Here is a 57,671-nt window from a genome sequence, read left to right as displayed (position 1 = left end):
GGTGGAGCAACTCGGTGGTCGCGCAGCCCCGGCGGTAGGTTTTGCCATGGGTCTGGAACGCCTTGTTTTGCTTGTTCAGGCAGTTAATCCGGAATTTAACGTCGATCCTGTTGTCGATATATACCTGGTTGCTTCAGGCGTGGATACGCAGTCCGCTGCGATGATCTTCGCTGAACGTCTGCGTGATGAAATGCCAGGCGTAAAACTGATGACAAACCACGGTGGCGGCAACTTTAAAAAACAGTTTGCCCGTGCCGACAAATGGGGTGCCAGCGTTGCGCTGGTGCTGGGTGAGACTGAAGTGGCTGACGGTACTGTGGTCGTGAAGGATTTGCGCTCTGGTGAGCAAACGACAGTCGCGCAGGACAGCGTTGCCGCACATTTGCGCACTTTGACTCGTTAAGGAGAAGGACAGCGTGGAAATTTACGAGAACGAAAACGATCAGATTGATGCGATCAAACGTTTCTTTGCTGAGAACGGTAAAGCGCTGGTTGTTGGGGTTATTTTAGGGGTGGGGGCGCTGGTGGGGTGGCGCTACTGGACCAGCCACCAAACGGAGTCTGCACGTTCTGCTTCTCTGGCTTATCAAAATGCGGTAACCGCAGTGAGTGCGGGCAAACCGGATAGCCTTCCTGCTGCCGAGAAATTTGCTGCGGAAAATAAAAATACCTACGGCGCGCTGGCTTCTATGGAACTGGCGCAGCAGTTTGTTGATAAAAATGAACTTGAGAAAGCCGCAACCCAGTTACAGCAGGGGTTGACGGCCACCAGCGATGAGAATCTCAAAGCGGTGATCAATCTGCGTCTGGCCCGCGTTCAGGTGCAACTCAAGCAAGCGGATACTGCGCTGAAAACGCTCGACACCATCAAAGGTGAAGGGTGGGCAGCCATTGTCGCCGATTTGCGTGGAGAAGCATTGCTGAGTAAAGGTGACAAACAAGGCGCGCGTAGTGCATGGGAAGCAGGCGTAAAAAGCGACGCCACCCCAGCACTGAGCGAAATGATGCAGATGAAAATCAATAATTTGTCCATCTGAGAGGGACCCGATGCAATTGCGTAAATTACTTCTGCCAGGGCTGCTTTCCGTGAGCCTGGTGAGCGGTTGTTCACTGTTTAGTGGCGAAGAAGATGTCGTTAAGATGTCCCCATTACCTGTGGTTGAAAATCAGTTTCAACCGTCTACGGCCTGGAGCACCTCTGTTGGCAACGGTATTGGTGATTTCTATTCCAATCTTCATCCTGCTCTGGCGGATAACGTCGTCTATGCAGCCGATCGTGCTGGCGTTGTTAAGGCACTGAATGCAGACGATGGCAAAGAAGTCTGGTCTGTTAATCTGGGAGAGAAAGACGGGTGGTTCTCCAGAGCCTCTGCGCAACTCTCTGGCGGTGTGACTGTTTCCGGTGGTCATGTATATATCGGCAGTGAAAAAGCGCAGGTGTATGCTTTGAACACCAGCGACGGCACACCAGCATGGCAGACAAAAGTTGCCGGTGAGGCGTTGTCTCGTCCGGTGGTCAGTGATGGCGTGGTGCTGATTCATACCAGCAACGGTCAGCTCCAGGCGTTAAACGAGGCTGATGGTGCTATCAAATGGACTGTTAACCTTGATATGCCGTCACTCTCTCTGCGCGGCGAGTCTGCCCCAGCGACCGCCTATGGCGCCGCGATTGTGGGTGGTGATAATGGCCGTGTCAGTGCGGTGCTGATGCAGCAGGGCCAGATGATTTGGCAGCAGCGTATTTCGCAAACCACAGGGACAACCGAAATTGACCGCCTGAGCGACGTTGATACGACGCCGGTCATTGTCAATGGCGTCGTTTATGCGCTGGCTTATAATGGTAACCTGACTGCGCTGGATCTGCGCAGCGGTCAGATTATGTGGAAGCGCGAGCTGGGTTCGGTGAATGATTTTATCGTCGACGGCAACCGTATTTATCTCGTTGACCAGAATGACCGTATCATGGCGTTGACCACTGACGGTGGTGTAACCCTGTGGACACAAAGCGATCTCTTGCATCGTCTGCTGACGTCACCAGCGTTGTATAATGGCAACTTAGTGGTCGGCGATAGCGAAGGCTATCTGCACTGGCTCAACGTTGAAGATGGCCGTTTCGTGGCTCAGCAAAAAGTAGACGGCTCCGGTTTACTGACCGAACCGGTATCGGCTGATGGTAAACTGCTGATCCAGGCAAAAGACGGCACGGTGTATTCTATTACGCGTTAACCGTCACGGCCGCTCGCTTTGAAAAACGGCTCCTGGTGCAGGGGCCGTTTTACTGTTTTTAACAACGGCATAAAATGTGCGCGTTGTCTGATGATTTTTTAAATGAGGCTTTAAACATGGTACCTGTGGTCGCGCTTGTCGGGCGCCCTAACGTCGGAAAATCCACGTTATTTAACCGTCTAACTCGCACCCGAGATGCGCTGGTTGCGGATTTCCCGGGTCTGACTCGTGACCGTAAGTACGGTCGTGCGGAAGTTGAAGGCCGCGAGTTTATCTGTATCGATACTGGTGGTATTGATGGCACTGAAGACGGCGTCGAGACGCGTATGGCGGAACAGTCGCTGTTGGCGATTGAAGAGGCCGATGTAGTGTTATTCATGGTTGATGCACGAGCAGGGCTGATGCCCGCCGATGAAGCCATCGCTCAGCATCTGCGTTCTCGCCAGAAGCCGACATTCCTTGTTGCCAACAAAACGGACGGCCTTGATCCTGACCAGGCGATCGTCGATTTCTATTCACTGGGTTTAGGCGAAATCCACCCGATTGCGGCATCTCATGGGCGTGGCGTACTGAGTCTGCTGGAACACGTGCTGCTGCCGTGGATGGATGATGTCGCTCCGCAGGAAGAAGTCGATGAAGATGCGGAGTATTGGGCGAAGCTTGCAGCCGAAGAAAACGGTGAAGAAGAGCCGGAAGATGATTTCAACCCGCAAGATCTGCCGATCAAGCTGGCTATCGTCGGCCGTCCGAACGTAGGTAAGTCCACACTGACTAACCGTATTTTGGGTGAAGATCGCGTTGTCGTCTATGACATGCCGGGCACCACGCGTGACAGTATCTATATTCCGATGGAACGCGATGAGCGTGAGTATGTACTGATTGATACCGCGGGTGTTCGCAAACGGGGTAAAATCACTGACGCGGTAGAAAAATTCTCCGTTATCAAAACGTTGCAGGCGATTGAAGACGCCAACGTGGTGATGCTGGTGATTGACGCGCGCGAAGGTATTTCCGATCAGGATCTGTCGTTGCTGGGCTTCATTCTCAATAGTGGGCGCTCACTTGTTATTGTGGTGAACAAATGGGATGGCCTGACCCAGGAAGTCAAAGAGCAGGTAAAAGAGACGCTGGACTTCCGTCTGGGCTTTATTGATTTTGCCCGCGTACACTTTATTTCTGCACTGCACGGCAGCGGTGTGGGCAACCTGTTTGAATCTATTCGTGAGGCGTACGACAGCTCAACGCGTCGCGTGAGCACGGCTATGCTGACCCGTATCATGACGATGGCGGCAGAAGATCACCAGCCGCCGCTGGTGCGCGGTCGTCGCGTTAAGTTGAAATATGCCCATGCCGGTGGTTATAACCCGCCAATCGTGGTGATTCACGGTAACCAGGTGAAAGATTTGCCGGATTCCTACAAGCGTTATCTGATGAACTACTTCCGTAAGTCACTGGAAGTGATGGGGACACCGATCCGCATTCAGTTTAAAGAAGGGGAAAACCCGTATGCCAACAAACGCAATACGTTGACCCCAACCCAGATGCGTAAGCGTAAGCGTCTGATTAAGCACATCAAGAAAAGTAAGTAATCACTCATCTCAAAGCCCGCATTATGGATTGGCTCCATTATGCGGGCTTTTTTTCGCCTGTAACCCATGTTATTACGGCAATCCGGGATAGAAAATCTGCAACCAAATAGCGGTACTGCAGGTTATCAGCCCGGAGTGCAACGTGCTGCGTGCCCATACGTTCATGATAGTGACTGGATGACTTTTTCGACCTGTCGGCATGAAACGTACAGATGATAAAGCGTCGATGCTGGGGCGGGTTGTGAAATGCGTTCCCCTTTCGCGGATATTTCATCGCAATATACTGTTGCGGTTTCGCCATAGACGTATTGTTGCATCAGTCTGGCCGCATGTTCATCCAGAGTAGGTAACACCGATTTATCCTGGGTTGTTTCATATGCGACCACATCAGCCTTCAGCCGTTCAGTCTGGCACCAGAGGCGACTTGTTGCGCGATAAGGTGTTTTATTGATATGAATTTCATTCATGACAGCCTTCGTGAGTGGATTTTCTCCATGGTCGATGGCAAGGCGTTGCAGCGCAGCGCGCCAGTGTGATGTATCAATACCCGAAAGTTTCTGATATTCGTGGAGTAACCATGTCCACTCATGATGATGACCTGGATCTATGTATTGAGACTCTACCAGTGTGGGTTGCCAACCAGGGGCAAAAAATTCCACCAGACACTGCTTTTCCTGATGGAAGAACCGCTCGCGGAATAACTTAAACAGGTAATGCGCTTCGTGTTCCCAGCGGGAGTCGCCCGTAATCGCCCACCAGGAAAGCATCGCTTCGAACAGGTGCATATGGGGATTCTGGCTTAACTTTTCGGGACGGGCGGTGTTAAGCGCATAACCTCCCTCTGCAAGTGACAGGTGTATTTTCATCCAATCGTGCAATTTTTCTGCATGCGTCAGTATATGGCGATCGTTAGTCAATGAGTACAACTCGCTAAATGCCAGCAATGCGAAAGCCTGCTCGTAGGTATTCGTCTGCAAGGCGAGCGCATCGCCGGCATTGGAAAAGAGAAAAGCGCCATCTTTATCGATAAAGTCCGCCAAACCCTCTTTCATGATGTTATTCAAAATTTCACTTGCGTCGCACCAACCTGTTCGAGTGGCGTGAGCGAAGACATAAAGCTGGCGCGTTTGCACACGACTACGGATTAACGGTGAACGCTCTGGTAGGGTTTCAGCAAAGCAGATCGAACCGTCTTCCCGAGTTTTGATACCCTGGCTCAGAAAGCAAGGGAGCGCAGTGTTGTGCATCCAGGTGACAAATTCTTTTGTATTTATCAGCATCACACGATCTCCGCCTGGCGTACATTCGCCACAATGACAGCAATTTCTTTCTGCTGTGGCGAGCGGATACGGTAGTGTTCAAGCGCTGCGGGAATAATAACCGTTTCCGCATAATGGACGATGAAGGGAGCAAAGCGGTGATCGGGGCTCTCAATGATGGCTTCTTTACCTTCCACCAGGTTGAGCATCTGGAATTCACCATGCGTGGCGATTTCGACCTCTTTTGTCACCCAGTAACGGTGAGTGTCGATAAACTCAAGTTCATGTAGACCAGTACGTTCACAACGCCAGCCTGTTGACTCATATATTGGTGTGGTTGTGTTAATGAGTTGCTCGCGACACCATTCAGTATCACGCTCTTCACGCATAACCATACTGCCATGGTTGAGATGCACCGGGCGTGGTTTCTGGTCCAGTCCTACTCGGCCCCAGTCCCACAGTTTGAAAGTGAAAATGTATGGCGTCGCTGATATTTCAAGAATCATTGCGTTACTACCGGAACAGTGAACGGTTCCTGCCGGAATCAGCACGTGGTCATGTTTTTTCACCGGGAAGCAATTGACGTATTTTTCTACATCAAGTTCGCCGGTTTTCTGTGCTTCTTCGACTGCGGCAACCAGCTGTTGCTTTTTTACACCTGTGCGAAATCCAAGCCAGACGCTGGCATCGTCGCCAGCATCGAGAATGTAATAGCTCTCATCCTGAGTGTAATGCATACCAAAATTTTGCTGAATGTAATCTGTAGAAGGATGAACCTGCAGGCTTAAGTTTCCACCAGACATAGTATCGAGGAAGTCAAACCGAATAGGGAACTCTGCACCAAAGCGAGCATAGTTACGTTCTCCCAGTAACTCTGATGGGCGGGCGAGTACCAGGTTGATAGCGGGTATAGTCATGGTGTTCTCGCCGAAATTGAGCGTCAGGCTGTTCTCTTCAGGAACGCCATCAAAGCACCAGGCATAATTTTTCTCTGTCGATGGAAGGTCGCACACTTCTTCCATCCATTTTCCACCCCACACACCGGGATCAAAGAAAGGATTGAGTCGGAATGGCGTCTTCAGGCAGGCATCAAGAGCGGCGTGAAAGGTGGTATTGTCGATCATTACGGGAGGTTGTGTCAGGGTATCAATATAAAAATCAAATTGTTCAAACAATTCGCGCTTGTGACGATCGGCGATACGCCACTCCCAGAAAAAACCGCGTTTGTATTTTTTTAGGATGTCCTCATTAGGGTTGTCTGCCAGCCAGTTACTGGCGCCCGCGCGCCAGTCGAGTTGTCGCTGCCAGCGAGGATAATCGGCGTAAATGAGTAAGTCGCTTTTTGTGATCAGTGCCGCGCCTGTACCTATGACAAATACCACACTTTCGCTGGACGCTAGCGTCTTATTAAGTGTCTCAACGGCGCAGGAATCAAGATAATCCCTGAGGTTTGCGCAGCTCATAACACCGAAGACTCTGTCATTTGTCAGCGTTTCTGAGAGGCGCGAATCTAACGCGCTTCCCTTTTGATAACAATCATCTGCATCCAACCAGAGTGCCTGCTGAAAAGCAGGAAAGCGACTTAATGCATTTTGGATGGCTGATTTATTGACCCCTGGGTAACAATCAATCGCAATAACCGCAGAGTGGTCTGCAGAGATATTCTGTTGAATTTGCTGTGCAATATGCGCCCAACCTGTTGCGGGTGTAGCCTTTTCGGTGACATTGACCGCAGGGAATTTGTCATAGTTGGCAGGGTGCTTAAGGTAGCCCATACTTTTCTCCTAAGGTTAAACGTTTAACTTTAATGACCAGACTATAAGACAAGACTCCGTATCATTCCAGAGGGCAAAAAAAGATGGTTTTGTTTATCTAATTGATTTTGTTTTACTTTTATTTTTGATTGCCATGGGTTTTATGAAGATCGTGACAGGTATCGTAAATTTACGCTCATTTAATCGACATAATGTAGGTAAAACGAATAACCTTGTTTGAGCTTATCAGGGAGATATTTAAATGAAACCACTGGCGATCCATTTTGGTACAGGTGCTTTAGGTCGGGGGCTTGTTATTCCGTTTTTGTGTGAAAGCGGTTACGACGTTATTGCTGTCGATACTGAGCGCGCGCTCATTGAGGCCCTGAAAGTGCAAAGGGGGTACGAGATTTCATTTACCGATACTCACGAAATTTGCAGGGTAGAATTGAAGGATGTGTTTCATTCTGCGGATACGTCGTTAATTGAATGGCTGGCAAAAGCGGCGGTTATCACGACCTCAGTGCGAAAAGAAAATCTGTATCATGTGGCTAAATTGCTCAAAGATATTCCACCGAAAACAGTTATCTGCTGCGAGAACATCGAACATAGCGGTAGTTTCTTTGGCTCGCAAATGCAGGAAGTCGGTGTAAATGCCGATGGCTGGTACCTTCCTGATTGCATGGTGGACAGAATTTGTTCTTCTTGTTGGCCTGATTCTCTGGTAATAGAAACAGAATCATGGGGGGCAGTCTCTGTACAGTCGCTGCCAGGGGCGATGATTCCTGGAAAATTTGAAGTCACGCAAAACATTGAGCGTAAATTCCAGGAAAAGCGAATTTTAGTGAATACCTGGGCTGACGGGATCTGTTTTCTCGGCTTAGCTGCAGGTTATCGCTATATGTATGAAGCAGCCAGTGATTGTGCGCTTAATGCCGATATGAATGACTATATGGAATTGATGAAATTCTACTTACAACAAGAATATCAGTTGGAAAAATCCTACCTTGATCGTATTGCTGAAAAAAAACGTCTACGTTTATCTAATTCAGCGATCCAGCGCGATTTGACGAGTGTTGCGCGTAATTTTCTTGAGAAAATACGACCCACAGAACGATTTATTTTTCCGTTAACAGTATTGCAGCGGAGAAACATTAATATTGATGCTGCAATTCCTTTTTTGAATAAACTGATCAACAGTTGGGCCACGCTTCAGGTTGACAGTAAATTGGCCAGAGCTCAGGCACTAAAAAATATCAATAACTGTGAAATTGTCAGTAAACTCGAGAATGCGCTATGACAGAAATTATATTTGCAGCTCATGGTTTATCTGCAACTGGAATGCGAGACAGTGTCGAGATGGTCATTGGCCCGCAGGATAATTTTCATACGGTCATGTTGTCTCAGGAAGTGGGGATTGAGTCATTCAAAGCTGAATTGGGTGAATTAGTTCGTCGATTCAGGATTGAAGGCAAAACGGATATTCTTATTCTCACTGATATTCCGGCAGGTACACCTTATAACGTTGGTGTCGAGCTTTCTCTTGAATATGACGGGGTTGCAGTCTTGTCGGGCACAAATTTCTCAATGGTTCTGGCCGCTCTGGAGATAAGTGATATACCACTTGATGAAATGGTTCTTGAAATTATTACAACAGGTAGAGAAGCCGTTGGTACTTTTAAAGAAATAATATCCACTGAGGAGGACTTCTGATAATGGCTGTTTCCTTTTTACGCATTGACGACCGACTTATTCATGGTCAAATGGCTGCCAGTTGGATCGGTTCCAGTCCATGTGATGGAATTGTGGTGATTGATGATGATGCGGCAAATAATGAAATGCAGAAGCGCGTGTTATTATCGATTTTGCCATCAGTTAAAACGTGGGTATTTAGCATTGAGGAGGCGACACAAAAGTTACCGAAAGTTATCGAGTCACAAAAACAATACTATGTTATTGCCCGTAATGCTAAGGGGCTTTCGCGTTTGGTGACCGCAGTGCCTGAATTACGTCAGGCCATCAGTAAAGTCAATGTTGGACCGCTTTCGAAACGCCAGGACGCCATTCCGGTGAATAAAGGGCAAAGTATTACCTCTGAGGAAATCCCCGCATTCAATCATCTGGCTGGATTGGGATTTAATATTGAATTCCGCCTGCTACCGGATACTGTGGCCGTTAGTTGGGAATCCGCTGTGAAAAAATTAGACGGGGCAAATCATGATTGAAATCAATCTCTTTCAGGCAATGCTGATCGGCGTTTTTTGTTATTTAGGGGCGTTAACGACCCCCTGGCTTTTAGGGTTAACAGGTGGTTGGTATACGTTATCGAGACCCCTTGTCGCTGCTTTTATCACCGGGATTATTGTAGGCGATATAGAGAATGCAATAATTATTGGTGTTGCCGTACAGACCGTGTATATCGCGTTTGTTTCGCCGGGTAATGCGATGCCACAAGATCTTAATTTTGTTTCCTGGTTGGCTCTGCCATTGGCAATTCTTTCAGGGCAGGATGCGAAAGTCGCAGTGACACTTGCGGCGACTATTGGTGTGGCAGGAACTATTATTTTTAACTTTACGATGTTGTCAAATGTCTTCTGGAATACTCGAGCGGATAACGCACTGGCGGCACAGGATAAAAAAGCCTGGCAACGCAATGCGATCTGGTTCCCCCAACTCAGTAACTTTGTTGTCCGTTTTGTTCCTGTAGTTTTGGCCTGTATGTATGGTCCAAAATATATTGAATGGCTGGTTAACGCTATGCCTGCATCTTTGATGCATGTTGTTTCTGTCTTTGGCGGCGTGCTGCCTGCAGTAGGTATTGCTATGCTGATGCGCCAGGCGATAATTGAGAAAACGATGCTGATTTATTTTCTTTTTGGCTTCGTATGTGTCGTATTTATGAAAGTAAATATGATCGCCTTGGTGATTATCAGTCTTTTGTTGGCATTAATTCATTATAAATACAAGCCAGGTAAATATACTGCCTCCGCAAATGTTAACGAGGATGAATTCTAATGACTCAGAAATATACTATCGCTGACTCTACTATCACAACAGCACATTCTGCCATTAAGTCTGAAACTCTGGATGCGAAAACATTACGAAAAAGTTGGCTTAACTGGGCGATGCACAATATTACCGTTGCATCATATGATCGTATGGAAGGGCACGGTTTTGTTAAGTCATTGATGCCTGCGGTAGAAAAATTCTACCCCAATGATAAAGCTCGTCAGGCAGAAGTACTGCTTCCTCATACCTCTTATTTCAATACCGAACCGCAACTGGGAGCAATGATTCCAGGGATTGTCATCGGTATGGAAGAGCAACGTGCGCGAGGGGAACCGGTCGATGCTAACACTATCCAAACCGTAAAGAATTCACTCATGGGGCCGCTGGCAGGGATTGGCGACTCATCTATCCAGGGGACGTTGATCCCAGTCTTACTTAGTATTGCCATTTCATTGTCGGCAGGAGGATCTGTTCTCGGCCCACTGTTTTATATTGTGGTATTTAATTTTCTGATAATAGGCCTCAGTTACCGGGTTTTTCATTCAGGTTATCGTCTGGGTGTTAAAGCTGTCGATTTATTTGTGAGTGAAAATGCCAATAAATTACGTGAGTGTATGTCAATCATTGGGGTGACAGTGATTGGCGGTATTGCATCAACATATATTACGCTGACGACACCGCTGTCTTTTAATTCTGGCAAGGTTAATATTAGCGCCCAAAATATTCTTGACGGTATTTTCCCTCATTTGCTACCGTTGCTCGCTGTTATTGGTGTTTGGTTGTTGTTGACAAAATTTAGACTATCGGTGGTGAAAACCATGTTGGTTACCCTTGTTGTGTCAGGTATTGGCGCGTTTATCGGTATTTTTTGACGGAGTAAAAGCATGACAAAACGCGCGACGGTAGCTGATGTAGCAGCCTGGGCAAAAGTATCTACGGCGACAGTCTCCAATGTGCTTAGCAATCGATCTGGCAGGGTTTCCACCAAAACCCGCCAGCGCGTTTTGGATGCAATAGAAGCTTTGGATTATACCTATAATGAAACGGCTGCTACGTTGCGCAGCAATAAGTCGAATATTATTGGGCTGGTAATTCATGACTTAAGTAACCCTTATTACACTGAATTAATTGCCAAAATTAATAGAGAGTTGGTGAAACACGGGTTTGCGACCATTCTGGCCTGTTCTGATGAAAATTTGGAAAGTCAGCAAAGTTACCTGCATTTAATGAAGCGGCATAACGCGCTGGCTGTACTGTTGTGTCCGACCTGGGAAACAACAGCTGAGCATCTCAATGCCTGGCGTGATTTAAGCCCGACAATCACTTTTCTACGTCCCATTGGTAGTCATGAATGTGACTTTATTGGCATAGATAACTACCAGGCGGCTTACGATTTAACAACTCGTCTCATTAATGATGGACACAGGCATATTGCCTTTATCGGCGGAAGTCAGCATTCGCGTTTACGCCGCCAACGTTTGCAGGGTTGGAAGGATGCTCACGAGGATGCAGGAATCACATGGAATGATGCCTATGTGTATTACTGCGCGTCGAGCATGAGTGCTGGGGCAGAGACGACCATGAGGCTTTTTCAGCAAGATACTCCCATAACGTCTCTTGTCTGCTATCAGGATGTCGTGGCGTTTGGCGCAATGAACGCATTACAGTATCTTGGTAAAAAGGTGGGCAGTGAAATAGCAGTTACTGGTTTTGATGGTTTGAATGATGCTAAGGGGTGGTTTCCTTCATTGACCACTGCTGAAGTGCAAATCAATGTGTTTGCAGAGCATATAGTGGAGCGTTTGCTTGCCCGTCTCAACAAACCAGAAGATCCGCCAAGTGTTACGTTACTTCATTCCCACATCCACTGGCGCAATTCATCTAATCATAAATAAGATAATCCCTTTGCCAGATTCGCACCGCCTGGAGGATCCCTCCCGGCGGTTTTTCGCCATGCTTATGCAAGAACGGCTGCGCATTGTCTGACCCGTTAACGCATAATCAGAATGGGAAACTGACAATTGAGGCAGTCGCGTTATGCAGATCGGATTCGTTGGGTTAGGCGCCGTTGTGGAAACGGCATATTTGCCCGCGCTTAAGCGGTTGTCCAGTCAGCCGGAAATATGTTGGGGGTTTGATGTTAACCCAGACAGACGTTTGCCGGGGGTACAATGCTGTGAGTCGCTGGCATCTCTGCTGGCGAAGCCGCTTGATATGCTTTTTATCACGACGACCTCACTTCAGCATTTGCCAATTCTGGAAGCAGCTCTGACGTTTACCGTGGCTAACATTGTGATTGAGAAACCTGTCGTGGCAACACTTGCGCAGATTTCCCGGCTGCGCGTTCTTTTGAATGATCCCGACAGCGCTCGTCGCGTTCTGGCGCTTGACCACTGGATGGCGCGAGCGGGGGCGCTGAAACTGGCGTTGGGCGAATTGGATAGCAGCTGGCAGGCAGAAAATGGCAACCCTCCGGGTCAACCTTTGATAACGTCGCTACAGGATATCGTTCGTATTGATGGATTCCTGCAAGAGCCCAGTGGCTTTAACGAGAAAGGTGAACCTGTAGCGCTGAATTTTGCCACGGGTGAAATCGACACTCGCCAGTTACATCATCCTGACGGTGTCATCGTTGATATTGGTACGCACGTGTTGGCGATGCTTAGGGAAACTCTCCACCATTGTGGAGGGGACAATTTTCTGCACCTTGAGGTGCAATCGGCGAAGGATCGTCTTGGGGTTCCGATTACGCAAGGTGATCTGCAGACTGCTGAGGGCGAGGCACATTTATTCGGTGAATTGTGTGGGATCCCCGTTAATATTTATCTAAATAAATATGCCGGGTCTGCCGGAGGCCAGAAAGGAATACGACTTTGGCTACGTGACGGGAAAATCATTAGTCAGGACAGAGAGCGTTCGGGAGAGGTTGTTGAGTTGATTGATGGCAGACAGACGCTTCGTTGGCGAAAACCGGGCGCGGTGTATGCACATTGTCTGCAGGACTGCATTTTAGGCGCGAACAGTGTATTTACTCAGGCACCGAATAATGTCGCTCAGCTAACACAACGGCGAATTGAGGAGGTTGAGGCATTGCTGCAACTGCAACAACAACTACGTGGTCCGCATTGAGCATCTGAACATGTTAAAATAAGAAGAAGATAACGTTCAGTAAGGAAAGATGATGGAACTTATTTGCCCTGTTTGCCAAGGTTTTCTGGACGCAAGAGGTGATCATGCGCACTGTGCGTCATGTGAGAAAGATTTCAAACTGGAAGCTCGATGCCCGGATTGCCATCAACCCTTGCAGGTTTTAAAAGCCTGCGGTGCCGTAGATTATTTTTGCCAGCACGGTCATGGGTTAATTTCAAAAAAACGCGTAGAGTTTGTGGTTCAAGACTGAATCATGATTTCGCCGCAGGCCTGCGTTTACGCTTCAGTTTCACCGACGTGATATCAAGAACCTGACTCTCCACCCAGCCATCCTCCAGGCGGGTGGTCATTATTTCGCCTGTTTTCACCTGCTTAACCTGCTTCAGCACTGCGCCATCGGCAGTGCGGGTTACGCTATAACCGCGCGCCAGTGTTGAAAGTGGGCTGACGGCCTCAAGGTGGGTCACGGCGTTGCCGAAGCGTTCACGCGTGGCGCTGAGCTTTGCGCGCAACGTTTCCGCAAGGCGATATTCCAGCTGCTGGAGACGCGTCTGGGCGCGATGAATTCGCGGCTGTGGGCTTTGCTGATTCAGGCGTTGTACCAGACGTTGCTGTTGCGACGACGCACGTTTGAGTTGGTTCTCAAGGGCAAAACGCATCCGTTTTTGCAGACGCTCCAGCGCAGTTTGCTGGCGTGCCAGCCGTAGCTGAGGATGCTGCTGCTGTAAGCGGTGATGGATCTGGGTAAAACGGCGCGCGCGGTTGGCGAGATAATAATCCATCGCCATCTCCAGCCGTTGCTGTGCAGACTGCACCTGGCGTAGCAATTCCTGTTGATTGCGACTGACGATTTCCGCAGCTGCGGAGGGGGTTGGTGCCCGCAGATCGGCAACAAAATCAGCAATCGTGACGTCGGTTTCATGGCCAACGGCACTGACCACCGGAATCTGGCTGGCAAATATGGCCCGCGCAACGCGTTCGTCGTTGAAACTCCATAAATCTTCCAGCGAACCGCCGCCGCGCCCGACAATTAACACATCACACTCGTTGCGCACGTTCGCCAGTTCAATGGCGCGAACGATTTGCCCCGGTGCATCATCGCCCTGTACGGCTGTCGGGTAAATGATCACCGGCAACGACGGATCGCGACGTTTCAGAACATGGAGAATATCGTGCAGCGCTGCGCCGGTTTTAGAGGTAATCACCCCTACGCAGTGTGCGGGGGAGGGGAGTGATTTCTTTCGCTGTTGATCGAAAAGACCTTCAGCCTGCAGCGCTGCTTTTAACTGTTCATATTTCTGCTGAAGTAACCCTTCACCCGCGGGCTGCATGCTTTCGACGATAATTTGATAGTCGCCGCGCGGTTCATAGAGCGTAATATTGGCGCGAACCAGAACCTGCTGCCCGTGCTGTGGGCGAAAGGTGACGCGGCGGTTGCTGTTGCGAAACATCGCGCAGCGGACCTGGGCTGTGTCGTCTTTTAGCGTGAAGTACCAGTGACCGGAAGAGGGTTGGGTAAAATTTGAGATCTCGCCGCTGATCCAGACCTGCCCCATTTCTTGTTCAAGCAGCAAACGAACCGTCTGATTGAGGCGGCTAACAGTGAAGATTGAGGAGGTTTGAGCGGATAACATGTGAGCGGGATCAAATTCTAAATCAGCAGGTTATTCAGTCGATAGTAACCCGCCTACACAGGAGCGCAAGTATTATTTGCAAAAAAGTGTGGAAGCAATCGGTTCCGCTCTGTATAATGCCACGGCAATATTTAACCACCCCCAGGTCAGAGATATTGCCCATGCTACGTATTGCTAAAGAAGCTTTGACGTTTGACGACGTCCTCCTCGTTCCCGCTCATTCTACCGTTCTGCCGAATACTGCCGATCTCAGCACGCAGTTAACGAAAACCATTCGCCTGAACATCCCTATGCTCTCTGCAGCAATGGACACCGTGACGGAAGCGCGTCTGGCGATTGCCCTGGCGCAGGAAGGCGGCATCGGTTTTATCCACAAGAACATGTCTATTGAGCGCCAGGCCGAAGAAGTTCGCCGTGTGAAAAAACATGAGTCCGGTGTCGTGACCGACCCACAGACTGTCCTGCCTACCACCACGTTGCGTGAAGTCAAAGAGCTGACCGAACGTAATGGTTTTGCCGGTTACCCGGTCGTCACTGAAGACAACGAACTGGTCGGCATTATCACAGGTCGTGATGTCCGTTTTGTGACGGACCTGAACCAGCCGGTGAGCGTGTACATGACGCCGAAAGAGCGTCTGGTGACTGTTCGTGAAGGCGAAGCCCGTGACGTTGTGTTAGCGAAAATGCACGAAAAACGCGTTGAAAAAGCCCTGGTGGTTGATGGTGGTTTCCATCTGCGCGGCATGATTACCGTAAAAGACTTCCAGAAAGCGGAACGTAAACCGAATTCCTGTAAAGACGAGCATGGTCGCTTGCGCGTTGGCGCGGCAGTTGGCGCGGGCGCGGGCAATGAAGAGCGCGTTGATGCGCTGGTGGCTGCCGGTGTTGATGTGCTGCTGATCGACTCCTCTCACGGTCATTCTGAAGGTGTTCTGCAGCGTATTCGTGAAACCCGCGCAAAATACCCGGATCTGCAAATCATCGGCGGTAACGTGGCGACAGGCGCTGGCGCACGTGCGTTGGCTGACGCTGGCGTGAGCGCAGTGAAAGTCGGTATCGGTCCTGGTTCAATCTGTACGACACGTATTGTTACCGGCGTCGGGGTTCCGCAAATCACCGCAGTATCAGACGCGGTTGAAGCGCTGGAAGGTACCGGCATTCCGGTTATCGCTGACGGCGGTATCCGTTTCTCCGGCGATATCGCGAAAGCGATCGCAGCAGGCGCGGCTGCCGTGATGGTAGGTTCCATGCTGGCAGGTACCGAAGAATCTCCGGGCGAAATCGAACTGTACCAGGGCCGTTCTTACAAATCTTACCGTGGTATGGGGTCTCTTGGCGCGATGTCCAAAGGTTCCTCTGATCGTTATTTCCAGAGCGATAACGCTGCTGACAAACTGGTGCCGGAAGGTATCGAAGGTCGCGTTGCCTATAAAGGCCGCCTGAAAGAGATCATTCACCAGCAGATGGGCGGCCTGCGCTCCTGTATGGGACTGACCGGTTGTGGTACCATCGACGAGTTGCGTACCAAAGCAGAGTTTGTACGCATCAGCGGTGCGGGCATTCAGGAAAGTCACGTTCACGATGTGACGATCACCAAAGAGTCCCCGAACTACCGTCTGGGCTCCTGATTTTCTTCGCCCGACCTTGTGTCGGGCGATTTATTTAATCTGTTTCACTTGCCTCGGAATTAGCGTCAATGACGGAAAACATTCATAAACATCGCATTCTCATCCTGGATTTCGGTTCTCAGTACACTCAGCTGGTTGCGCGTCGCGTGCGTGAACTTGGCGTTTACTGCGAACTGTGGGCGTGGGATGTTACGGAAGCACAAATTCGCGAATTCAATCCAAGCGGCATCATCCTTTCCGGCGGTCCGGAAAGTACTACTGAAGACAATAGCCCACGCGCACCGCAGTATGTGTTTGAAGCGGGTGTTCCGGTCTTCGGCGTTTGTTATGGCATGCAAACCATGGCAATGCAGTTGGGCGGTCATGTTGAAAGCTCTAACGAACGTGAGTTCGGTTACGCGCAAGTTGAAGTCAAAACCGACAGTGCGCTGATTCGCGGTATCGAAGACTCCCTGACCGCTGATGGCAAACCGCTTCTGGACGTGTGGATGAGCCACGGCGACAAAGTGACTGCGATTCCGGCTGACTTTGTCACGGTTGCCAGCACCGAAACCTGTCCGTTTGCGATTATGGCCAACGAAGAAAAACGCTTCTACGGTGTGCAATTCCACCCGGAAGTGACTCACACTCGCCGGGGCCTGCGTATGCTGGAGCGCTTTGTGCGTGATATTTGCCAGTGTGAAGCACTGTGGACCCCGGCGAAAATTATCGACGACGCTGTTGCCCGTATCCGCGAGCAAGTGGGTGACGATAAAGTGATCCTCGGTCTTTCCGGCGGTGTTGACTCCTCTGTCACAGCAATGCTGCTGCATCGTGCTATTGGCAAAAACCTGACCTGCGTTTTCGTAGACAACGGCTTGCTGCGTCTTAACGAAGCCCAGCAGGTGATGGACATGTTTGGCGATCACTTCGGCCTGAACATCGTTCATGTGGAAGGCGAAAAACGCTTCCTCGATGCGCTGGCGGGTGAAAACGATCCGGAAGCGAAACGTAAAATTATCGGCCGCGTCTTTGTTGAAGTTTTCGACGAAGAAGCGCTGAAACTGGAAGACGTGAAATGGCTGGCCCAGGGTACCATCTACCCGGACGTCATCGAGTCAGCGGCGTCCGCTACCGGTAAAGCGCACGTCATCAAATCTCACCACAACGTGGGCGGCCTGCCGAAAGAGATGAAGATGGGGCTGGTTGAACCGCTGCGTGAGCTGTTCAAAGATGAAGTGCGTAAAATCGGTCTGGAACTGGGCCTGCCGTACGACATGCTCTATCGTCACCCATTCCCGGGGCCGGGTCTTGGCGTTCGCGTGCTGGGCGAAGTGAAGAAAGAGTACTGCGACCTGCTGCGTCGTGCAGATGCTATCTTTATCGAAGAGCTGCATAAAGCTGACCTGTACAACAAAGTGAGCCAGGCGTTCACCGTCTTCCTGCCGGTTCGTTCTGTGGGTGTGATGGGCGATGGCCGTAAGTACGATTGGGTTGTTTCCCTGCGTGCTGTCGAAACTATCGACTTCATGACTGCGCACTGGGCTCACCTGCCGTATGACTTCCTGGGTCGCGTCTCCAACCGTATCATCAACGAAGTGAACGGCATCTCCCGTGTGGTGTATGACATCAGCGGCAAGCCGCCAGCGACTATTGAGTGGGAATGATGTACAGCTAGTTCATAGCGAGTCATTTCTATTCAATTACGCAATCAACCCTCTGTTTTTACAGAGGGTTTTTTTATGCATGTTATAAATCCCCATGTGGTGAAATGTATTAATAAATGTATTTTAATAATCTTAAATTAAGTGGCGATGTTTAAATAATTAATATTTGGCGATGGAAGTAGTCTATCAGTAACATTGTGGTTGATGTTTTATGGGGGGTTTTAACTTTATTATTGGAGTTTTTTATAATCATAAATTAAGTGAATTATTTAAACTCTCTGGCTTTGAGTAAAACACCATTATATGGTTAAGTATATAACGAGTTGTGTTTTTCAGATGCAGATAGTGATATTTAAAAGGTGTCAGAATTTTATTCTTAATAATACTTTTTGCTTTGGTATATAATCCTGCGATGGGGTCTTAATTTGCTATTTTTAGTTGTTTTTTAGTTTGAATCCCTTTCTATATATGAACTTGAGACTCCCTTCATAGTTTCCTCTTTGTCTGTTTTTTCTTCCTTTTTATTTGATAAATATCAACAAGTCGTCTGTGGTGACTATTTAATGTCTACCTATAAAAAGGTATTTGTGGCTTCCAGGATATACGATGAAAAAAATAAATAGAATGGTTATATGGATGGTGCTTCTGGGGGCCATTCTTGGTGTTTTTGTGATTTTGGCCGCGCAATGGACATTGCATAAAACATCCAGTACGGAATTTTGTTTGTCGTGTCATACGATGCAGGCTCCTTATGAGGAATATCTGGGGTCCAAACATTTTCAGAACCAAAAAGGAATCCGTGCGGAGTGCGCAGATTGTCATATTCCGCAAGGCGGCGCGGATTACCTGTTCGCGAAACTGCGTGCTTCAAAAGATATCTATTACCAGTTCATTAGCAAAAAGATCGATACCCCCGAAAAATTTGAAGACCATCGTCTGGAAATGGCACAAACGGTATGGGCAGAGCTCAAAGCTAATGACTCAGCGACCTGTCGCAGTTGTCACAGCATGGATGCCATGGATCTCGAAGCGCAAAGTGCGGATGCCCGAAAGATGCATGAAATGGGCGCTAAGGAAAAACAAACCTGTATCGACTGCCACAAAGGGGTCGCCCACTTCCCTCCAGAAATAAAAATGGACGATACCGCGTTACAAGGGCTTGAAGCACAGGCGGCCACAACGCCCGCATCAACGAAAGAACTCTATGTTGTCAGTTCCGGCGCACTTGGCGATCTGGCGACGCTTTATCCGGCGACGCAACTGCATGTGCTGAAAACCACGGGAACCTCGCGTCATGTTGAAGTTCGCGGCAGTCAGATGCAGGGCAGTGAACAGGTCATTTATTACGCGGCAGGTCAGCGACTTGTCCTTGCCAGTCTGAGTGAAAAAGGTCAGAAGGCGCTAAACGTGCTCTCTGACTGGAAGAAAGATGAGTATGGCAATGCGTGGCGGGATGTTGCGCTACAAGGGGACTGGAGTGCTTCAGCTCTGGCCAGTCGTGAACCGATGTGGGATTACGCTCGCAAACTCGACAATGTGTATTGCGCAGGTTGCCATGCGCCGATCCCCGCGAAGCACTTTACCCTGAATGCCTGGCCTTCAGTGGCAAAAGGGATGGGAGCACGAACCAACATCAGTGAAAACGAGCTGGATATTCTGAGCCGTTATTTCCAGTACAACGCAAAAGACATGAATAAATAAGCGACAACATCAGGAGAAATCATGAAACTCACAAGACGTGACTTTATCAAAACGGCTGGCGCGGCAACCGGGACTATGGCGATTTCTTCAATGATCCCGATGCCCGCCTGGGCAGCTGGCTCGGGGGGCGGTGCTGTTCTGACGGCGGCGCGCTGGGGGGCTGTTTATGTTGAAGTCAAAGACGGGAAGGTTGTCTCTTCGAAAGGGGCATTACAAAAAACGATTCCTAATTCATTGCAACAGACTGCCCCTGACCAGGTTCATACCAGCGCGCGTATAAAATATCCGATGGTGCGTAAAAGCTATCTGGAAAATCCAGGAAAGGCAGATGGTAAACGGGGCAGCGATCCTTTTGTCCGTGTGAGTTGGGAGCAGGCGCTTAAACTTATTCATGAGCAGCACAGCCGGATCCGTAGTAGCTATGGCCCTGCCTCGGTATTTGCGGGGTCTTATGGCTGGCGTTCCAGCGGTGTGTTGCATAAAGCACAAACCCTGTTGCAGCGTTATATGAGTATGGCGGGAGGGTATGCAGGCCATACCGGTGATTATTCTACCGGTGCGGCGCAAGTGATCCTGCCTTATGTCGTCGGATCGGTGGAAGTCTACGAACAGCAGACAACGTGGCCGATGGTTCTTGAGCACAGTCAGGTGGTGGTGTTGTGGGGGATGAACCCGCTCAACACATTAAAAATTGCCTGGAGTAGTACTGACGAACAGGGACTTGAATACTTTAATTTGCTGAAAAAATCCGGGAAGAGCGTGATTGCTATCGATCCCATGCGTTCTGAAACCATTGAATTCTTTGGTGATAATGCGACATGGATTGCACCGCACATGGGGACGGATGTTGCGATGATGCTGGGCATTGCGCACACGCTGGTGAAAAAGGGTCTGCATGATAAGGCCTTCCTGGAGAAATACACGACCGGTTATCCACAGTTTGAAGAGTACCTGCTGGGTAAAAGTGATAAAACAGAGAAAAGCGCAGAGTGGGCTGCAGGCGTATGCGGTGTGCCTGCAGAGCAAATCGAGAAACTGGCGGAAATCTTCTCCGGCAATAAGACGATGCTCATGGCGGGTTGGGGCATTCAGCGTCAGCAGTATGGCGAGCAAAAACACTGGATGCTGGTGACATTGGCTGCCATGTTGGGGCAAATCGGTACGGAAGGTGGGGGTTTTGGTTTCTCCTATCATTATTCTAATGGTGGTAATCCGACGCGTACCGGGGGGGTGTTGCCTGCAATTTCAGCGCAGATTGAAGGAGGCTCCTCTGCGGGCAATGACTGGGCTGTCTCTGACGCTGTGACGAGTTTTCCAGTCGCGAGAATTGTTGAAGCGCTCGAAAATCCGGGTGGAAAGTATCAGCATAATGGGAAAGAACAAACCTTCCCGGAGATCAAAATGATCTGGTGGGCAGGTGGTGGGAACTTTACACATCACCAGGATACGAACCGCTTAATTAAAGCGTGGCAGAAACCGGAGCTGGTGGTCATTTCTGAGTGTTACTGGACTGCGGCTGCCAAACATGCCGATATTGTTCTGCCGATTACCACATCGTTTGAACGCAACGATCTCACAATGACCGGGGATTACAGTAACCAACATCTGGTGCCGATGAAGCAGGTTATTGAGCCGCAGTTTGAGGCGCGCAATGACTTTGACGTGTTTGCCGATCTGGCGGAGATGCTTAAAGCGGGCGGTAAAGCGGTCTATACCGAAGGCAAAGATGAAATGGCGTGGCTGAAGCAATTCTATGATGCCGCGCAAAAGGCCGCGCGTACGCAGCGTGTGGCGATGCCTCAGTTCAATGCTTTCTGGCAACAGAATAAATTGATCGAGATGCGTGAGAACGAGAAGAACAACAAGTATGTTCGCTACGCTGAGTTCCGCAGTGACCCGGTGATGAATGCGCTTGGCACGCCAAGCGGAAAGATTGAACTCTACTCGAAAACGATCGAAGGATATCACTACAAAGATTGCCCGCCGCATGCTTCATGGATCGAGCCAGATGAGTGGAAAGGCACAGCGGATAAGGATCAACTGCAGTTGCTGACCGCACATCCGGCGCATCGTCTGCACAGTCAGTTGAATTACGCTTCACTGCGTAAAGAGTACGCTATTGCCAATCGTGAGCCAGTGACAATTCACCCGGAGGATGCGAAGGCTCGCGGAATTTCCGATGGTGATTTGGTCCGGGTATGGAACGGCCGTGGGCAAGTGCTGGTAGGTGCGCGCGTCAGTGATGGAATTAAACCCGGGATTATCTGCATTCATGAAGGGGCCTGGCCGGATCTGGAGAATGGGATCTGTAAAAATGGCGGCGCTAACGTACTTACCGCTGATATTCCGACATCCCGACTGGCGAACGGCTGCGCGGGTAATACATCACTGGTCTACGCAGAAAAGTTTACCGGCGAAGCGCCAAAACTGACTGCGTTTGATGAGCCTGCGATTGTCACCCTATAAAACGGTTCACGGGGTGTTTGTCTGAACAAAACGGGAGTCTGCGTACTCCCGTTTTTGCGGCCTAATGCCAGGGTTAAATAAAAATATATTGTATTACAACGGCATGGGGAATTTTTAGTCGCAAACAGATTATGACTGGGATGGCGTTTCAGTTATCAGAGTTGATTGTTGTGATACTTTTTTATCCTGATGATGATGCCAGGCGCCAATGGAAGAGTAGACGAAGCGTCCAAAAAAGAAGAGAAAACTGATAAGCAGTACGATACGGGTCATGCGAGTGTTAAATCGATGTCGTTTTCGCATACTGGTAGCCTGACTCACAAAAGGTTCCTTAGGGTGGGCCCAACACGTGGGCGATACTGACATTAAGGCACACTGTGACGAGATGGTCAATTCTTCATTATGTAAAATTACGTCAGTCAATTCATCCTTTAATGTTATGAGAAATAAATTTAATATTTAAATAAATAATAACTTAATGATAAAACAGCAGAAATAAAGCAATAATTAATTAGTGATAAGTAAGTTATTTGACATAAGTCAAATGTTACACGCTGACGATAACTAAAATCTATGCTCCACAATTGTGATGAGTTTTTCATCATTGTTTTGACGTCAGGTGGGATGCCTGTCTGAATAAAACCTTCAGGAAACGAAGGTTCTGCTGAGCATCTATGGACCTTAAAAAATTATATATTCGTATCAGAGATAAATGGTGGGCACTGCCTCTCATCTTGCCTTCTTTGTTATTACCCTTATTGAGCAATACCAATACCTTTGCAAGTACAGCTACAGGTAATGTCGTACTGTTTTATCTGCCTCTGGCATTAATGTTAAGCCTGATGCTATTTTTCGGGTGGGCGGCATTACCCGGAATTGCAATTGCTATTTTCTGGTATAAATTTTCGCAAGTAGGATGGTACGAGACGCTGCCCGTTATCATTCACTTTGTGGTAACGGTTGTGCTCAGTTGGGGGGGGTATCACGTGTTCGCCCCGCGGCGTGGGCAAGTCTATCATGGCGATGTCCGATTAGTCTTTCAGCGTATGTTTTGGCAGGTATTTTTCCCGGCATCACTTTTTTTAGTCATATTTCAATTTGCAGCCTTTGTTGGAATGTATGACAGCAAACCCCATCTGATGGGGGTCATGCCTTTCAATATCAATGCATTGATTGATTATCAGGCGCTATTGGTCGGAAATCTTGTGGGGGTTCCGCTGTGCTATTTAATCATTCGTATTATCCGAAATCCTTGTTATGTATATAGTTATTTTTCGCAGCTTAAACTACAAATAGATTCGAAAGTAACGAAAAAAGAAATAGCTATCTGGCTGATTGTATTGAGTATGCTGATGGTTTTGTTATGCATGCCTTTAAATGAAGATAGCTCAATCCTTAGCACAAACTATACGTTGTCACTCCTGTTGCCCGTTATGTTATGGGGGGCAATGCGCTACGGTTATAAATTTATTTCGCCGTTATGGGCGATACTACTCATAGTATCGATAAATTATTATCACCGTTATATGCCGTTGTATTCCGGATACGATAACCAACTGGCTATTACTTCTTCGAGCTATCTGGTTTTTTCGTTTATTGTGAATTATATGGCGATACTGGCGACGCGCCAGAGGATTGTAAGTAGCCGTGCCCGACGCCTCGCTTATCTTGATCCTGTTGTGCACCTTCCCAATTTACGCGCTCTGAATCGGGCTCTCAAAAACGCACCCTGGTCTGCACTCTGTTATTTACGTGTGCCAGGAATGGAATTACTCATTAAAAATTATGGGATTATGTTGCGCATTCAATACAAGCAACAGTTATCCCACTGGATCTCCCCCTTGTTGGCGCAAAATGAGCATGTGTTTCAGTTGTCCGGCAATGATTTGGTGCTGCGGCTGAACACCGAATCCCACCAGCAACGGATAGAGGCGCTGGATATCCATATAAAACAATTTCGATTTGCATGGGATGGAATGCAAGTGCAGCCGCAGGTTGGGGTCAGTTACTGCTATGTCCGTTCTCCTGTTAACCATATCTATCTGTTATTAGGTGAATTAAGTACAGTTGCCGAACTTTCGATTGTGACAAATACGCCAGAGAATCTGCAGCGTCGTGGCGCCATGAATCTGCAGCGCGGACTGAAAGACAAAGTGGCGATGATGAATCTTTTGCAGCGGGCGCTTGAGTACGATCGCTTCTGCCTGATGGCTCAACCCATTCAGGGCGTTCGCGGTGATGTCTATCATGAAATTCTGCTGCGGCTGAAAGATCAGAACGGCGGGATGATTAATCCCGATATTTTTCTCCCTGTCGCCCATGAGTTTGGTTTGTCTTCCAGTATCGATCTTTGGGTTATTGAACATACATTGCAATTTATGGCGGTGAATCGTGAAAAAATGCCTGCCCAGCGTTTTGCCATCAATCTGTCACCTACATCAATGTGTCGTGCCCGATTCCCCATTGAGGTGAATAAGCTGCTGAGTCGTTATCAGGTCGAAGCCTGGCAACTGATATTTGAGGTGACGGAGAGTAATGTGCTCGTCGATGCCGAGCATGCGCAAGCAACCCTGTCGCAACTACAGCAACTGGGTTGCCAGATTGCCATTGATGATTTTGGCACCGGGTACGCCAGCTATGCGCGCCTGAAAAACGTGAACGCGAATATTCTCAAAATCGACGGCAGTTTTATTCGTAATATCGTCTCGAACAGTCTCGACTATCAGATTGTGGCTTCCATTTGCCATCTGGCGCGCATGAAAAAGATGTCGGTGGTGGCAGAGCACGTGGAAAGTGAAGAGATACGTAACGCGGTGAGCTCGCTGGGTATCGATTATCTGCAGGGGTATCTGATAGGGGAGCCGCAGCGACTGGAAGACACGTTGAGAAACAGGCGCCAGACTCTGGCGCCTGAATGAGGATCATGCTGCAATTTCGGGCGAGCTTTCTTCTTCAATGGTCAGACGCCAGCCGGTGACGGTTTCCCAGTATTGCTGCTCTCTTTCCAGATCGAGCAAAACCAGCGCGTTCTGGCTGAACCAGTCGTGCGGGAAACGTAAAATCCAGTGGCTGTCGTGGGTTATCAGCGTTAGCGTGGGCGGTGTAGTCGTGGCCTGACGCTGATTGTTCAACAGGACGCCGAGGCGCAATAGCTGGATGAGCGGCAGAAACTGCTTCTTCTTAAACAGTGTAAACCGAGGCAAATCATCCAGTTTTACGGCCTTACGATGGTAACGCACTAATGTCGCCATCATCATTTGCTGTTCCTGGTTAAAACCGGGCAGATCGCTGTGTTGAAGAATATAGGCGGAATGACGGTGCAGACCACTATGGTTGATGTTCAGCCCGACTTCATGCAGCATCGCCGCCCATTTCAATAAAGCTTCCAGTTGCGGGTTCGCCAGTTTTGGTTGCTGCGACTGCCACTGTTCATACATGTGCATCGTGGTGTCCAGCACCCGTCTTGCCTGCTCGCTGTCGATATTGTACTGGTTCGCCAGGCTGCTGGCGGTTCGGCTGCGCACGTCCTGATGACGGAATCGTCCTTCCATTTCATACAAGACACCTTCACGCAACGCGCCATCGGAAAGTCGCAGTTCACGGATGGCCAATGCGTCAAAAACACCGCACAGTATCGCCAGACCCGGGACAAAAACGACTTTGCGTTCTTCCGAAAGACCTGGAAGACTGAGCGCGTCGAATGAGCGGTGTTTGAGCACTTCGTTTTTCAGTTTATCCAGACGTTCAGGCGTAATAACACCCTCTTTCTCGCCCATTTCCAGCAGCACTTCGTGTGCCGCTTTGATGGTGCCGGAAGCGCCCAGCGCAACGTTCCACCCCTGAATACGGAACTGCCAGGTCAACGTTTCCAGCTTTTGCGCTGCGGCCATCCGCGCACGCTGGAAGTTCTCCGGGTTAATTACACCGTCCCGAAAATAGATCTGCGCGAAGCTGACGCAACCCATACGACGGCTTTCAACCAGCTTCGGCTCGAAGTTTTCGCCAATGACCAGTTCTGTTGAGCCGCCACCGATATCGATCACCAGTTTGCGACCTTTTTCCGGCTGCGTATGTTCCACCCCCATGAAAATCAGACGGGCTTCTTCATTACCGGAAATGATTTCAATCGGATAGGGGATGACCTTTTCCGCACGCTTTAGAAAATCAGTGGCATTCAGCGCCTGACGTAACGTATGCGTACCGACAATACAGACGCTCGATGGCGCGAAACCCTGCAGGCGTTCAGCAAACAGGGATAAACAGCTTAAGCCGCGTTCCATCGCTTCTTCACTCAGCCTGCCGTCCTCACCGAGGCCATCGGCAAGGTGTACACGCTGTTTCAGCCGACCGATAATTTGCATCGCGCCATCCACAACGCGCGCGATGACCATATGGAAACTGTTTGAACCGAGGTCGACCGCAGCAAATTCCTGCGGTCGGGGTGTCCTGTCATGTATTGGCATAGCGTTAGTCTGGTTGCTCAAGTGATTTGATGTAGTCATAGATCGCCAATTGTGACTGCACTTTACGGCGATTTCCGCGCGGTACGTAGCGATTACTCAGTTCTTTATCGATATAACGCGCTTTAACCGTATCGCTGAACAGAATGTCTATAATATCAAGGACCCGCTGTTTGAGGCGAGGGTCAAGCAACGGCGTAGCAACCTCAATACGATAATCAATATTGCGCGTCATCCAGTCGGCGGAAGAGAGATACACCCGCTTATCGCCGCCATTCTCGAAAATATAGACCCGGTCGTGCTCAAGGTAGCGATCCACGATGCTGATCACCCGAATATTGTCGCTGATGCCTTCCAGATTTGGGAGCAGTGAACACATACCGCGGATCAGCAGGTTAATTTGCACGCCGGAACCGGAGGCGGCATACAGCCGGTCAACCAACCCTTTATCGACCAGGTTATTGAGCTTCAGTGTGATGCCCGATGGTAAACCCTGTTGCGCATTAGCAATTTCCCGGTCGATCATCTCGTAGAGCAGACGACGAGAGTTTTGCGGCGAAACCAGCAGGTAATCGAATGTCACCGGACGATAGGGGTTCTCAATAAAATTGAACACCCGACGCACTTCGTTGGTGATCCGCGCATCAGCGGTCAGTAACGAATAGTCGGTATACAGACGTGCTGTTTTTTCGTTGAAGTTCCCGGTACCGATGTGCGCGTAACGCACCACATCGTCGCCTTCTTTACGCGAGATAAGGAACAGCTTGGCGTGAATTTTCAGCCCCGGCGCAGAGAAGATCACATGGACGCCAGCCTCGGTCAGCCGTTTAGCCCAGTGAATATTGGCTTCCTCATCGAAACGGGCCTGCAATTCCACGACCACGGTGACTTTCTTGCCGTTATGGGCGGCGTGAATCATTGCGTCAATAATGCGCGAATCTTTCGCCACGCGATAAATATTAATTTTTATCGCCAGCACGTTCGGATCAAAAGAGGCCTGACGCAGCAGTTCCAGTACATGCTCAAAGGTATGGTAGGGATAATAGAGCAGTACATCGCGCTCACGAATGGCGTCAAAGCCATTGCGGAATTTTTCTTTATCGAACCAGATATGGCGCTGTCGCGGTAACGGTTTGTAGACCAGATTGGCTTTGCCCACATTGGGGAAATTAATAAAGTCTTTGAAGTTATGGTAACGCCCGCCGGGAACAATCGAGTCATAACGGGAAATGGTCAGTTTTTCGCGCAGCACTTCCACCAGCGCATTGGGCATATCACGTTGATAGACAAAGCGAACCGGCTCTGCCGTCAGACGTTGCTTCAGGCTGGAAGACATCAACTCCATCAGGCTGGATTCCATTTCGTGCACCAAATCGTATTCGGCATCACGGGTCATCTTCATGGAATACGCATTGAGGGCATCGTAATCAAAGAACCCTTTGAAGATATCATCGAGGCAATAACGCAGAATGTTATCAAGCAAAATCATCGGCTTGCGACGGCGCGGTGCTTCCGGTGGCAGATTCACAAAACGCGGAACCTTGTCGGAAGGAATTTCCAGTAGCGCGTAGCGGATGGTATCTCCGCGAATAATCTCCACCGCCAGATAGGTGTAATCGTCCTTGAGAAACTGAACTAAGTCTGTCTCCCGGTTGATCAAAATCGGCGTAATGTGTTGGCGAAGATAGTGTTTAAAGTAGTGGCGCAACCAGTCTTGCTGGTTTACCGACAGTTGGCGTTCGTTAATCAGGAAAATTTGATTCCGCGCCATCTCCAGCAGTAACTCGTTGTACAGGCCGTCAAATTCTTGATCGGCTTTCAATACGCGGGACTGGATTTTGCCTAACAGGTGACGAGAATGAGAATTTGAACCCTGTTCTTCACTAATAATGATGCGACGCTTTAATTCGGCAAAGCGGACTTTGTAGAATTCGTCAAGGTTATTGGAATAGATGCCTAAAAAACGCATCCGTTCAATCAGCGGGTTTGATTTATCCGCTGCTTCCTGGAGTACGCGTTCATTGAACGCTAACCAGCTCAGTTCTTTCTCAATGTATAGCTTTTCCTGACCCATTACAACTTTTACTCCGTTTCAATCACGGGACACTGCCTGGTTATTATGGCGAGCATTTCTGTCAGATGTCCAACTGCGCCAGAAGAGTATGACAATAAACCGTCTGTTGCATGTGAGCAACCAACGCATTTTTGCGAAAAGGATGGGGTGACAACCAAGAGAGACAAGAACCGTTCCCCGCCAGTGTTGGCTAACGGGGAACAGAGAGACGTTACTCGTCTGATGCGTGTCCCTGGGGAGAGAGTTTGATGCCATCAAGCCATGCTGCGTTTTCGCGCATAGCAAGACGTCCATCAACAAACCAGCTAACCACTAACGGGTAAATTGCATGCTCCTGCGCCTGAACGCGCGCGGTGATGTCATCTTCGCTATCACCCTCAAAAACCGGAATTTTAGCCTGGAGGATCACCGGGCCGCCATCCAGTTCATCAGTGACAAAATGAACAGACGTGCCGTGCTCTTCATCGCCGTTTTCCAGCGCCTGACGATGCGTATGCAGGCCTGGGTACTTCGGCAGCAGAGAAGGGTGAATGTTGAGCAAACGACCTTCGTAGTGCGCGACAAACGCCGGACTGAGAATTCGCATATAGCCGGCCAGTACCACTACATCGGGGGCATAAGCATCCATTTCCCGCATCAGTTCACGATCGAACGCTTCACGGTTGGCATATTGACTGGCGGCCAGCGCATGTGCCGGAATTCCTGCTTCCCGGGCACGTTCAAGGCCGAACGCGTCGGCCTTGTTGCTGAATACTGCCCTGAGGGTGCCTTTAATTTTCTGCTCTTTGCAGGCGTCGATAATTGCCTGCAAATTGCTTCCGTTACCGGAAATAAGCACCACAATGTTCATCATTCAATAACCACACGCTGTTCGGAATCAGAGGCTTTGATGACACCGATTCGCCACGCATTTTCACCCTTTGCCTTCAGCAAAGTGAGTGCGTTATTGACTTCCGCTTCCGGCAAGGCAATCACCATCCCAACGCCGCAGTTGAAGGTGCGGTACATTTCATGCTGGCTGACGTTGCCTGCGGTTTTCAGCCACTCAAAGACGGCCGGCCACTGCCAGGACGATTCATCAATCACTGCCTGTGTGTTGTCGGGCAGCACGCGTGGGATATTCTCCCAGAAACCGCCGCCTGTCAGGTGCGCGATAGCGTGTACATCAACCTGTTCAATCAGTTCCAGAATTGACTTCACATAGATACGCGTTGGTGCCAGTAAATGGTCGGCTAACGGTCTGCCTTCGAGTTCTGTCGTTTCAGGGTCGCAACCGCTGACCTCAATGATTTTACGCACCAGAGAGTAACCGTTGGAGTGCGGGCCGCTGGAACCCAGCGCTATCAGCACATCGCCATCCGCCACTTTCGAGCCGTCGATAATTTCTGATTTTTCGACCACGCCAACGCAGAACCCGGCCACGTCGTAATCTTCACCGTGATACATCCCCGGCATTTCAGCGGTTTCACCGCCAACCAACGCGCAACCAGATTGCAGACAACCCTCGGCAATACCGCCTATCACACTGGAGGCCGTGTCGACATCCAGTTTGCCGGTGGCATAGTAATCGAGGAAAAACAGCGGCTCTGCACCCTGAACCACCAGATCGTTGACGCACATCGCCACGAGATCGATACCAATCGTGTCGTGACGTTTTAAATCCATTGCCAGACGCAGTTTTGTCCCTACGCCATCAGTGCCGGAAACCAGTACAGGCTCACGATATTTTTGCGGCAATGCGCACAGCGCGCCGAAGCCACCCAGACCGCCCATCACTTCAGGACGACGGGTTTTCTTCACTACGCCTTTGATTCGATCAACCAGAGCATTGCCCGCGTCAATATCAACACCGGCATCTTTATAGCTAAGAGAGGTTTTATCGGTCACTGCTTGGGTCCCCACGCGTTTACTTGCGGTGAAAATTAAATTCGGCGCAATTCTAACAGGGAAAGCAAACGTTTGCGAGCCTGCTTTGCATCGACATATAACTGCTGATTTTTTCAGCATTACACCCTCGGAATTCTGGTTATTTGAACTGTGCCACGAAAATGAACCCGGTTTCATTCTCGTGCTTGAAACTCGTCTGATAAATGCACAGTATCGTTATGAAACCGGTTTCTGTGAGTGTGGCCTGTGACTGCGGCCAGCCAATTGCGATTAATGAGGGAATGATATGTCTGGATTTAAAGCGAATTTCATGTGGGGAGGCGCAGTGGCGGCTCACCAGTTAGAAGGCGGCTGGCAGGAAGGGGGAAAGGGCGTCAGCGTGGCGGATGTCATGACCGCAGGAGCGCATGGTATTCCCAGAGAGATAACCCCCGGCGTCATTCCCGGTAAGAATTACCCCAATCACGAAGCCATCGATTTCTATCATCGCTACAAAGACGACATCTCGCTGTTTGCTGAGATGGGATTTACATGTTTTCGCACCTCTATCGCCTGGACGCGTATTTTTCCGTTGGGCGACGAATCCCAGCCGAATGAAGCGGGTCTGCAGTTTTATGACGATCTCTTTGACGAATGTCTGAAACACGGTATTGAACCCGTCATTACGTTGTCGCATTTCGAGATGCCGTATCACCTGGTGACGGAGTACGGCGGCTGGCGCAACCGTAAACTCATCGACTTCTTCGTTCGCTTTGCGCAGGTGGTTTTCAAACGCTACCAGCACAAAGTGAAATACTGGATGACGTTCAATGAGATCAACAATCAGGCCAACTTCCACGAAGACTTTGCGCCCTTTACCAACTCTGGCCTGAAATACCAGCCGGGTGAAGACCGCGAGCCCGTGATGTTCCAGGCGGCGCATTACGAACTGGTGGCCAGTGCGCTGGCGGTGAAAGCAGGGCGTGACATTAATCCGTCACTGAAAATCGGCTGCATGATCGCCATGTGCCCAATCTATCCGCTGACCTGCGCGCCAAACGACATGATGATGGCGATGAACGCCATGCATCGCCGTTACTGGTTCACCGATGTACATGTGCGCGGGAAATATCCGCAGCATCTGCTGAACTACTTCGCGCGCCGTGGTTTTACGCTGGATATCACCGAAGATGATAAGCAGGCGCTGACGCAGGGCTGCGTCGACTATATCGGTTTCAGCTACTATATGTCGTTCGCCACCAAAGCGACGGCGGATAACCCGCAACTGAACTACGACGAAAGTACCTGTCTGGTCTCTAATCCGTATGTGCAGAAGTCCGACTGGGGTTGGCAGATTGACCCGGTGGGGCTGCGTTATTCGCTGAACTGGTTCTGGGATCACTATCAGCTACCGCTATTTATCGTCGAAAACGGCTTTGGCGCGATTGATGTCCAACAGGCCGATGGCTCTGTAGACGATCAATACCGTATTGATTATATGGCCGCGCATATCCGTGAAATGAAAAAAGCGGTGGTGGAAGATGGCGTCGATCTCATGGGGTACACCCCGTGGGGCTGCATTGATTTAGTTTCTGCGGGGACGGGTGAGATGAAGAAACGTTACGGTTTTATCTATGTTGATAAAAATAATGACGGTAGCGGGACATTAGCACGTCATCCCAAAAAATCATTTGCCTGGTATCAGCAAGTGATTGCATCTAACGGTGAAAAACTGTAATCCGCGCAGATAGCGGCCAGCCCTGGTTGGCCGCTCCCTCTTTTCGTTTTCCATGCTGAGTGCAGACTGACGCTGAGAAAAGTGTTTGTCGAATATTTGTTCTATTCACGATAACCCCTCCTATGCTTGATCAACATCAAGTAAAAAAATGTTGCCCACTAAAAGAATGGCGGTATAATCCGTCGATTTTTTTTGTGGCTGCCCTATTGAAAGGAGAAAGAGAATGAAGATTGTGGAAGTGAAACACCCACTCGTCAAACACAAGCTGGGCCTGATGCGCGAGCACGACATCAGCACTAAACGCTTCCGTGAACTCGCCTCCGAAGTTGGTAGCCTGCTGACTTATGAAGCCACTGCGGGTCTGGAGACGGAAAAAGTCACTATCGAAGGCTGGAACGGCCCGGTAGAAATTGACCAGATCAAAGGCAAGAAAATTACCGTTGTGCCGATCCTGCGCGCAGGCCTGGGTATGATGGACGGCGTACTGGAAAACGTGCCGAGCGCGCGTATCAGCGTCGTGGGCATGTATCGTGACGAAGAGACGCTGGAGCCGGTACCGTACTTCCAGAAGCTGGTTTCCAACATCGACGAGCGTATGGCGCTGATCGTTGACCCGATGCTGGCAACCGGTGGTTCTGTTATCGCCACCATCGACCTGCTGAAGAAAGCCGGTTGCTCCAGCATCAAGGTGTTGGTCCTGGTTGCGGCACCGGAAGGTATCGCGGCGCTGGAAAAAGCGCACCCGGACATTGAGCTGTACACGGCGTCAATTGACCAGGGACTCAACGAGCACGGATACATTATTCCGGGCCTCGGCGATGCCGGCGATAAGATCTTTGGTACGAAGTAAACGAAAAAATAAAAAGAGCCGACTTTTAGAGTCGGCTTTTTTTTGAATAAAACATCAATAACATACAACACTCAGAGGAAAACACTATGACGCGCCGTGCTATCGGGGTGAGTGAAAGACCGCCGCTTTTACAGACGATCCCGCTTAGTTTGCAGCACTTGTTCGCCATGTTTGGCGCAACCGTGCTGGTGCCAGTCTTGTTTCATATTAACCCAGCCACTGTTCTGCTGTTTAACGGCATTGGCACCTTACTGTACCTCTTTATTTGTAAAGGCAAGATTCCTGCCTATTTAGGTTCAAGCTTTGCCTTTATCTCTCCGGTTCTGCTGTTGCTGCCTCTGGGATATGAAGTCGCATTAGGCGGCTTTATTATGTGCGGCGTACTGTTCTGCCTGGTGTCATTTATTGTGAAGAAAGCGGGGACCGGCTGGCTGGATGTGATGTTCCCACCAGCGGCGATGGGTGCCATTGTTGCCGTCATCGGTCTGGAGCTGGCGGGTGTCGCTGCAGGGATGGCGGGATTACTGCCTGCCGAAGGCCAAACGCCGGACTCGAAAACTATCATCATTTCTATGGTTACCCTGGCGGTAACGGTATTCGGTTCTGTGTTGTTCCGTGGCTTTATGGCGATCATCCCGATTCTGATTGGCGTGCTGGCGGGTTATGCGCTGTCGTTTGCGATGGGGGTTGTGGATACCACGCCGATTGCGCAGGCACACTGGTTTGCGCTACCGACCTTTTATACCCCGCGTTTTGAGTGGTTTGCCATTCTGACTATTCTGCCCGCGGCGCTGGTGGTGATTGCCGAACACGTGGGTCACCTGGTGGTCACGGCGAATATCGTGAAGAAAGATTTGATCCGCGATCCGGGTTTGCACCGCTCAATGTTTGCCAACGGTCTGTCGACCGTCATCTCCGGGTTCTTTGGCTCCACGCCAAACACCACCTACGGTGAGAACATCGGCGTAATGGCGATTACACGTGTGTACAGTACCTGGGTTATTGGCGGCGCAGCCATTATTGCGATTCTGCTTTCCTGCGTGGGTAAACTGGCGGCCGCCATTCAGATTATCCCACTACCAGTAATGGGCGGCGTGTCGCTGTTGTTGTACGGGGTGATCGGCGCATCGGGTATCCGCGTATTGATTGAATCAAAAGTCGATTACAACAAAGCACAAAACCTGATCCTGACTTCGGTCATTCTGATCATCGGGGTCAGTGGCGCGAAGGTGCACATTGGCGCGGCAGAGCTGAAAGGTATGGCGCTGGCCACCATTGTCGGGATTGGCCTGAGCCTGATTTTCAAAGTGATTTCGCTGTTACGTCCGGAAGAAGTCGTACTGGATGCGCAGGATGCGGATCGTCCTCAGCACTAAATCTCTGTCCGGGCAGCGATGCTGCCCGGTTCTATCGCGACGGAATTCTGTGGTAAACTCACTGCGATTTTGTGAAATCCTGGGTTGAGGTATCTCTGAACACACCGGCACAGCTCTCTCTGCCACTTTATCTTCCTGACGATGAAACGTTTGCAAGTTTCTGGCCGGGGGATAACGCCTCTTTACTGGCCGCGCTGCAAAACGTGCTACGTCAGGAACATAGCGGATATATTTATCTCTGGTCGCGCGAAGGTGCGGGCAGAAGCCATCTGCTGCATGCTGCGTGCGCTGAGTTGTCGCAACGTGGTGATGCGGTCGGTTACGTCCCGCTGGATAAACGCACCTGGTTTGTGCCCGAAGTTCTCGACGGAATGGAACATTTGTCGCTGGTGTGTATTGATAATATTGAATGCGTTGCGGGGGATGAGCTGTGGGAGATGGCGATCTTCGATCTCTACAACCGTATCCTGGAGTCGGGGAAAACCCGTTTGTTGATAACCGGCGATCGCCCTCCGCGTCAGTTAAATCTCGGTCTGCCAGACCTGGCCTCTCGTCTGGACTGGGGGCAAATCTATAAACTTCAGCCTCTCTCAGATGAAGATAAACTGCAGGCTCTACAACTGCGGGCGAGATTGCGGGGATTTGAACTGCCGGAAGATGTGGGGCGTTTCCTGTTAAAACGACTGGACAGAGAAATGCGCACACTCTTTGATACGCTGGATCAGCTCGATCATGCCTCCATTACCGCGCAGCGTAAGCTCACGATCCCGTTCGTAAAAGAGATCCTCAAGTTGTAATCTTGCCGGGCGGCGACTCCGCCTTACCCGGCGAATCATAGACTCACGCCCGACGCATATCTTCCAGAAGATGTTCTACCAGCAGGGGAATCGGTCTGCCTGACGCAACGCTCTTCCCATTTTCCCGCCATAGTGCCGTACCGCTAATATCCAGATGCGCCCACGGAATTGTTGGCGGGCAAAAGTGATGTAGCAACCAGGCGGCGGAAGCGCTGATCGCTGCGTTATTGCCGGGCGTATTGCACAGATCGGCTATGGCGCTTTCGGTCTGTTTTTTCAACCGCGCATCAAGCGGTAGCGACCAGACTTCGTCCCCGCACTGTTTTCCGGCTAGGTTTAGCGCCTGACGTAAGGGCTCATCCTGAGTCATGAGTCCGTTCAGTTCATAGCCCAGCGCCTTGACTACCGCGCCGGTTAAGGTCGCCATATCAATAATATAATGCGCGTCGGGATGTCGCTGGCTGGCCCAGGCAATCGCGTCTGCCAGGACCAGTCTTCCTTCTGCATCCGTATTATTGATTTCCACCGTCAGACCGTTACAGGCGCGCGCCACGCTACCCGGCTGCATGGCATCTGGGCCGATGGCGTTTTCAGCCAGCGCCAGCACGCCCATGATGCGAACCGGTAAATTTAACTCCGCAATGGTCAGCAGCAATCCCAGCACATTGGCTGCGCCGCACATGTCGTACTTCATGGTGTACATACCCGCGCCGTCTTTCAGCCACAGGCCGCCGGTATCAAACGTAATGCCTTTGCCCACATAGCAGCGTACCGGGCCTTCGGCGATGCCATTGTAGTGAATGGCAAGCAAACGAGGCGGGCAGCTTGCGCCTTTTCCTACCGCATACAGCAAGCCCAAATGTTGCTCAACAATCTGTTTTTCATCAAGTATTTCGCAGTGAAGGGCTGGGAACGCAGAACACAGCTTTTGTGCTTCTTCAACCACAAACTGCGGCGTGCAGCGGTCTGACGGAATATCAGCCAGTCGGCGCGCTGCAAGCATGCCATTGGCAATCGCCTGTTGTTGACGAAATAGCCTCTCTACCCTTTTTTGCTGCGCGGGCAGACAGAGCGCGTCTATGTGACAAATTCGCAGTGCCGCACTTTCTGCCTTTTTGAGCTGTAAATCGCTGAGTCGGTGCGCCTGATTGAACAAAAAACGCAATAACTGCATCAGGACGGTGTCATTGATGTCTGTAGCATCAATGACCACACGGGAACTGACTGGTGCAGCCAGTAACGGGCGTAACGCGCTCAGCAAACTTTCGGTCAGCGGATCGTGCCAAAACGCTTCGGGGAGTAGCGTAATACGCGCGAACGGCGCGCAACCGAAACAGGTATCAGCCGTTTTATCCTGCTGGCGCATCTCGTTAATCAGCGGGGTATCGGGTAGCAGCGAGCAGGATGCGCGTGCAATAAGATGACTTTCCGGTTGCGTCTCGGTGAGTGAGTGAATTAACTGATAGGTAATCATTATTCTTCCTCTATCGGGGCACGAATTCGCGCTGCGTAGGTCTGCATCCATTCTTCGTCGACAGGCAGATAATGCGTCTTTTCGCGTTGGCGCTCGGCGCGATAAACTGTAAGCGGATGGTGGGCGGAGGCCACCGTAAATGAAAAGGTTTTGATATTGGTGGCGGCGCCAAACTCACCGTGGTTGTTCATACAGACAACAGACAGATCGCCCACGCGGCCAAAGCGCGACATCAGTTTGTCTTCGAGTTCGAACACCACGGAATCGGCGGCTTGTTGCGGCGTCATCCCCTGCGCCATGCGGCGTACAATTTCATAACTGGTGCAACCTTTCATCAGATCTTCGCCGACGCCAGTCGCGGTCGCCGCACCTGTTTCGCTGTCGCAATAGAAACCGGAACCCATGATGGGCGAGTCTCCAATACGTCCGCGTTTTTTCATAAACAGGCCGCTGGTGGAGGTCGCGACGCTCATTGAGCCGTGCTTATCAAGCCCGATAATGCCGACGGTATCGTGACCGTCATAGGGACTCAGACCTTTGTCCAGCGTTTCGCGACAGCGCTTTCGATAATGTTGCATCGCGCGGTCAGTAAGCATTTTTTTGCTCGCGAATCCCTGATTCAACGCCCACTCGCGAGCGCCCTGACCCACCAGCAAATTGTTATAGCGCTGACGGCTTAATGCGTGAGCCACCCGCACCGGGTTGGCGATATCGATCAGATTACCCACTGCGCCAAACGCCAGTGTGTCGCCATCCATAAAGGCAGCGTCCAGTTCGACATCGCCATTTTCGGTGGGCAAACCCCCGTAGCCGACGGATTTATAAAACGGGAAGTCTTCAACGGCGGCAACGGCGTCGACGACAGCAGAGGCCGCACGTTTCCCCGCGGCCAGCGCAGACGCAGACTCCGTGACGCCTTCAAGCGCCATCCGCCAGGTGGCGATAATTCCCCACATCGTTTACTCCTGTTTAGCCAACGTGGCATCGGTTTGCGTAATAGAGACGATTTCTGCGGCGCGGTATTGCTTGTCCAGAATGCGCAGGAAAGGCAAATACAGCATGGCACCAATCAGCAGATTGATAATTTGCATGATGCTACCGCTGATATGCCCGGTAACGATAAAGCCGCTGATGACCGGCGGCAGCGTCCAGGGGATAAACACCCCGGTCGTCACTGCCACCATGCCGATTTTCATGGCCGCGTACTGGATAGTCACCAGCACCAGTGGTACCAGATTGAATGGAATCAACATAATCGGGTTCATGATAACCGGCAGGCCAAACAGAATCGGTTCATTGATATTGAACAGTGATGCGCCCGCGCCCAGCCGGGCCACTTCCCGCATGTTTTTGCTACGGGCGAAAATCAACATGGCGATAACCAGCGACAGCGTCGCGCCTGCGCCGCCCATCCAGATCATGTCAAAAAACTGTTCGGTGATAATGTGCGGCGGGGTGATGCCCGCCTGAATCGCTGCGATGTTATCGGTCTGGTTTTCCATCCATGATGGACGAATGATACCGTTGACCATCGAACCGGAGTTAATCCCCACTGACCACAAAATGGTGATGCTAAATACCGTCAGCAGCGCGCCAATGTAAGAGGTGCCAAAGTGGCGTACCGGGGTGGCGACGACTTCGTAAATAAACTGATGAATTGTCTGGTAATGGGTGTTCTGGAAGAGAATACGAATAGCGAGCACCAGAATCATTACCAGCAACGCCGGAATCAGCGCGGCGAAGGACTCCTGCACGGCTGGCGGCACGCCATCGGGCATTTTGATCACCAGCTTTTTACGCTTCAGCCAGCAGAACAACTCTGTCCAGAGCAGTGAGCCAATCATCGCCACGAACAGCCCTTTGCTGCCGATCCACTCAACCGGCATCACCGTAATACCGCCGTTTTCAGCGACTTTCATAAATGGAGTCAGGATAAGAAAACTGACCAGCGACAGAATTCCGCAGGAGAGGCGGTCATCATCATAATATTCTGCCAGTCGAAAGCCGACCAGAAAGCAGATAAACAGCGACATAGTCGAGAAAACGGCATTAAACGGGATCTCAACGATGTTGCCCCAGTTTTCGCCAAAGGTACTGGACATGAAGTGCTGATAGCCCTCATTGGGAAACGATGAGATCACCAGCAGGATAGAACCGACGATAATAAAGGGCATGAACGAAACGTATGCGCCGCGAATTGCACCTAAATGACGCTGCTGCGCCGTTTTCGCTGCGATGGGCATCAGTTTCGCTTCAAGAAATCCCAGAACATTGTTCATTGTGAACTCCGTACAAGATCAGGTGACGTGATGTGTGATATGTCTGCGGATTATCAGTGAAGCAATGCGGCTGAAAGGTGAATCAGGTCACAATGTAATCGCTGCGTTATTATAAATCTCATATGATTAGTTACGAATATGCGGAAATCCTTACGATGGAAATCAAATTACACGCTAACGCCACGACCACACCACGAATTCGCCGTTATCTCCAGAACTCTGATAAAAGTGACAGAGAACTCGCTGCTGAACTTGGTATTTCTGTGACTACCGTGAGGCGCTGGCGTTATCGTGAAGAGGTTTTAGACAAAAAAACAACGCCAGGTGTGATACACAAAGCAATGAGACAAGAGCAGGTTTCTTTGGTTAATGCATTGCGCGATGTGTCGGGCGCGCCACTGGATGAACTGTTGTTGCTGGTGAATGACGTTTTGGGGATACCGGTCTCCCGTGCGACGCTGAACCGTTATTTAAAACCGGTTGTTCCTAAACATCGGGATGCGCCGCTAATGGGGAAAAAGGCGTTAAAAGCGGGGCTGTTACCACAGCAACTGGAGGTGCATCACCTTCTGCTGTCACTGCATATGGATGATGGCGGGGAGCATCATTTGTTGTGGGCGCGTGAACCGATAAGCGGGTGGTGTTTTGCCCGACTGTATGCCGGACTCTCACCACTGCGTGTGGTGAACTGGCTGGAAGAATTACTGAGTGAATGTCCTGCTGAAATACAATCTATTGAGACTTTTCTTTTTGAGGCTGACAGCGTCAGCGTGAGAAACGCGCTAAAGCTGCGTGGAATACACCATAAAATCAATCCAGGCTCACCGGGCAGGGCGCAGGTGGTTGTTCCTTTAACGACAATTATTCCACGATTGCAAACCGAATCGGCCAGTCAGTTACTGATTCAGATATGCGAATTTTATAACGCAGGTCGGACGCAAAAAAAATTGGGCGATAAGACGCCGCAGGCGTTTCTTGAAGCGCTGCGGCATAAGGATTAGCGGACGATGTCCAGTACCTGTTCTGGTGGGCGACCGATCCGCGCCTGTCCGTTGGCAACCACAATCGGGCGCTCCATCAGTTTCGGGTTCTCTACCATCGCCTGAATCAGGGCCGCCTCGCTCAACTGGCTGTCTGCCAGGTTGAGAGAAGCATAAAGATCTTCTTTCTGGCGCATAAGCTCACGTGCGCTGGACATTCCCAACATCCGTAACAGTTCACGCAGGGTGGCGGCATCCGCAGGGCTTTCCAGATAGAGCACCACGTCCGGCTCCACGCCGTTTGATTTCAGCAGGCTTAGCGTCTCACGACTCTTTGAGCAGCGAGGATTATGGTAGATTTTTACCGTGTCAGACATGAGTTCTCCTTTTACATCTTTTCGTACGGCTTGAAGCGCTGCTGCAACTGGCGCAACTGGTCGATGCGGGCATCGTAACGCGCCTGCTGCTGACTTCCCAGTTTGACCTGAGAGCTTGCGCTGCTGAGTAGAGAAATCGCCTGATCCAGACGTCCCGTCAGCGCATAAACTTCAGCACGCGCAGCCAGTTCTTGATCGCGGTTATTTATTGCCGCTTCCGCTTGCGCCAGCACGTCCCAGCCGTTGCTGTCATCTTTATTATTGAAGGTATAGCGATTGAGTATGGTTGCGGCTTCTTTCGCTTGTCCTCCCTGCAACAAGGCATTGGCCAGGTTGAGCTGCAGGACAGGGTTAACGCGCAGATCGCGGGCGTTTTTCAGCCGATTAATGGCGTCGCTGGTTTTCTTCTGACCCAGATCGATATCGGTCGCCAGGTCAAGATACCACGCATTGTTCGGCTCCGCCGTCAGCAATGGCTGCAGTGTTTTACGCGCCTCGTCATATTTATCGGCGACCATCGCCTGTAACGCTTTGCCGTATTGCGCAGCGCGTTGCTGGCGAACGTTGCCTTTGCTCCATTCATCCAACAGGTCGCTGGTTAACTGGTTGCGCCCTGAATTGTACATCCCAAGCGTACGCGCTTTTGCCAGATAAAAGTCTTCTGAAGATTGCACCACGGCTGGCCGCATTTGGTTCGCACGGTTACGGGCGTCCGCGAGACGGCTTTCCGGCAAGGGGTGGGTGAGCAAAATTTCAGGTGGTCGGGTGGAGTAACGCGCCTGATCGAGCAGTTTTTCCAGGAACGTGGGCATCGCCTGAGGATCGAATCCCGAACGTTGCAGAACCTGAATACCGATACGATCGGCTTCCTGTTCGTTTTGTTGCGTGAAGCTGATCATCCCCTGGCGCGTACCTGCCAGAGTACCGGTGAGCGCCGCCATGCCCGCTTGCGGGCTGGCCATCGCCAGTAATATTGAACCTAACGCGCCAACCCAGGTTAACGGGGCGCTACGCTGTTGATCTTCCATCGCACGCGCCAGGTGACGCTGAGTCACGTGGGAGATTTCGTGCGCCATCACGGAAGCCAGTTGGCTTTCGTTGTCGGAATAGCGAAAAAGCGCGGAATGCAGCACGACGTTGCCGCCGAAGAAGGCAAAGGCGTTAATTTCGTCGTTATTAATCAAAAAGAAATGGAAGGGGGTTTTCACCGAATCGGCATGGGAGACCAGGCGCATCCCGAGAGTATTGATGTACTGTACCAGTAGCGGGTCGTTAATTAGCGGTGCGCTACCACGCAACTGGCGAACATAATAATCGCCCATTTGCATTTCCTGACCAATGGAAAGCGTGCTGGCTGCCGAGGTCCCCATATCGGGTAATGTGTCCGTGGGATCTGCAAACGCGGGCACCATCTGACCGAAGGTCAGCGCAGCGATGAGGGTAGCAACCAGGTTTTTTTTAAACTGCCTGAACATGACCTCTGTCCTGTATTCTTTAAGATAGCCATTTGACCGATACTGCGAAATATCGTTCCCGCGTCGGTGACATTGGGAGTGTAACTGCGAAACCCGACAATGAACACCCGAACCAGGACGCTTTTCAGTTTCCTGAATCAGCCATAAAAAGCGAAGTCTTTTCTGAGACATTTCGATACAATTCGAGATCGCAATCCCGCTATTGAGTTCAGGGAAGGGTTTTTATGCTCGAAATGTTGATGCAATGGTATCGCCGTCGCTTTAGCGACCCGGAGGCGATTGCTTTGCTGGTTATTCTGGTGGCTGGTTTTAGCATCCTGTTCTTTTTTAGTGGGCTGCTAGCGCCCTTGTTGGTAGCTCTGGTTCTGGCTTATCTGCTCGAATGGCCGACAGTGCGTCTGGAAGCTATTGGGTGTTCCCGACGATGGGCGGCCTCTATTGTCCTGGTGGTCTTTGGCGGCATATTGCTATTGATGGCATTTGTGGTCATGCCTGTGGCATGGCAGCAGGGGATCTATTTAATCCGCGACATGCCGGGCATGCTAAATAAGCTCTCCGATTTTGCAGCGACATTGCCGCGTCGTTATCCGGCGCTGATGGATGCCGGGATCATTGATGCCATGGCGGAAAATTTACGTACCCGAATGCTCTCAATGGGGGATTCGGTGGTGAAATATTCGCTGGCGTCACTGGTGGGACTGTTGACGCTGGCAGTCTATCTGGTGCTGGTGCCGCTGATGGTTTTCTTCCTGATTAAAGATAAAGATCAGATGCTGAATGCTATGCGTCGGGTTCTACCGCGAAATCGGGGCCTGGCAGGCCAGGTCTGGAAAGAGATGAACCAGCAGATTACCAACTATATTCGTGGCAAAGTGCTGGAAATGGTGGTTGTTGGCGTCGCGACATGGCTCGGCTTTTTGCTGTTTGGCCTGAACTACTCATTGTTGCTGGCAGTGCTGGTCGGATTCTCGGTGCTAATCCCCTATATCGGCGCATTTGTGGTGACGATTCCGGTCGTCGGGGTGGCATTGTTCCAGTTTGGTTTAGGGACGGAGTTCTGGAGCTGTTTTGGCGTGTACCTGATTATCCAGGCGCTGGATGGAAATCTGCTGGTGCCAGTACTGTTCTCTGAAGCCGTTAACCTACACCCCTTAGTGATAATTTTGTCGGTAGTCATTTTTGGCGGTTTGTGGGGATTCTGGGGGGTCTTCTTTGCCATCCCGCTGGCAACGTTAATCAAAGCGGTGGTCCACGCCTGGCCAGACGGACAGACCACTCTCGAAGAGTAATCTTCAGTTCATAAAAGAGCCCGGTGATACTTTGCGCACCGGGCTCTCTTTTTCTGAATTATTATTTTGTTTTACGCAAATAAATGATCCAGTACGTCACGCTGACCAGCAAACCACCACCGATAATATTGCCGATAGTCACGGGGATGAGATTATCAGTAATGAAATTGCTCATCGTTAGTGCCGGGAAATTATCTGCCGTGGTTTGTGTAAGACTCCAGAACGAGTCCGGTGCAAAATTGCGAATTATAATCGCTAAGGGAATAAGAAACATATTGGCAATGCTGTGTTCAAAACCGCTGGCGACAAACATGCTGATCGGCAATAACATTGCGGCAATTTTATCGGTGAGTGAATGACCGGAATAACTTATCCATACTGCAAGGCAGACCATTAAATTACACAGTGTGCCCAGGCAAACCGCTTCAATAAAGGTGTGGTGCATTTTATGATCGGCAGTTTGCAGAACGTTTAATCCCCACAAACCGTTGCTGTTCATCACTTGTCCGGAAAACCAAATCAGGCACACAAAAAAGAGCGCGCCGACCAGATTACCGCAATAGACGATGAACCAGTTCACGAACAATTGTCGCCAGGTTATGAGTCCGCTGGCTTTGGCCATGACCGTCATTACTGTCGACGTAAACAAATCAGCACCACAAACGACGACAAAAATAAGACCGAGAGAGAAACAGAGACCGCCAACCAGTTTTGTTAATGCTGTCGCCGGACCTGCGCCAGTAGTGACGGTAATATAAAAGACAAAGGCAATGGAAATGAACACACCGGCGGTAATAGCCAGAAAAAATGCCAATTCTTTTTTCTTTGTCACCTTATATACGCCAGCCTGCTCGGCGACTTTTGCCATTTCTGCAGGCATTCTCAAATCTAACGAAAAACTTTCCTTCATAAGATGCTCCTGAATAGCGCTGAGATATTGAAGACTGCATATCTCCATGCACAGTGCGTACCAGAGTGGAAGCCTCTTACGAGAATGAAATGTGAATCCCTTCACAGAGTTGCGGCGCTACAAGACCTCACGGGCTGTAATACCCAGTCGTTGCATACGCGATAATAACGTTGTACGTTTCATACCCAGTCGTGTTGCGGCACCACGAGGTCCGGCGACAATACCGTTGGTTTCCCGTAGAACCTGAATAATACGCTGGCGCTCCTCTTCATCATTTTCCGGTGTGGCGGGGTTAAGCATTTGCGACATCGGCCCGGAAACGGGGGACTCGCTTCCCAGAGGGGGCAGCAGTCGGGTCTGGCGAGTATTCAGATGCAAATTCAGGCTATTGCCCCGGGTGAGCAATACCGCACGTTCGATCACGTTTTCCAGTTCACGCACGTTCCCCGGCCAGTCCCATGTCATCAGTTGACGTAGCGCTTCCGTCGGGATCACGTCAATGTTCCGGTTCATCCGCTTCGCCATTTTTTGCGTAAAGTGTTTCGCCAGTAGCGGAATATCTTCCGGCCGTTCGCGCAGCGGCGGTATCTCAAGAGGAAAAACGTTCAGCCGATAGAACAGATCGCTGCGGAATTGCCGGTCTTCGACCATTTGCCAGAGATCGCGGTTGGTAGCGGCAATCATTCGCACGTTGACCGGTATTGTTTTGTTTCCGCCCAGGCGTTCGATCTCTCTTTCCTGCAATACGCGCAGCAGCTTGGGCTGTAACTCAAGGGGAAGATCGCCGATTTCATCGAGAAATAACGTTCCGCCGTCGGCGATTTCAAACCGGCCGCGATGAGTGCTAATCGCGCCGGTAAAGGCCCCTTTGTCGTGTCCGAACAGTTCGCTTTCCAGCAGGCTGGCGGGGATCGCGGCGCAGTTAATCTTTACCAGCGGTTTATCCTGACGCAGACTTAATTGATGGATCGCACGGGCAATAACCTCTTTCCCTGTTCCCGTTTCACCACAGATCAACACAGTACTGTCGCTCTGCGCCACAATGTTGATCTGCGAAAGCAGGTCATCCATTGCCTGGCTTTGATAGATAATATTGCCGGTGTCCTGACTGGCGAACAGTTGCTCACTCAGCTGAAAGTTTTCCTGTTTCAGGCTCTCTTTCAGGTCAGTCATGCTGCGCCAGGCATCGGCATTATCAACGGCGATTGCAATGCGGTCAGCTATATGTTGTAGGAGCTCGCAATTCTCCTCGCTGAACAGCGAGCGCGAGGGGTGAGCGAGAAGCAAAGCCCCCGGCGTATGATTGCCAAAGGTCAGTGGCAGAAAGAAAGCGGTTTCGATACGGCTGTTTTTCAGATCCAGTAACAGTGGGTCGTGCTCCCACAAAACGGGATCGTCCTCCAGATGCAGCAAACAGGCACGCTTGTCGCGCAGCGTTTGCATCAGCATGATGCTCTGCTCTTGCAGGATAAACTGCAGGCGTTCCGGCTGCTCTTCCTGAGAGAAATCGGTGCTCCATGCGCAGAACTTGTCTGCTCGTCGCGTATCTCGCAGTACCATGCTGACGAAGGTGATACCGAAGAAGTGGTTAATTTCTCTGGCGACATCATCGATCAATTCTTCCAGATTTAAATGGGAGAGCACCGAGTTAGTAATATCGACCAGTACACGATGATGATCGCGTTCTTTCGTGATGGTATGAAGGGATTCCTGCTGACCCGACTGGGTAAGTATAGACTCCAGCACAGGCGTCATAACGCGGACTAACCAGTTGAATAAGCTGGTGTCCTGATGGGTAAACGTTCCTTTATCCGTGCGGATGAAGCGCAATTCCGCCATCAGAGTATCGCCAAGCAGCGTGGCATGTAGCGAAGAATCGCTGACGTCGCTCAGGTAAGGCTCTTTGACTATCTCGTCGGTTCCATCGTCAAAGCAGCGATAATAGAAGCTGCTTTCCGGGAAGTGGAGTTCAATGAGTTGTATTGGGCTGAAGGGTGGGGGGAGCGGAACGAAGGCGTGCAATATAGAGGCCTTATCATTCTGCCGAGTCAGAGAGTGCATAAGCGTCCTGACTGCATCATCCAACAACTTACCTACAGGCGGGGCAAAAATTGCCTCGTCAAACTTTGTCATCAACGGTCCTTTTTACTGAAGAGACAGATTGTGTAGCGACTGCGTTTTGGTAGCGAACAGAGCAACACGACACTTTACCTTATCCCTTCACTTCGTAATGTTATCCGTCTCACGAGATTTTCCGCGCCATGAGATAAATGGCGGGCTCACGAACAATATCATCCAGCAGATGAATCAATTGGATACTCAGACTACGCCACGGCTCCGGGGCGTCATCAGCGAGGGGGGAAAAGGCGCGGCTGAGCATGTTAACGTGACTGGCATCGATAACAATCTCGTCGAAACGGAGTACGCCCGACATTTTGCGATGCGCCTCTTTGTCTTCCACTTGTGCTATCCACGCGTTGTAGTCTGCCAGCGGGCAGGTTAATGCCACGTTCAGGCAGTCGATTACGCCAACGTGATGGCCAATCGCCAGGGAGTAATACATGACCTGGCGACTTTTTTCTGGCATGGCGACAGTACTGTCGAGAAACTTCTTTCGCAGCGTCCAGAAGATAATTTCGCCGTGCTGATTAGCCATGCAGCCCCCTGAGAGTCTGTAATAACTGGTGAACGATGTCATTCAGGCGCGGATCGTCCGCCTCTTGTAACCACGTTGCCACTTGTTGACCGGAAGGATCCTGAGTGAGCACCCGTAAAAGCTGATCGCAGATCTCCCGTCCCTGACGATAACCCGCCAGGCGGCGCGCCTCCCTTTCCAGGGCGATACGCTGGGTGGGTGGAATCTGCGGCCACAGCGGTTGAGACGGCTCGGCTGCGGCATCGACATAATCCACGCCATGAATTTTCTGCTGCAGTAATCCCAGCGCCACGGCAAAACCATGGATTGTAGCGGCGGGGGTGGGCGGACACCCCGGTATCCACACGTCGATAGGCACAATCGTGTCACTGCCTCCCCACACGCAGTACAGATCGTGGAAAATCCCACCGCCGACGCCACAGGCGCCATAAGAGACACAGATCTTATGGTCTGGTGCTGAATGATACGCGCGCAGGGCAGGCATGCGCATTGCCCGGGTAACGGCACCGGTAAATAACAAAATATCGGCATGTCGGGGGGAGGCCACCACCTTAATACCAAATCTTTCAGCGTCGAACAGCGGGGTGATCGCAGAAAAGATCTCAATTTCGCAGCCGTTGCACCCGCCACAGTCAACGCGATAAACATACGCTGAGCGGCGAATATCCTTCAGGAGGAACTGCTTCATTTGTTGCGCCTGGTCGTCCAGCGTAATGGGCTGACTGACGTGGTGGCGATGCGTTGCCGTCAACGAAGTCATTGCTTCTCCTTAATGGCAAAAGATATATTTTCGCAACCGCCATGAAACAGCGCGGCGCGTTGTTTACACTCCGGACATATGCTTGCCTGCTGACGCAGCAATTCCAGGTTTTGCGGCGCATTCTGCTGTTGCACCAATAGCGCAACGGCCATCTCGATCGACTTTTCTGGCGCAAACGGTCGCTGACACTGCGTGCAGTGTTGCAGGCGGAACGTAGCGCGGGTGAACAGGTCCGCTTTACTGGTCACCGCCAGCTCGAAGTTTTCCGACAGACGTATCGCCCGGGTTGGGCACACCTCTTCGCAACGACCGCAATAAATACAGCGGCCCAAATAGAGCTGCCAGGTGCGGGTGTTATCCTGCGCGGAGGTTTCCATGGTCAGTGCGTTGGCCGGGCACGCCGATGTACAGGCTGCGCACGCAATGCACTGACGTGGATCCAGCTCCGGCTTGCCGCGAAAGCCAGGGCTGACCTCCAGCGGAGCAAATGGGTATTTCACCGTGGGCTCGCCAGCCCGCATGATGGTTTTGAGTAATTTCAGCATTTTTCTGTCCTTACTTCAGCGGTGAACGGCTGCGGTCAATGCTGTAGCGCTCGATCTCTTTATACGGCACAGTTTTCGACTTGCGCTTACGCACATCAATCAGCGTCACGCGGTCAGTGCAGGAATAACAAGGATCGAGGCTGCCGATAATCAGCGGCGCATCGGAAACGGTGTTGCCACGTAGCATGTAGCGCAGAACCGGCCAGTTAGCATAGGTGGCAGCGCGGCAGCGCCAACGGAACAACTTTTGGTTGTCTCCGAGCATGCTCCAGTGCACGTCTTCGCCGCGTGGCGCCTCCACAAAGCCGAGCGCAAAAGCATGTGGGCGATAGGTGAAGCCTTCGGTGAGCAGCGGCGTATTCGGCATCATGTCGAGGGCGTATTCGATCATCGCCAGCGAGTCGAAGGTCTCTTTCACACGCACCATGACGCGGGAAAACACATCGCCTCCCGGGAAGCTAAACAGTGTTTTCGGGATGTTGGCATAGTCAGAATAGGGGTGATCAAACCGCAGGTCGCGGGCAAAACCGCTACCGCGAATCAACGGACCTACTGGACTAAAGTCGCGGGCAATTTGTCGATCAAGGATACCGACACCCTGGGTGCGTTGTTCCATATTGGGGGTCGCGAGCAGCATTTCGACGAGATCCGAAACTTCTGCGCGCATTTCCCGAACCAGCTTCAATGTTTGCAGACGTTGCTCTTTGAGAATATCGCGGCGAACGCCGCCGATCAGGTTAAGACCATAGGTTTTACGCGAGCCCGTCAGCAGTTCCGCCATCGTCATCGATTTTTCGCGCACGCGGAAAAACTGCATAAAGCCGGTATCGAAACCGACAAAGTGGCAGGAAAGGCCCAGATTAAGCAGATGGCTGTGCAGGCGTTCGACTTCCAGCAATATCGAACGGATGGTATGTGCGCGCTGCGGGACCTGGATCCCGAGCGCATTTTCGACGGACGTGGCGTAGGCCACACTGTGGGCAAATCCGCAAATGCCGCAGACCCTGTCCGACAAAAATGTCACTTCGTTGTAGCCCATCCGCGTTTCTGCCAGTTTTTCCATGCCGCGATGCACGTAAAACAGGCGATAATCGGCATCGACGATTCGCTCACCATCGACAAAAAGGCGAAAATGCCCGGGTTCGTCGGAGGTAATATGCAGCGGGCCGATGGGGATCACGCGCGCGTCATCGCTGCCGTCGTTAATAAACGGATAGGTTTCGCTGTCTGTTGTCGGTTCCGGGCGCAGACGATAATCCATGGCATCTTTGCGCAGCGGATGCATATCGTCAGGCCAGTCGTCGGGCAGAACCAGCCGACGCTGATCAGGCAAACCGACCGGAATCAGACCGTACATATCGCGAATTTCCCGCTCACCCCAGACCGCAGCAGGGACGCGTGGCGTGACCGAAGGGAATTCACGGCTGTTGGCATCGACCAACGCCTTCACCACGATCCAGCATTTTTCCGCGCCTTCAATGGAGAGCGCATAATAAACCGCGTAGTGTCCGTTCAGGCTTCGCTCGTCGTTACCAAACAGCACCGGTAGCCAGCCTTCATGCTGGTAGTAAAGATAATGGACGATGTCGGGCAGCAGATTTGTTTTTACCGTAATCGTCACCTGCGTCGGCGTTTGTCTCTCTTCGTCCAGCACCGCGCCAGGAAACTGATTTCTTACTGCGGCCAGACAGGCTTCGCCGCAGATTGACTGGTGATTAACGCTGTCTGAATAATTCACTTTTGACTCTCCGGTACCGATGCAGTAGTGGGGTTAACAAAATCACGCCAGCTGTTCAGCTGACCAGGGCGTTCAGAGGAGCCTGAAAGCACGATCGCGGAGGCATTCTCCAGAATTCGGCTTACCGGTTGCGGTATGTGAGTACCCATGACCAGCATCATGACCAGCAAAACCACCATGGGTAGTGTCGTCAACCAACCCAGTTCACCGCGACTCACCGCTTCTGGCGGGCGAGCAAACAGAACGCGGGCTACCATGCGGATCAGACCTGCCAGCACCACTGTTAGCAGCAGTAAGAGCACAATGGTGAGCACGATATGATCGCGGGCAAGACCCGCCGTGACAGTCATAAATTCACTGAGGAAAATATTGAACGGAGGCATGCCCGCAAGCGCCAACGCACCGCCCGCAAACAAGACAGCGGTAAACGGCATGATTTTTAGCATGCCGCAAACCACATCAATATTGCGCGTGCCGTACTTCAGCAGCACGTTGCCGGAACCGCAGAACAGCAGGGTTTTCGCCAGGCTGTGGTTTAACGTATGCAGCAACGCCGCCAGAATACCCAGCGGTCCGCCGATACCCAGCGCGACGGCGACCAGTCCCATGTTTTCCACGCTGGAATAGGCCAACAGACGTTTCATGTCCTGCTGCACGAGAATAAAGAACGCAGCAACCCCGACGGACAACAGACCGAAGATCAACAGAAGCGTATTGGGGAAATCACTGCCGATGGCGTTGCAGATAATGATGTAATAACGGATCAGCACCAGCAGCGCGCAGTTGAGCAGAACCGCAGAAAGCAGGGCGCTCACCGGGCTTGGCGCCTCGCTATGCGCATCCGGCAACCAGGCGTGCATCGGGAACAGACCGGTTTTGGTACCGAATCCAATCAGCACAAACACAAATGCCAGCAGCATCAGCGTCGGATCAAGCAGCGTCGCCTGTTTCAACACCTCGGTCCAGAAAATCGCCAGATTAGGATCGGACATGATGCTCGCGGCGTTGGCATAAACCAGAACGGTGCCAAACAGACCGAAAGCGACGCCAACGGTACAGATGATGATGTACTTCCAGGCCGCTTCCAGCGAGGATCGCTGACCGTAGATACCCACTAAAAATGCGGAACTGAGGGTGGTGGCTTCAATCGCCGTCCACATCACGATCAGGTTATTGCTGGTTACGACCAACAGCATGGTGAACAAAAATAAATGGAAGAAACCGTAATAGTTGCAGAGCGTGAGCTCGGTAATTTCCCCATGTTTCACCTCATGATTCATATAACCGATGGAATAGAGGCCGGTGAGAAAACCAATGACGCCCAGAATGGCTAAAAACAGCCCACTCAGGCTATCAATATGCAGCCAGCGATGCCCGGCGAAGATTTCGCCTTCGCTCAGCCCTTCTTTTACCGTCCATAGCGTCAGAATCAGCAGCAATGTGATCCCCACGGTGTGGATCAGGGTGACCGCGTTGCGTGCTGACCCGCCTGTCATGCGACAGGCGAAACAGAGTAATGAGATCAGCAGTGGCGTCAGCAACAGTAAGGTGAACATGACAGAATGACTCATTTCATTATCCCTTCAACGCAGTCAGGTTGTTCACGTCCAGCGTGCCATGGGTTCGCCAAATCTTTCTGGCCAGCAGCACCATCACGATAACGGCGAAAATGGCATCGGTCGCAATGCCTATTTCGACCAGCTCCGGCGCGCGCCAGGCGATCAGCGCCAGCACCAGATGGGAACCGTTCTCCATCAGGCAGTAACCGAAAATCTGCCGCAAAATATTGCGTTGGCTGATAATGCACAGCAGACCGAGGAGGAAATGTCCCAGCGCCACCGCCAGCGCAGGCTTAAGGTCTGTCGCCATCGGTAATTTCACCGGCTGTACGACGAAAGCGCAGAGCAGCACAATGAGCGCAGCGAGTAACGCCATGGTTGCCGGGCCAAACAAGGGCTTCTCAGTGCAGACCGGGGCGATTTTGCGTACGGCAAAACTCATGATCAGTGGCACCATCACCACTTTGGTGACGAAGGCACTGACCGACCACATCATCAATTGTTCTGCCGCAAACACCTGTGAGAGCGTCACGAAGATGGACACCAGAACCAGTGACTGGACGGCATAAAAAATACATGAGAGGCGATAGCCTTTGACGCAGATCACCAGAAGTGACGTCAGCATCATTAGTCCCGCCAGATTGTTTACGAGCGTTGTTCCCGTCATCCTTCACCTCCTTATTGAAGCCAGGTTGCGGCGATGACGCTGGACACTAGCGACATCACAATCAGTACTATCAAAACCAGACGCATTGAGAATGGCAGCGGCACTGCCTGCGCAACGTCGTCACTCGGTTTGCCCGGCACGACGCGACCAAACCAATAAATAAACCAACCGAAGCTGGCGACCGACTCAATCAGCACCAGAACCAGGATCGGTATCAACAGCCAGTACTGACTGGAGAGCATGAATCCAGCGGCGAAAAGCGGGTACTTGCTGAAGAAACCGTTAAATGGCGGTACACCGGTGATAGCCAGCGCCGCCACGCAGAAACCAATTCCTACCAGCGGTAATGTGCGCAATATGCCGCGCAGGCGCGGCAGCAGACGTGTTCCGCAGCTATAGCTCAGAGAACCCGCAACCAGGAAGAACAAGCTTTTGGCAAACGCGTGGTTGACGATGTAAGCAATACCGCCCTCGAAAGCGAGATGAGAACCGAAGGTGGCCAGTGACAGCGCGAGAAAGATATAGGCCAGTTGGGTAATGGTTGACCAGGCCAGCAGGCGCTTCATATCGTGTTGCGGCAGATACATCATGAAACCGTAGACAAGCGTTACCAGCGCCATCACCACCCCTGTCCAGCCAATGGCGGGAGGGATCTGACCGCCGTCGAGGATCGCGCGGGCAAAAATGTAGACCCCCACTTTGACCATCGAGGCCGCATGCAAATAGGCACTGACCGGCGTTGGCGCTTCCATCGCATCCGGTAACCAGGCCTGGAGCGGCAACTGCGCCGATTTCCCCCATGCGGCGAACAGAATGCCGCCGTAGACCAGATAACGGGCGTCACCTTGCACTTCACTCAACGCGCTGAGCGCAAAGGTGCCGGTCTGTAAAAACAGCGTTGCGGCGGCGAGATACAACCCCAGCGAAGCGATGTGAGTGATCAACAGTGCCTTTAACGCAGAACGCTGTGATTTTGCTGTCTGGTAGTAGCTGATCAGCGCCCAGGAACAGCCGCCGGTGATTTCAAAAAACAGCAGTTGTCCCAGAATGGTGGAAGAGAGAACCAGTCCGGACATGGCGCCGATAAAAATCAGCAGAAAGGCGTAATAACGATTGCTACCGTTGTGCGGGTGTTCGCGGTTTTTTTCAGTCAAATAGCCGTTGGAAAAAAGTGAAACCAGCAGGCCGAGAAAAACAACCACAAACAGGATTAACGTACTGACGCGATCGATTACCAGCCCAAAGAGCGCGACGTCGTTGACGCTGGCCAGCGGCAAAACAACGGTCGCTTTCCCGGTCTGGTAAAAGATGACTTCCAGCGCCAGCATACTGAGCGTCGCCAGCCCGGCAAACAACGTCCCCAATGTCGCGGCCTGGCGCTGTGGGGCAAGCGAAACGACCAGCGCGCCGATAAACGGTAGCAGTAGCGTCGTCAGAGCAAGAGATTCCATGGTATGTCGATGCTCCTTACAGACCGGTTAACCAGAAAACATACGACAGCGCGGCGAGACTAAAACCGAGCCAGGTAACGTGGTGCGTCAGCAGGAATCTGCCGCGCGCCAGAGTATTTTCGACGAAAGAGGCCAGCACGAAGAGCAGCAGAACTTTGCCCAACGTCACGACCAGCGATATCAGTAAGCTGCTGAAAGTCAGGGTTGTTGCGTTGCCAAACGGCAGGAACAGCGAGATGAACAACGCGGCCATCACCACCTGTTTCAACCCAAGCCCCCACTTCACTAACGCCAGTCCGGCACCGGAATACTCCGTCAACGGCCCTTCTTGAAGTTCCTGCTCGGCTTCTGCAACATCAAAAGGAATTTTTCCCATTTCAATGAAGCAGGCGAAACCGCAGGCGAGCAGTGCCAGCAGTGTGGCGACTGGCGATGCCCAACCGGCCGCCAGTACGTTGCTAATGACGGCGATATGCGTGGAACCGGCCATCAGCGCGATGACGAGCAGAGAGAGGATCAGAATGGGTTCCACCAGGATACCCATCGTCATTTCCCGGCTGGCCCCGCTCCCCGAGAACGGACTTCCGGTATCCAGCCCGGAAAGGGCAAAAAAGAAGCGAAATAAAGCAAAGAGATAGATCAGGGTTATCAAATCGCCGCCGCCCGCAAGGGGGGACGTGCGGATAAATAATGGCAATGCCATTGCCACCACCAACATGCTGCTGAGCAATACCCATGGCATGACGCGAAACATCAGACCTGATGATGAGGGTGCGACTTCCTGACGTTTTAACAGTTTGTTAATGTCGCGGTAGTCCTGCCAGATTCCCGGCCCGGTACGTGAGTGCATTCGGGCGCGGATCTGCCGGGATATTCCGGTGAACAACGGCGTCAGTGCCAATAAAATGACGGCCTGCAACAGCGCAAAACCAGCCAGATATCCGTCGAAGAGTGTGGGTGTCATGGTCGTTTCCTCAGACGGCGATAATCAGTAACAAAACAACCAGCGCCGCCACGACATACAGGCAATACAGGCGGAAGTCGCCGCTTTGCAGATACTGTATTTTGTGCGCCAGGCGCTGTGTCAGACGGACGATGGGGGCGATGATGTACTCATCCCAGAAGGGTTCCGTGTTCCGCGCAACGGTCGTGGCGTGAAGTAAACCACTGGCAAGCGGTGGTGACGGATCGAGCTGTTTGCGTAACCGGTAGAGCGTGGAGAACATCACCCGCAGCGGCTGAGTGAAGCTGCCTGCTGAAGGCGCCATCGCGCTTTCCCAGCCGTAACCGCAGGCCCAGGCATCCCCGGCGCGGCGAAACGCGCCGCGTCGGGAACGATTGACCCACCAGTACAGACCAGGTAGAAGAGGCAGAGCGAGCAGCAGCAGGAAAACGGTTGATGGGGTCATCAAGGTTTCATGCATTTCACCTGGGATCAGCGAAATTCCCTCAGCCACAGGCGCGGTGCTGGCCGCCGTAAACGAGAGCACAATCTGCATGATTTGCGGCGCGACCCAGCTTGCGCCGATGCCAGTAAAGACGCATAGCGCGGCGAGCACTGCCATCGCCGCCACCATCTGCCAGGGGGCTTCCTGCGCCTGCTCTGCTTTTTCGCTGCGCGGCGCGCCGCAGAAACTGATTCCGTACACTTTAACGAAACACATGGCTGCCAGCGCACCCGTAATGGCGAGCATCACGATGGCGATGGGACCTGCCAGACGCAATGCCACATCGTCAAACCGGGTCATAGCGAATAAAGACTGATAGGTGTACCACTCACTGATAAAACCGTTCAGCGGCGGCATCGCTGAAATGGCCAGACAGCCAATCAGAAACGCACCTGCAGTCCAGGGCATCCGTTTTGCCAATGCGCCCATTTTTTCCATATCGCGGGTGTGTAAACGCCAAATGATGGCCCCGGCGCCAAGAAACAGCAGACCTTTGAACAACGCGTGATTGAGCAGGTGAAAGAGGGCGCCCAGCAGGCCGACCGCCGCCAGGATGGGCTGGTGTATCGACAGGCCAATCATGCCGACGCCAACCCCGAGCAAAATAATGCCGATGTTCTCAACGGTGTGCCAGGCCAACAGGCGCTTAATATCATGCTCCGCCAGGGCATAAAGTACGCCGAGAACGGAAGACACGGCGCCAAACGCCAACACGACAATGCCCCACCACAGTGGAATGCCGCTATGCGCAAGGAGATCGATACCGACTTTGAGAATGCCGAAAATACCGATCTTCACCATCACACCCGACATCAGCGCTGAAGCATGTGACGGTGCGGCAGGGTGAGCGCGGGGTAACCAACTGTGCAGCGGCAGCATCCCTGCTTTTGCGCCAAAGCCAAAAAATGCCAGCAGGAAGACGGCAGATGCCAGACCGGGCGAGAGTGACAATTCCCGGAAACTGGCGAAGTCGAGGCTGCCGCTTTGTCGCCACATCAGGAAGAAGGCGATCATTATCAGAATTGAACCGGCGTGGGCTATGAAGAAATAGAGCATGCCAGCGCTGACGGACTCTTCATCCTGTTCAGCAATTACCAGGAACCATGAGGCCAGCGACATGATTTCGAACAGCACAATAAACCAGAAGGCGTTGTCCATCACCAGTAAACCGACCATCGAGGCGATAAAGAGGTTCATAAAGAACCCCATCGCGGCTGCGCCTTTGCCGACGTATTCGCGCATGTAGGCCAAAGAGTAGAGCGCACAGACGGTGACCAGCAGTGAAATCACCAGCACCATAAAGGCGGACAGACTGTCCATTCGAACCGTCAGCGCGGCAAATGAGAAGGGGGTCTGAATCGCCCAGGTGAGCGTTGCTCCGGTTTTCAACTGCGCTATCGCACTGCTGATCCCGGTAAGTCCCCCTAAAACGCCCGATAAACCGGCGATATTAATCGCTACCCGATCGCGACCTGAGAATAACAATGACATCACGCCGCCAGCGACATAGAGCGCCAGCGACCAGATCAATAATTGCAGGGCATCCATCAACGTTGCTCCTGAGACAATGAAAGAGGATCCAGCGCGAGGTCCGGCATCGCGTCGACAGCCAGTCGCTGTTTTAGTCTGGTTTGCTGGTGCAGGACATCATCGGTGACCAGATGCAACGCCTGAGTGACGCAGGTAGAGACGCACGCTGGACCTTCGGGGAGGAAATAGCAGAGGTCGCACTTAACGGCGATGGCTTGTATCCCCGCATCCCAACGTAAGAAGGGGCTGAGCGCCGGAGCGCTTTCCGGCACGTCATTAAGTTGTCCTTGTGCCTGATGGGCAAACTGCGTGGGAGCGTCAACAGGACGACTGCCGGAAGGGACAATAGCGCCAAACGGGCAGACAAGGCCGCAAAGTTTACAGCCAATGCAAAGGCTTTCATTGAGCTGAATGGCGTCATCATGGCGCGTGATCGCATTGACAGGACACACCTGTTTGCAGGGGGCGTCTTCGCAGTGACGACAAAGCACAGGCGCAGTTTGTGTGGGGGTTCGCACCAGAGCAAGTCGTGGATGTTGCTGCAAGCCTTGCTTTTTATGTACATCCGAACAGGCAGCAAGACAGGTATTGCATCCAATACACCACTGAGGATCGGCTATCACAAAGCGGTTCATGTGGCTCCTTGAGACAAAACAAAACGTTACGCTTGTTATGCACAAAGGATGCCATTTTTAAATTTATAATTAAATCAATTAGTTATGTTGTTTTTGTTGTGAGTGTAGAACAAAAGTGATGGTCAATACCGTTCGCTATTTTGTGTGTCGGCATTAGTGTCGGAAGTGAAAATAACACTGTGATATTAGTCACATTAGAGGAGGTTTCGCGGAGAAAAACGGCGCTGGCGACACAATTGCCGCCAGCGCCGGGAAGAGGAGTTACGCGTTTTCTTTTAACCAGTTCAGCACCACATCGTGGTGATTGCTGGTTTTAAAGTCATCGAACACATGTTCAATTTTCCCGTCGGGATCGACCAGGAAACTGATGCGATGGATACCATCGTAAGTTTTGCCCATAAAGGATTTTTCACCCCAGATGCCAAATTGTTCGCAAACCTTATGATCTTCATCTGACAACAGCGTGAAGTTAAGGACTTCTTTCTCAGCAAATCGGGAGAGCTTCTCAGGTTTATCGGTGCTGATCCCCAGCACTTCAACACCTGCTTTTTTTAACTCATCCATGTTATCGCGTAAGCCACAGGCTTGAACGGTACAGCCGGGCGTCATGGCTTTGGGGTAGAAATAAACCAAAACTCGCTGTCCCTGGAAGTCGGTTAAATTTACTTGTTCTCC

Annotated in this window: 49 protein-coding genes and 1 pseudogene (2 of these 50 cut by a window edge); 24 read left to right on the top strand and 26 right to left on the bottom strand. The window is 51.2% G+C overall.

Translation table 11 applies throughout. The features are described from left to right. From hisS to der, 4 genes are all read left to right on the top strand, one after another. A protein-coding gene (hisS, locus tag CJP72_RS01300) for a histidine--tRNA ligase (protein WP_162379104.1) crosses the window boundary here: on the top strand, window positions 1-403 show its final stretch. The gene continues 872 nt to the left of window position 1, outside the view; the window shows 403 of its 1,275 coding nt (coding positions 873-1,275); its start codon lies beyond the left edge, outside the window; the stop codon is at window positions 401-403. A 13-nt stretch (window positions 404-416) separates the two neighbouring features. After that, complete coding sequence (locus CJP72_RS01295; protein ID WP_162379103.1) at window positions 417-1,037, top strand: tetratricopeptide repeat protein; 621 nt, start codon at window positions 417-419, stop codon at window positions 1,035-1,037. A gap of 10 nt (window positions 1,038-1,047) precedes the next feature. Next, complete coding sequence (gene bamB / locus CJP72_RS01290) at window positions 1,048-2,226, top strand: outer membrane protein assembly factor BamB (protein WP_162379102.1); 1,179 nt, start codon at window positions 1,048-1,050, stop codon at window positions 2,224-2,226. Between the two features lie 116 nt (window positions 2,227-2,342). After that, window positions 2,343-3,815 carry a ribosome biogenesis GTPase Der gene (gene der / locus CJP72_RS01285; protein WP_162379101.1) on the top strand — a complete coding sequence of 491 codons (1,473 nt, stop codon included), beginning with the start codon at window positions 2,343-2,345 and terminating at the stop codon, window positions 3,813-3,815. 161 nt (window positions 3,816-3,976) lie between these two features. Here the strand turns inward: der and CJP72_RS01280 are convergent, their stop codons facing one another. Together CJP72_RS01280 and CJP72_RS01275 are read right to left on the bottom strand one after the other, a co-directional pair. Continuing rightward, complete coding sequence (locus CJP72_RS01280) at window positions 3,977-5,095, bottom strand: AGE family epimerase/isomerase (RefSeq protein WP_162379166.1); 1,119 nt, start codon at window positions 5,093-5,095, stop codon at window positions 3,977-3,979. Then, window positions 5,095-6,849: a class I mannose-6-phosphate isomerase gene (locus tag CJP72_RS01275; protein WP_162379100.1), complete on the bottom strand. Its 1,755-nt coding sequence runs from the start codon at window positions 6,847-6,849 to the stop codon at window positions 5,095-5,097. Before CJP72_RS01275 ends, CJP72_RS01280 begins: the two co-directional genes overlap by 1 nt. A 241-nt stretch (window positions 6,850-7,090) precedes the next feature. Between CJP72_RS01275 and CJP72_RS01270 the strand changes: the two genes are divergently transcribed. The 8 genes from CJP72_RS01270 (at window position 7,091) to CJP72_RS01235 (ending at window position 13,237) form a co-directional block, all read left to right on the top strand. After that, window positions 7,091-8,128 (top strand): mannitol dehydrogenase, encoded by a 1,038-nt coding sequence (locus CJP72_RS01270; protein ID WP_162379099.1) that lies wholly within the window; start codon window positions 7,091-7,093, stop codon window positions 8,126-8,128. Continuing rightward, window positions 8,125-8,541: a PTS sugar transporter subunit IIA gene (locus CJP72_RS01265; RefSeq protein WP_162379098.1), complete on the top strand. Its 417-nt coding sequence runs from the start codon at window positions 8,125-8,127 to the stop codon at window positions 8,539-8,541. The genes CJP72_RS01270 and CJP72_RS01265 overlap by 4 nt, the downstream gene beginning before the upstream one ends. A 2-nt stretch (window positions 8,542-8,543) precedes the next feature. Then, a complete protein-coding gene (locus CJP72_RS01260; protein WP_162379097.1) occupies window positions 8,544-9,053 on the top strand; it encodes a PTS system mannose/fructose/N-acetylgalactosamine-transporter subunit IIB in 510 nt (169 codons plus the stop codon). Next, complete coding sequence (locus CJP72_RS01255; protein ID WP_193568547.1) at window positions 9,046-9,843, top strand: PTS mannose/fructose/sorbose/N-acetylgalactosamine transporter subunit IIC; 798 nt, start codon at window positions 9,046-9,048, stop codon at window positions 9,841-9,843. Before CJP72_RS01260 ends, CJP72_RS01255 begins: the two co-directional genes overlap by 8 nt. Beyond that, a complete protein-coding gene (locus CJP72_RS01250; RefSeq protein WP_162379096.1) occupies window positions 9,843-10,709 on the top strand; it encodes a PTS system mannose/fructose/sorbose family transporter subunit IID in 867 nt (288 codons plus the stop codon). Before CJP72_RS01255 ends, CJP72_RS01250 begins: the two co-directional genes overlap by 1 nt. A 12-nt stretch (window positions 10,710-10,721) precedes the next feature. Continuing rightward, window positions 10,722-11,732, top strand: coding sequence for a LacI family DNA-binding transcriptional regulator (locus tag CJP72_RS01245; protein ID WP_162379095.1), 1,011 nt, complete (start codon window positions 10,722-10,724; stop codon window positions 11,730-11,732). Window positions 11,733-11,874: 142 nt separating this feature from the next. Then, window positions 11,875-12,966, top strand: a complete 1,092-nt coding sequence (locus CJP72_RS01240) for a Gfo/Idh/MocA family oxidoreductase (protein WP_162379094.1) — start codon at window positions 11,875-11,877, stop codon at window positions 12,964-12,966. Window positions 12,967-13,018: 52 nt separating this feature from the next. Then, window positions 13,019-13,237, top strand: a complete 219-nt coding sequence (locus tag CJP72_RS01235; protein WP_162379164.1) for a zinc ribbon domain-containing protein — start codon at window positions 13,019-13,021, stop codon at window positions 13,235-13,237. Window position 13,238: 1 nt separating this feature from the next. Here CJP72_RS01235 and xseA read toward each other — a convergent pair whose 3' ends face one another. Next, window positions 13,239-14,621 (bottom strand): exodeoxyribonuclease VII large subunit, encoded by a 1,383-nt coding sequence (xseA, locus tag CJP72_RS01230; RefSeq protein WP_162379093.1) that lies wholly within the window; start codon window positions 14,619-14,621, stop codon window positions 13,239-13,241. A gap of 161 nt (window positions 14,622-14,782) precedes the next feature. Between xseA and guaB the strand changes: the two genes are divergently transcribed. The 4 genes from guaB (at window position 14,783) to CJP72_RS01210 (ending at window position 22,062) form a co-directional block, all read left to right on the top strand. Continuing rightward, on the top strand, window positions 14,783-16,249 hold the full coding sequence (gene guaB, locus CJP72_RS01225) for an IMP dehydrogenase (protein ID WP_162379092.1): 1,467 nt from the start codon (window positions 14,783-14,785) through the stop codon (window positions 16,247-16,249). A gap of 68 nt (window positions 16,250-16,317) precedes the next feature. Further along, a complete protein-coding gene (gene guaA / locus CJP72_RS01220; RefSeq protein ID WP_162379091.1) occupies window positions 16,318-17,895 on the top strand; it encodes a glutamine-hydrolyzing GMP synthase in 1,578 nt (525 codons plus the stop codon). A 606-nt stretch (window positions 17,896-18,501) separates the two neighbouring features. Continuing rightward, window positions 18,502-19,596, top strand: a complete 1,095-nt coding sequence (locus CJP72_RS01215; protein ID WP_162379090.1) for a NapC/NirT family cytochrome c — start codon at window positions 18,502-18,504, stop codon at window positions 19,594-19,596. A 21-nt stretch (window positions 19,597-19,617) separates the two neighbouring features. Continuing rightward, entirely contained in the window at window positions 19,618-22,062 is a 2,445-nt protein-coding gene (locus CJP72_RS01210) for a trimethylamine-N-oxide reductase 2 (protein WP_162379089.1), read from the top strand. Window positions 22,063-22,191: 129 nt separating this feature from the next. On the opposite strand, the gene CJP72_RS01205 is transcribed toward CJP72_RS01210, so the two are convergent. Further along, entirely contained in the window at window positions 22,192-22,383 is a 192-nt protein-coding gene (locus CJP72_RS01205) for a DUF2633 family protein (RefSeq protein ID WP_162379088.1), read from the bottom strand. A 28-nt stretch (window positions 22,384-22,411) separates the two neighbouring features. Here CJP72_RS01205 and CJP72_RS25345 point away from each other — a divergent pair. Continuing rightward, window positions 22,412-22,504, top strand: a pseudogene (locus tag CJP72_RS25345) (hypothetical protein); the annotation flags it as partial. Between the two features lie 232 nt (window positions 22,505-22,736). Further along, window positions 22,737-24,980, top strand: coding sequence for a bifunctional diguanylate cyclase/phosphodiesterase (locus CJP72_RS01200; protein WP_162379087.1), 2,244 nt, complete (start codon window positions 22,737-22,739; stop codon window positions 24,978-24,980). 3 nt (window positions 24,981-24,983) lie between these two features. Here the strand turns inward: CJP72_RS01200 and ppx are convergent, their stop codons facing one another. The 4 genes from ppx to purM form a co-directional block, all read right to left on the bottom strand. After that, a complete protein-coding gene (gene ppx / locus CJP72_RS01195) occupies window positions 24,984-26,525 on the bottom strand; it encodes an exopolyphosphatase (protein WP_162379086.1) in 1,542 nt (513 codons plus the stop codon). Window positions 26,526-26,529: 4 nt separating this feature from the next. After that, complete coding sequence (gene ppk1, locus CJP72_RS01190) at window positions 26,530-28,596, bottom strand: polyphosphate kinase 1 (protein ID WP_162379085.1); 2,067 nt, start codon at window positions 28,594-28,596, stop codon at window positions 26,530-26,532. Window positions 28,597-28,807: 211 nt separating this feature from the next. Continuing rightward, complete coding sequence (purN, locus tag CJP72_RS01185; RefSeq protein ID WP_162379084.1) at window positions 28,808-29,449, bottom strand: phosphoribosylglycinamide formyltransferase; 642 nt, start codon at window positions 29,447-29,449, stop codon at window positions 28,808-28,810. Then, window positions 29,446-30,483, bottom strand: coding sequence for a phosphoribosylformylglycinamidine cyclo-ligase (purM, locus tag CJP72_RS01180; RefSeq protein WP_162379083.1), 1,038 nt, complete (start codon window positions 30,481-30,483; stop codon window positions 29,446-29,448). The genes purN and purM overlap by 4 nt, the downstream gene beginning before the upstream one ends. A 286-nt stretch (window positions 30,484-30,769) precedes the next feature. Between purM and CJP72_RS01175 the strand changes: the two genes are divergently transcribed. The 4 genes from CJP72_RS01175 (at window position 30,770) to CJP72_RS01160 (ending at window position 35,223) form a co-directional block, all read left to right on the top strand. After that, window positions 30,770-32,200: a 6-phospho-beta-glucosidase gene (locus CJP72_RS01175; protein WP_162379082.1), complete on the top strand. Its 1,431-nt coding sequence runs from the start codon at window positions 30,770-30,772 to the stop codon at window positions 32,198-32,200. A 223-nt stretch (window positions 32,201-32,423) separates the two neighbouring features. After that, a complete protein-coding gene (gene upp / locus CJP72_RS01170) occupies window positions 32,424-33,050 on the top strand; it encodes a uracil phosphoribosyltransferase (protein WP_162379081.1) in 627 nt (208 codons plus the stop codon). 86 nt (window positions 33,051-33,136) lie between these two features. Next, entirely contained in the window at window positions 33,137-34,426 is a 1,290-nt protein-coding gene (gene uraA / locus CJP72_RS01165; protein WP_162379080.1) for a uracil permease, read from the top strand. Window positions 34,427-34,521: 95 nt separating this feature from the next. Then, window positions 34,522-35,223 carry a DnaA inactivator Hda gene (locus tag CJP72_RS01160; RefSeq protein WP_193568552.1) on the top strand — a complete coding sequence of 234 codons (702 nt, stop codon included), beginning with the start codon at window positions 34,522-34,524 and terminating at the stop codon, window positions 35,221-35,223. Window positions 35,224-35,266: 43 nt separating this feature from the next. Here CJP72_RS01160 and CJP72_RS01155 read toward each other — a convergent pair whose 3' ends face one another. From CJP72_RS01155 to celB, 3 genes are read right to left on the bottom strand one after another with little or no spacing between them, the layout of a single operon-like run. Continuing rightward, window positions 35,267-36,697: a leucyl aminopeptidase family protein gene (locus CJP72_RS01155; protein ID WP_162379078.1), complete on the bottom strand. Its 1,431-nt coding sequence runs from the start codon at window positions 36,695-36,697 to the stop codon at window positions 35,267-35,269. Further along, entirely contained in the window at window positions 36,697-37,653 is a 957-nt protein-coding gene (locus CJP72_RS01150; protein WP_162379077.1) for a N(4)-(beta-N-acetylglucosaminyl)-L-asparaginase, read from the bottom strand. The genes CJP72_RS01155 and CJP72_RS01150 overlap by 1 nt, the downstream gene beginning before the upstream one ends. 3 nt (window positions 37,654-37,656) lie before the next feature. Then, on the bottom strand, window positions 37,657-38,976 hold the full coding sequence (gene celB, locus CJP72_RS01145) for a PTS cellobiose transporter subunit IIC (RefSeq protein WP_162379076.1): 1,320 nt from the start codon (window positions 38,974-38,976) through the stop codon (window positions 37,657-37,659). Between the two features lie 155 nt (window positions 38,977-39,131). Here celB and CJP72_RS01140 point away from each other — a divergent pair, with 155 nt between their 5' ends. Continuing rightward, window positions 39,132-39,977, top strand: a complete 846-nt coding sequence (locus tag CJP72_RS01140; RefSeq protein ID WP_162379075.1) for a helix-turn-helix domain-containing protein — start codon at window positions 39,132-39,134, stop codon at window positions 39,975-39,977. On the opposite strand, the gene arsC is transcribed toward CJP72_RS01140, so the two are convergent. After that, window positions 39,974-40,333 (bottom strand): arsenate reductase (glutaredoxin), encoded by a 360-nt coding sequence (arsC, locus tag CJP72_RS01135; protein ID WP_162379074.1) that lies wholly within the window; start codon window positions 40,331-40,333, stop codon window positions 39,974-39,976. The two genes, CJP72_RS01140 and arsC, sit on opposite strands and share 4 nt — an antisense overlap. Before the next feature lie 11 nt (window positions 40,334-40,344). Beyond that, on the bottom strand, window positions 40,345-41,808 hold the full coding sequence (gene bepA / locus CJP72_RS01130; protein ID WP_162379073.1) for a beta-barrel assembly-enhancing protease: 1,464 nt from the start codon (window positions 41,806-41,808) through the stop codon (window positions 40,345-40,347). Window positions 41,809-42,032: 224 nt separating this feature from the next. Here bepA and CJP72_RS01125 point away from each other — a divergent pair, with 224 nt between their 5' ends. Beyond that, window positions 42,033-43,097: an AI-2E family transporter gene (locus tag CJP72_RS01125; RefSeq protein ID WP_162379072.1), complete on the top strand. Its 1,065-nt coding sequence runs from the start codon at window positions 42,033-42,035 to the stop codon at window positions 43,095-43,097. Between the two features lie 61 nt (window positions 43,098-43,158). Here the strand turns inward: CJP72_RS01125 and focA are convergent, their stop codons facing one another. From focA to bcp, 13 genes are all read right to left on the bottom strand, one after another. Beyond that, complete coding sequence (gene focA, locus CJP72_RS01120; protein WP_162379071.1) at window positions 43,159-44,007, bottom strand: formate transporter FocA; 849 nt, start codon at window positions 44,005-44,007, stop codon at window positions 43,159-43,161. Window positions 44,008-44,124: 117 nt separating this feature from the next. Then, window positions 44,125-46,140, bottom strand: a complete 2,016-nt coding sequence (locus CJP72_RS01115) for a sigma-54-dependent Fis family transcriptional regulator (RefSeq protein WP_162379070.1) — start codon at window positions 46,138-46,140, stop codon at window positions 44,125-44,127. A 109-nt stretch (window positions 46,141-46,249) separates the two neighbouring features. Then, window positions 46,250-46,663: a formate hydrogenlyase maturation HycH family protein gene (locus CJP72_RS01110; protein WP_162379069.1), complete on the bottom strand. Its 414-nt coding sequence runs from the start codon at window positions 46,661-46,663 to the stop codon at window positions 46,250-46,252. After that, window positions 46,656-47,423 (bottom strand): NADH-quinone oxidoreductase subunit B family protein, encoded by a 768-nt coding sequence (locus CJP72_RS01105; RefSeq protein WP_162379068.1) that lies wholly within the window; start codon window positions 47,421-47,423, stop codon window positions 46,656-46,658. The genes CJP72_RS01110 and CJP72_RS01105 overlap by 8 nt, the downstream gene beginning before the upstream one ends. Then, window positions 47,420-47,968: a hydrogenase 4 subunit H gene (gene hyfH / locus CJP72_RS01100; protein WP_162379067.1), complete on the bottom strand. Its 549-nt coding sequence runs from the start codon at window positions 47,966-47,968 to the stop codon at window positions 47,420-47,422. The genes CJP72_RS01105 and hyfH overlap by 4 nt, the downstream gene beginning before the upstream one ends. 10 nt (window positions 47,969-47,978) lie before the next feature. Further along, window positions 47,979-49,706 (bottom strand): hydrogenase large subunit, encoded by a 1,728-nt coding sequence (locus CJP72_RS01095; RefSeq protein ID WP_446714960.1) that lies wholly within the window; start codon window positions 49,704-49,706, stop codon window positions 47,979-47,981. Then, window positions 49,703-51,277, bottom strand: a complete 1,575-nt coding sequence (hyfF, locus tag CJP72_RS01090) for a hydrogenase 4 subunit F (RefSeq protein ID WP_162379066.1) — start codon at window positions 51,275-51,277, stop codon at window positions 49,703-49,705. The genes CJP72_RS01095 and hyfF overlap by 4 nt, the downstream gene beginning before the upstream one ends. A gap of 4 nt (window positions 51,278-51,281) precedes the next feature. Continuing rightward, window positions 51,282-51,932 (bottom strand): hydrogenase 4 membrane subunit, encoded by a 651-nt coding sequence (gene hyfE / locus CJP72_RS01085; RefSeq protein ID WP_162379065.1) that lies wholly within the window; start codon window positions 51,930-51,932, stop codon window positions 51,282-51,284. A gap of 11 nt (window positions 51,933-51,943) precedes the next feature. Continuing rightward, a complete protein-coding gene (locus tag CJP72_RS01080; protein WP_162379064.1) occupies window positions 51,944-53,383 on the bottom strand; it encodes a hydrogenase 4 subunit D in 1,440 nt (479 codons plus the stop codon). Between the two features lie 16 nt (window positions 53,384-53,399). Then, window positions 53,400-54,347 carry a respiratory chain complex I subunit 1 family protein gene (locus CJP72_RS01075; RefSeq protein WP_162379063.1) on the bottom strand — a complete coding sequence of 316 codons (948 nt, stop codon included), beginning with the start codon at window positions 54,345-54,347 and terminating at the stop codon, window positions 53,400-53,402. 10 nt (window positions 54,348-54,357) lie between these two features. Continuing rightward, complete coding sequence (gene hyfB / locus CJP72_RS01070; protein ID WP_162379062.1) at window positions 54,358-56,379, bottom strand: hydrogenase 4 subunit B; 2,022 nt, start codon at window positions 56,377-56,379, stop codon at window positions 54,358-54,360. After that, window positions 56,379-56,996 (bottom strand): 4Fe-4S dicluster domain-containing protein, encoded by a 618-nt coding sequence (locus CJP72_RS01065; RefSeq protein ID WP_162379061.1) that lies wholly within the window; start codon window positions 56,994-56,996, stop codon window positions 56,379-56,381. The genes hyfB and CJP72_RS01065 overlap by 1 nt, the downstream gene beginning before the upstream one ends. Before the next feature lie 261 nt (window positions 56,997-57,257). Then, window positions 57,258-57,671 carry the 3' portion of a thioredoxin-dependent thiol peroxidase gene (bcp, locus tag CJP72_RS01060; protein WP_162379060.1) on the bottom strand. Its footprint extends 57 nt past the window's final position, so only the last 414 of its 471 coding nucleotides appear in the window; the start codon falls outside the window, past its right edge; the stop codon is at window positions 57,258-57,260.

The sequence above is a fragment of the Citrobacter sp. NCU1 genome, from assembly GCF_010231475.1.
Classification (GTDB): Bacteria; Pseudomonadota; Gammaproteobacteria; order Enterobacterales; family Enterobacteriaceae; genus Citrobacter_D.
This window is presented reverse-complemented; position numbering and strand designations above follow the sequence as displayed.

Excerpts from the sequence above, each read along its gene's own strand:
- CJP72_RS01075 (WP_162379063.1), bottom strand. The coding sequence starts at position 54,347 with ATGACACCCACACTCTTCGACGGATATCTGGCTGGTTTTGCGCTGTTG.
- ppx (WP_162379086.1), bottom strand. The coding sequence starts at position 26,525 with ATGCCAATACATGACAGGACACCCCGACCGCAGGAATTTGCTGCGGTC.
- guaA (WP_162379091.1), top strand. The coding sequence starts at position 16,318 with ATGACGGAAAACATTCATAAACATCGCATTCTCATCCTGGATTTCGGT.
- der (WP_162379101.1), top strand. The coding sequence starts at position 2,343 with ATGGTACCTGTGGTCGCGCTTGTCGGGCGCCCTAACGTCGGAAAATCC.
- CJP72_RS01150 (WP_162379077.1), bottom strand. The coding sequence starts at position 37,653 with ATGTGGGGAATTATCGCCACCTGGCGGATGGCGCTTGAAGGCGTCACG.
- CJP72_RS01140 (WP_162379075.1), top strand. The coding sequence starts at position 39,132 with ATGGAAATCAAATTACACGCTAACGCCACGACCACACCACGAATTCGC.
- celB (WP_162379076.1), bottom strand. The coding sequence starts at position 38,976 with ATGAACAATGTTCTGGGATTTCTTGAAGCGAAACTGATGCCCATCGCA.
- guaB (WP_162379092.1), top strand. The coding sequence starts at position 14,783 with ATGCTACGTATTGCTAAAGAAGCTTTGACGTTTGACGACGTCCTCCTC.
- uraA (WP_162379080.1), top strand. The coding sequence starts at position 33,137 with ATGACGCGCCGTGCTATCGGGGTGAGTGAAAGACCGCCGCTTTTACAG.
- ppk1 (WP_162379085.1), bottom strand. The coding sequence starts at position 28,596 with ATGGGTCAGGAAAAGCTATACATTGAGAAAGAACTGAGCTGGTTAGCG.
- CJP72_RS01275 (WP_162379100.1), bottom strand. The coding sequence starts at position 6,849 with ATGGGCTACCTTAAGCACCCTGCCAACTATGACAAATTCCCTGCGGTC.
- CJP72_RS01265 (WP_162379098.1), top strand. The coding sequence starts at position 8,125 with ATGACAGAAATTATATTTGCAGCTCATGGTTTATCTGCAACTGGAATG.
- xseA (WP_162379093.1), bottom strand. The coding sequence starts at position 14,621 with ATGTTATCCGCTCAAACCTCCTCAATCTTCACTGTTAGCCGCCTCAAT.
- CJP72_RS01065 (WP_162379061.1), bottom strand. The coding sequence starts at position 56,996 with ATGAACCGCTTTGTGATAGCCGATCCTCAGTGGTGTATTGGATGCAAT.
- CJP72_RS01240 (WP_162379094.1), top strand. The coding sequence starts at position 11,875 with ATGCAGATCGGATTCGTTGGGTTAGGCGCCGTTGTGGAAACGGCATAT.
- arsC (WP_162379074.1), bottom strand. The coding sequence starts at position 40,333 with ATGTCTGACACGGTAAAAATCTACCATAATCCTCGCTGCTCAAAGAGT.
- CJP72_RS01245 (WP_162379095.1), top strand. The coding sequence starts at position 10,722 with ATGACAAAACGCGCGACGGTAGCTGATGTAGCAGCCTGGGCAAAAGTA.
- CJP72_RS01215 (WP_162379090.1), top strand. The coding sequence starts at position 18,502 with ATGAAAAAAATAAATAGAATGGTTATATGGATGGTGCTTCTGGGGGCC.
- CJP72_RS01280 (WP_162379166.1), bottom strand. The coding sequence starts at position 5,095 with ATGCTGATAAATACAAAAGAATTTGTCACCTGGATGCACAACACTGCG.
- CJP72_RS01115 (WP_162379070.1), bottom strand. The coding sequence starts at position 46,140 with ATGACAAAGTTTGACGAGGCAATTTTTGCCCCGCCTGTAGGTAAGTTG.
- bamB (WP_162379102.1), top strand. The coding sequence starts at position 1,048 with ATGCAATTGCGTAAATTACTTCTGCCAGGGCTGCTTTCCGTGAGCCTG.
- CJP72_RS01155 (WP_162379078.1), bottom strand. The coding sequence starts at position 36,697 with ATGATTACCTATCAGTTAATTCACTCACTCACCGAGACGCAACCGGAA.
- CJP72_RS01175 (WP_162379082.1), top strand. The coding sequence starts at position 30,770 with ATGTCTGGATTTAAAGCGAATTTCATGTGGGGAGGCGCAGTGGCGGCT.
- CJP72_RS01110 (WP_162379069.1), bottom strand. The coding sequence starts at position 46,663 with ATGGCTAATCAGCACGGCGAAATTATCTTCTGGACGCTGCGAAAGAAG.
- hyfE (WP_162379065.1), bottom strand. The coding sequence starts at position 51,932 with ATGACGGGAACAACGCTCGTAAACAATCTGGCGGGACTAATGATGCTG.
- CJP72_RS01080 (WP_162379064.1), bottom strand. The coding sequence starts at position 53,383 with ATGGAATCTCTTGCTCTGACGACGCTACTGCTACCGTTTATCGGCGCG.
- hyfB (WP_162379062.1), bottom strand. The coding sequence starts at position 56,379 with ATGGATGCCCTGCAATTATTGATCTGGTCGCTGGCGCTCTATGTCGCT.
- CJP72_RS01125 (WP_162379072.1), top strand. The coding sequence starts at position 42,033 with ATGCTCGAAATGTTGATGCAATGGTATCGCCGTCGCTTTAGCGACCCG.
- CJP72_RS01260 (WP_162379097.1), top strand. The coding sequence starts at position 8,544 with ATGGCTGTTTCCTTTTTACGCATTGACGACCGACTTATTCATGGTCAA.
- purN (WP_162379084.1), bottom strand. The coding sequence starts at position 29,449 with ATGATGAACATTGTGGTGCTTATTTCCGGTAACGGAAGCAATTTGCAG.
- bepA (WP_162379073.1), bottom strand. The coding sequence starts at position 41,808 with ATGTTCAGGCAGTTTAAAAAAAACCTGGTTGCTACCCTCATCGCTGCG.
- CJP72_RS01210 (WP_162379089.1), top strand. The coding sequence starts at position 19,618 with ATGAAACTCACAAGACGTGACTTTATCAAAACGGCTGGCGCGGCAACC.
- CJP72_RS01270 (WP_162379099.1), top strand. The coding sequence starts at position 7,091 with ATGAAACCACTGGCGATCCATTTTGGTACAGGTGCTTTAGGTCGGGGG.
- hyfF (WP_162379066.1), bottom strand. The coding sequence starts at position 51,277 with ATGAGTCATTCTGTCATGTTCACCTTACTGTTGCTGACGCCACTGCTG.
- CJP72_RS01255 (WP_193568547.1), top strand. The coding sequence starts at position 9,046 with ATGATTGAAATCAATCTCTTTCAGGCAATGCTGATCGGCGTTTTTTGT.
- focA (WP_162379071.1), bottom strand. The coding sequence starts at position 44,007 with ATGAAGGAAAGTTTTTCGTTAGATTTGAGAATGCCTGCAGAAATGGCA.
- CJP72_RS01105 (WP_162379068.1), bottom strand. The coding sequence starts at position 47,423 with ATGACTTCGTTGACGGCAACGCATCGCCACCACGTCAGTCAGCCCATT.
- CJP72_RS01250 (WP_162379096.1), top strand. The coding sequence starts at position 9,843 with ATGACTCAGAAATATACTATCGCTGACTCTACTATCACAACAGCACAT.
- hyfH (WP_162379067.1), bottom strand. The coding sequence starts at position 47,968 with ATGCTGAAATTACTCAAAACCATCATGCGGGCTGGCGAGCCCACGGTG.
- CJP72_RS01235 (WP_162379164.1), top strand. The coding sequence starts at position 13,019 with ATGGAACTTATTTGCCCTGTTTGCCAAGGTTTTCTGGACGCAAGAGGT.
- CJP72_RS01200 (WP_162379087.1), top strand. The coding sequence starts at position 22,737 with ATGGACCTTAAAAAATTATATATTCGTATCAGAGATAAATGGTGGGCA.
- upp (WP_162379081.1), top strand. The coding sequence starts at position 32,424 with ATGAAGATTGTGGAAGTGAAACACCCACTCGTCAAACACAAGCTGGGC.